This window comes from Halalkalibacter oceani (assembly GCF_023715705.1).
Classification (GTDB): Bacteria; Bacillota; Bacilli; order Bacillales; family Bacillaceae_D; genus Halalkalibacter; species Halalkalibacter oceani_A.
Window position 1 is genome coordinate 56,901 of the sequence record NZ_JAMBOS010000010.1, and the last position, 57,671, is coordinate 114,571.

The 57,671-nt window shown below is 45.1% G+C and carries 51 protein-coding genes, 1 tRNA gene, 1 pseudogene and 2 riboswitches (2 of these 55 cut by a window edge); of the genes and pseudogenes, 45 read left to right on the forward strand and 8 right to left on the reverse strand.

The genetic code is table 11. From position 1 onward, the window contains the following. On the reverse strand, nucleotides 1-679 hold the 5' portion of the coding sequence (locus M3212_RS11465) for a 2,3-diketo-5-methylthiopentyl-1-phosphate enolase (RefSeq protein WP_251194115.1). It extends 554 nt beyond the left edge of the window; 679 of the gene's 1,233 nt are visible here — the first part of the coding sequence; its start codon is at nucleotides 677-679; its stop codon lies beyond the left edge, outside the window. Nucleotides 680-764: 85 nt separating this feature from the next. After that, a riboswitch (SAM riboswitch) is annotated at nucleotides 765-877 on the reverse strand. Between the two features lie 168 nt (nucleotides 878-1,045). Next, nucleotides 1,046-1,196: riboswitch (SAM riboswitch) on the forward strand. An 88-nt stretch (nucleotides 1,197-1,284) separates the two neighbouring features. Here M3212_RS11465 and M3212_RS11470 point away from each other — a divergent pair. The 8 genes and pseudogenes from M3212_RS11470 to M3212_RS11505 all read left to right on the forward strand — a co-directional run. After that, the gene (locus M3212_RS11470; RefSeq protein ID WP_251194116.1) at nucleotides 1,285-2,403 is read left to right on the forward strand and encodes a sugar ABC transporter substrate-binding protein; all 1,119 of its coding nucleotides are present in this window, start codon (nucleotides 1,285-1,287) and stop codon (nucleotides 2,401-2,403) included. Between the two features lie 8 nt (nucleotides 2,404-2,411). Continuing rightward, entirely contained in the window at nucleotides 2,412-3,908 is a 1,497-nt protein-coding gene (locus M3212_RS11475; protein WP_251194117.1) for a sugar ABC transporter ATP-binding protein, read from the forward strand. A 1-nt stretch (nucleotide 3,909) separates the two neighbouring features. After that, nucleotides 3,910-4,905: an ABC transporter permease gene (locus tag M3212_RS11480; protein WP_251194118.1), complete on the forward strand. Its 996-nt coding sequence runs from the start codon at nucleotides 3,910-3,912 to the stop codon at nucleotides 4,903-4,905. 25 nt (nucleotides 4,906-4,930) lie between these two features. Then, nucleotides 4,931-6,142: an S-methyl-5-thioribose kinase gene (mtnK, locus tag M3212_RS11485; RefSeq protein ID WP_251194119.1), complete on the forward strand. Its 1,212-nt coding sequence runs from the start codon at nucleotides 4,931-4,933 to the stop codon at nucleotides 6,140-6,142. Between the two features lie 17 nt (nucleotides 6,143-6,159). Then, nucleotides 6,160-7,245, forward strand: a complete 1,086-nt coding sequence (gene mtnA / locus M3212_RS11490; RefSeq protein ID WP_251194120.1) for an S-methyl-5-thioribose-1-phosphate isomerase — start codon at nucleotides 6,160-6,162, stop codon at nucleotides 7,243-7,245. Between the two features lie 455 nt (nucleotides 7,246-7,700). After that, entirely contained in the window at nucleotides 7,701-8,498 is a 798-nt protein-coding gene (locus M3212_RS11495; RefSeq protein ID WP_251194174.1) for a DUF368 domain-containing protein, read from the forward strand. A 51-nt stretch (nucleotides 8,499-8,549) separates the two neighbouring features. Next, nucleotides 8,550-9,668 (forward strand): sporulation integral membrane protein YtvI, encoded by a 1,119-nt coding sequence (ytvI, locus tag M3212_RS11500; RefSeq protein WP_251194121.1) that lies wholly within the window; start codon nucleotides 8,550-8,552, stop codon nucleotides 9,666-9,668. A 222-nt stretch (nucleotides 9,669-9,890) separates the two neighbouring features. Continuing rightward, nucleotides 9,891-10,040, forward strand: a pseudogene (locus tag M3212_RS11505) (IS5/IS1182 family transposase); the annotation flags it as partial. Nucleotides 10,041-10,050: 10 nt separating this feature from the next. Here M3212_RS11505 and M3212_RS11510 read toward each other — a convergent pair. Continuing rightward, complete coding sequence (locus tag M3212_RS11510) at nucleotides 10,051-11,232, reverse strand: GTP-binding protein (protein WP_251194122.1); 1,182 nt, start codon at nucleotides 11,230-11,232, stop codon at nucleotides 10,051-10,053. Between the two features lie 336 nt (nucleotides 11,233-11,568). After that, on the reverse strand, nucleotides 11,569-11,838 hold the full coding sequence (rpsN, locus tag M3212_RS11515) for a 30S ribosomal protein S14 (protein ID WP_251194123.1): 270 nt from the start codon (nucleotides 11,836-11,838) through the stop codon (nucleotides 11,569-11,571). 174 nt (nucleotides 11,839-12,012) lie between these two features. On the opposite strand from rpsN, the gene M3212_RS11520 reads away from it, so the two are divergent. Then, nucleotides 12,013-12,453 (forward strand): Rrf2 family transcriptional regulator, encoded by a 441-nt coding sequence (locus M3212_RS11520; RefSeq protein ID WP_251194124.1) that lies wholly within the window; start codon nucleotides 12,013-12,015, stop codon nucleotides 12,451-12,453. Between the two features lie 65 nt (nucleotides 12,454-12,518). Beyond that, complete coding sequence (locus tag M3212_RS11525) at nucleotides 12,519-13,430, forward strand: NAD(P)/FAD-dependent oxidoreductase (RefSeq protein WP_251194125.1); 912 nt, start codon at nucleotides 12,519-12,521, stop codon at nucleotides 13,428-13,430. Between the two features lie 20 nt (nucleotides 13,431-13,450). On the opposite strand, the gene M3212_RS11530 is transcribed toward M3212_RS11525, so the two are convergent. Continuing rightward, complete coding sequence (locus M3212_RS11530; protein WP_434084046.1) at nucleotides 13,451-14,023, reverse strand: LysE family translocator; 573 nt, start codon at nucleotides 14,021-14,023, stop codon at nucleotides 13,451-13,453. Between the two features lie 307 nt (nucleotides 14,024-14,330). Here M3212_RS11530 and M3212_RS11535 point away from each other — a divergent pair, with 307 nt between their 5' ends. Both M3212_RS11535 and M3212_RS11540 read left to right on the forward strand, forming a co-directional pair. Further along, nucleotides 14,331-15,086 (forward strand): class I SAM-dependent methyltransferase, encoded by a 756-nt coding sequence (locus M3212_RS11535; RefSeq protein WP_251194127.1) that lies wholly within the window; start codon nucleotides 14,331-14,333, stop codon nucleotides 15,084-15,086. Between the two features lie 29 nt (nucleotides 15,087-15,115). Further along, nucleotides 15,116-15,670 carry a cysteine hydrolase family protein gene (locus tag M3212_RS11540; protein WP_251194128.1) on the forward strand — a complete coding sequence of 185 codons (555 nt, stop codon included), beginning with the start codon at nucleotides 15,116-15,118 and terminating at the stop codon, nucleotides 15,668-15,670. Between the two features lie 52 nt (nucleotides 15,671-15,722). On the opposite strand, the gene M3212_RS11545 is transcribed toward M3212_RS11540, so the two are convergent. Next, nucleotides 15,723-16,538: an ion transporter gene (locus tag M3212_RS11545; protein ID WP_251194129.1), complete on the reverse strand. Its 816-nt coding sequence runs from the start codon at nucleotides 16,536-16,538 to the stop codon at nucleotides 15,723-15,725. 209 nt (nucleotides 16,539-16,747) lie between these two features. On the opposite strand from M3212_RS11545, the gene M3212_RS11550 reads away from it, so the two are divergent. The 6 genes from M3212_RS11550 to M3212_RS11575 all read left to right on the forward strand — a co-directional run bounded on the left by M3212_RS11550 (nucleotide 16,748) and on the right by M3212_RS11575 (nucleotide 22,715). Next, complete coding sequence (locus tag M3212_RS11550; protein WP_251194130.1) at nucleotides 16,748-17,476, forward strand: ABC transporter ATP-binding protein; 729 nt, start codon at nucleotides 16,748-16,750, stop codon at nucleotides 17,474-17,476. After that, on the forward strand, nucleotides 17,473-18,300 hold the full coding sequence (locus M3212_RS11555) for an ABC transporter permease (protein WP_251194131.1): 828 nt from the start codon (nucleotides 17,473-17,475) through the stop codon (nucleotides 18,298-18,300). Before M3212_RS11550 ends, M3212_RS11555 begins: the two co-directional genes overlap by 4 nt. 12 nt (nucleotides 18,301-18,312) lie before the next feature. After that, on the forward strand, nucleotides 18,313-19,083 hold the full coding sequence (locus tag M3212_RS11560; RefSeq protein WP_251194132.1) for an ABC transporter permease subunit: 771 nt from the start codon (nucleotides 18,313-18,315) through the stop codon (nucleotides 19,081-19,083). 5 nt (nucleotides 19,084-19,088) lie between these two features. After that, on the forward strand, nucleotides 19,089-19,769 hold the full coding sequence (locus M3212_RS11565) for a response regulator transcription factor (RefSeq protein ID WP_251194133.1): 681 nt from the start codon (nucleotides 19,089-19,091) through the stop codon (nucleotides 19,767-19,769). After that, complete coding sequence (locus M3212_RS11570; RefSeq protein WP_251194134.1) at nucleotides 19,757-21,223, forward strand: sensor histidine kinase; 1,467 nt, start codon at nucleotides 19,757-19,759, stop codon at nucleotides 21,221-21,223. Before M3212_RS11565 ends, M3212_RS11570 begins: the two co-directional genes overlap by 13 nt. Nucleotides 21,224-21,422: 199 nt before the next feature. Continuing rightward, nucleotides 21,423-22,715 (forward strand): aminotransferase class I/II-fold pyridoxal phosphate-dependent enzyme, encoded by a 1,293-nt coding sequence (locus tag M3212_RS11575; RefSeq protein ID WP_251194135.1) that lies wholly within the window; start codon nucleotides 21,423-21,425, stop codon nucleotides 22,713-22,715. Nucleotides 22,716-22,898: 183 nt separating this feature from the next. Here the strand turns inward: M3212_RS11575 and M3212_RS11580 are convergent, their stop codons facing one another. Both M3212_RS11580 and M3212_RS11585 read right to left on the reverse strand, forming a co-directional pair. Further along, nucleotides 22,899-23,654, reverse strand: coding sequence for an AAA family ATPase (locus M3212_RS11580; protein ID WP_251194136.1), 756 nt, complete (start codon nucleotides 23,652-23,654; stop codon nucleotides 22,899-22,901). Nucleotides 23,655-23,809: 155 nt separating this feature from the next. Next, nucleotides 23,810-26,671: a BTAD domain-containing putative transcriptional regulator gene (locus M3212_RS11585; protein ID WP_251194137.1), complete on the reverse strand. Its 2,862-nt coding sequence runs from the start codon at nucleotides 26,669-26,671 to the stop codon at nucleotides 23,810-23,812. Nucleotides 26,672-27,054: 383 nt separating this feature from the next. Here M3212_RS11585 and M3212_RS11590 point away from each other — a divergent pair, with 383 nt between their 5' ends. From M3212_RS11590 to M3212_RS11720, 27 genes are all read left to right on the forward strand, one after another. Further along, nucleotides 27,055-28,293: an LLM class flavin-dependent oxidoreductase gene (locus tag M3212_RS11590; RefSeq protein WP_251194138.1), complete on the forward strand. Its 1,239-nt coding sequence runs from the start codon at nucleotides 27,055-27,057 to the stop codon at nucleotides 28,291-28,293. Between the two features lie 15 nt (nucleotides 28,294-28,308). After that, nucleotides 28,309-29,121, forward strand: a complete 813-nt coding sequence (locus M3212_RS11595; protein WP_251194139.1) for an alpha/beta fold hydrolase — start codon at nucleotides 28,309-28,311, stop codon at nucleotides 29,119-29,121. A 187-nt stretch (nucleotides 29,122-29,308) separates the two neighbouring features. Next, on the forward strand, nucleotides 29,309-30,406 hold the full coding sequence (locus M3212_RS11600; RefSeq protein ID WP_251194140.1) for a TRAP transporter substrate-binding protein: 1,098 nt from the start codon (nucleotides 29,309-29,311) through the stop codon (nucleotides 30,404-30,406). Nucleotides 30,407-30,429: 23 nt separating this feature from the next. Further along, complete coding sequence (locus M3212_RS11605; RefSeq protein ID WP_251194141.1) at nucleotides 30,430-30,933, forward strand: TRAP transporter small permease subunit; 504 nt, start codon at nucleotides 30,430-30,432, stop codon at nucleotides 30,931-30,933. Continuing rightward, on the forward strand, nucleotides 30,923-32,230 hold the full coding sequence (locus M3212_RS11610; protein WP_251194142.1) for a TRAP transporter large permease: 1,308 nt from the start codon (nucleotides 30,923-30,925) through the stop codon (nucleotides 32,228-32,230). The genes M3212_RS11605 and M3212_RS11610 overlap by 11 nt, the downstream gene beginning before the upstream one ends. 31 nt (nucleotides 32,231-32,261) lie before the next feature. After that, nucleotides 32,262-32,798 carry an NADPH-dependent FMN reductase gene (locus M3212_RS11615; protein WP_251194143.1) on the forward strand — a complete coding sequence of 179 codons (537 nt, stop codon included), beginning with the start codon at nucleotides 32,262-32,264 and terminating at the stop codon, nucleotides 32,796-32,798. Nucleotides 32,799-32,898: 100 nt separating this feature from the next. Next, the gene (locus M3212_RS11620; protein WP_251194144.1) at nucleotides 32,899-33,093 is read left to right on the forward strand and encodes a hypothetical protein; all 195 of its coding nucleotides are present in this window, start codon (nucleotides 32,899-32,901) and stop codon (nucleotides 33,091-33,093) included. Nucleotides 33,094-33,406: 313 nt separating this feature from the next. Continuing rightward, nucleotides 33,407-34,177: a citryl-CoA lyase gene (locus tag M3212_RS11625; RefSeq protein ID WP_251194145.1), complete on the forward strand. Its 771-nt coding sequence runs from the start codon at nucleotides 33,407-33,409 to the stop codon at nucleotides 34,175-34,177. Nucleotides 34,178-34,214: 37 nt separating this feature from the next. Continuing rightward, nucleotides 34,215-34,877, forward strand: a complete 663-nt coding sequence (locus M3212_RS11630; protein WP_251194146.1) for a 3-oxoacid CoA-transferase subunit A — start codon at nucleotides 34,215-34,217, stop codon at nucleotides 34,875-34,877. Between the two features lie 6 nt (nucleotides 34,878-34,883). Then, nucleotides 34,884-35,549 (forward strand): 3-oxoacid CoA-transferase subunit B, encoded by a 666-nt coding sequence (locus tag M3212_RS11635; RefSeq protein ID WP_251194147.1) that lies wholly within the window; start codon nucleotides 34,884-34,886, stop codon nucleotides 35,547-35,549. 380 nt (nucleotides 35,550-35,929) lie between these two features. Then, on the forward strand, nucleotides 35,930-36,904 hold the full coding sequence (locus tag M3212_RS11640) for a ring-cleaving dioxygenase (protein WP_251194148.1): 975 nt from the start codon (nucleotides 35,930-35,932) through the stop codon (nucleotides 36,902-36,904). Nucleotides 36,905-36,913: 9 nt separating this feature from the next. Continuing rightward, on the forward strand, nucleotides 36,914-37,549 hold the full coding sequence (locus tag M3212_RS11645; protein ID WP_251194149.1) for an alpha/beta hydrolase: 636 nt from the start codon (nucleotides 36,914-36,916) through the stop codon (nucleotides 37,547-37,549). Between the two features lie 153 nt (nucleotides 37,550-37,702). Continuing rightward, entirely contained in the window at nucleotides 37,703-38,902 is a 1,200-nt protein-coding gene (locus tag M3212_RS11650) for a thiolase family protein (protein WP_251194150.1), read from the forward strand. Nucleotides 38,903-38,934: 32 nt separating this feature from the next. Next, the gene (locus M3212_RS11655; protein WP_251194151.1) at nucleotides 38,935-40,014 is read left to right on the forward strand and encodes a maleylacetate reductase; all 1,080 of its coding nucleotides are present in this window, start codon (nucleotides 38,935-38,937) and stop codon (nucleotides 40,012-40,014) included. Between the two features lie 27 nt (nucleotides 40,015-40,041). Then, entirely contained in the window at nucleotides 40,042-41,013 is a 972-nt protein-coding gene (locus M3212_RS11660) for a 3,4-dihydroxy-2-butanone-4-phosphate synthase (protein ID WP_251194152.1), read from the forward strand. Between the two features lie 34 nt (nucleotides 41,014-41,047). Next, the gene (locus M3212_RS11665; RefSeq protein WP_251194153.1) at nucleotides 41,048-41,323 is read left to right on the forward strand and encodes a hypothetical protein; all 276 of its coding nucleotides are present in this window, start codon (nucleotides 41,048-41,050) and stop codon (nucleotides 41,321-41,323) included. Between the two features lie 253 nt (nucleotides 41,324-41,576). Continuing rightward, nucleotides 41,577-43,757: a sensor histidine kinase gene (locus M3212_RS11670; RefSeq protein ID WP_251194154.1), complete on the forward strand. Its 2,181-nt coding sequence runs from the start codon at nucleotides 41,577-41,579 to the stop codon at nucleotides 43,755-43,757. Further along, a complete protein-coding gene (locus tag M3212_RS11675) occupies nucleotides 43,754-45,100 on the forward strand; it encodes a sigma-54-dependent transcriptional regulator (protein ID WP_251194155.1) in 1,347 nt (448 codons plus the stop codon). The genes M3212_RS11670 and M3212_RS11675 overlap by 4 nt, the downstream gene beginning before the upstream one ends. A 23-nt stretch (nucleotides 45,101-45,123) precedes the next feature. After that, nucleotides 45,124-46,053 (forward strand): glycine betaine ABC transporter substrate-binding protein, encoded by a 930-nt coding sequence (locus M3212_RS11680; protein ID WP_251194156.1) that lies wholly within the window; start codon nucleotides 45,124-45,126, stop codon nucleotides 46,051-46,053. Nucleotides 46,054-46,443: 390 nt separating this feature from the next. Continuing rightward, nucleotides 46,444-47,793, forward strand: a complete 1,350-nt coding sequence (locus M3212_RS11685) for a lyase family protein (protein ID WP_251194157.1) — start codon at nucleotides 46,444-46,446, stop codon at nucleotides 47,791-47,793. Beyond that, nucleotides 47,777-49,300 carry an aldehyde dehydrogenase family protein gene (locus M3212_RS11690; RefSeq protein WP_251194158.1) on the forward strand — a complete coding sequence of 508 codons (1,524 nt, stop codon included), beginning with the start codon at nucleotides 47,777-47,779 and terminating at the stop codon, nucleotides 49,298-49,300. The genes M3212_RS11685 and M3212_RS11690 overlap by 17 nt, the downstream gene beginning before the upstream one ends. A gap of 29 nt (nucleotides 49,301-49,329) precedes the next feature. Further along, nucleotides 49,330-50,496 carry a Zn-dependent alcohol dehydrogenase gene (locus M3212_RS11695; protein WP_251194159.1) on the forward strand — a complete coding sequence of 389 codons (1,167 nt, stop codon included), beginning with the start codon at nucleotides 49,330-49,332 and terminating at the stop codon, nucleotides 50,494-50,496. A gap of 111 nt (nucleotides 50,497-50,607) precedes the next feature. Continuing rightward, the gene (locus M3212_RS11700; protein ID WP_251194160.1) at nucleotides 50,608-52,155 is read left to right on the forward strand and encodes a BCCT family transporter; all 1,548 of its coding nucleotides are present in this window, start codon (nucleotides 50,608-50,610) and stop codon (nucleotides 52,153-52,155) included. A gap of 45 nt (nucleotides 52,156-52,200) precedes the next feature. After that, the gene (locus M3212_RS11705) at nucleotides 52,201-52,977 is read left to right on the forward strand and encodes an SDR family oxidoreductase (protein ID WP_251194161.1); all 777 of its coding nucleotides are present in this window, start codon (nucleotides 52,201-52,203) and stop codon (nucleotides 52,975-52,977) included. Between the two features lie 61 nt (nucleotides 52,978-53,038). Beyond that, entirely contained in the window at nucleotides 53,039-54,472 is a 1,434-nt protein-coding gene (locus tag M3212_RS11710; protein WP_251194175.1) for an FGGY-family carbohydrate kinase, read from the forward strand. A 40-nt stretch (nucleotides 54,473-54,512) separates the two neighbouring features. Continuing rightward, nucleotides 54,513-55,955, forward strand: coding sequence for an FAD-binding oxidoreductase (locus M3212_RS11715; RefSeq protein ID WP_251194162.1), 1,443 nt, complete (start codon nucleotides 54,513-54,515; stop codon nucleotides 55,953-55,955). A 392-nt stretch (nucleotides 55,956-56,347) separates the two neighbouring features. Continuing rightward, on the forward strand, nucleotides 56,348-57,244 hold the full coding sequence (locus tag M3212_RS11720) for a macrolide 2'-phosphotransferase (RefSeq protein ID WP_251194163.1): 897 nt from the start codon (nucleotides 56,348-56,350) through the stop codon (nucleotides 57,242-57,244). 382 nt (nucleotides 57,245-57,626) lie between these two features. Here the strand turns inward: M3212_RS11720 and M3212_RS11725 are convergent. Continuing rightward, nucleotides 57,627-57,671, reverse strand: a tRNA-Sec gene (locus tag M3212_RS11725) (it continues 52 nt past the right edge of the window).

A 57,671-nucleotide genomic window follows, 5' to 3' on the forward strand; every position in this document is an offset into this window, starting at 1 on the left:
TCGCCTTTTCCTTTAAGTCGAACGTGCGTCCAGTCAAGTTTACAGCGTACAGCGTTCTTTTTCCGGTTTCTTCATAGGCCTCAGCCAGCGTCTGGACGCCGGTCGTAATCCGCTGTTCAAAAGGTGTCAGTTCATTGTCAAAGAGAATCTCATCATCCTTGACCAGGTCAACACCGCCTATTGCCTGATGCTTAAGCTGGTGCTGAAATTCAGCAAGGTCCTTGCCGATCATCCCTTTAAAAATACTCATTAACAATGGACGGTCAAACACGTCGAGCCGTTCGCGGACGCCGCTGATGCCGAATTGCGGACCAGGGAATCGGGCTTCAAGCTGAGGTGCCAGTTCAATGTCGACCAGCTTAATTTCTCCATCAAGGGACAGCTTGCCAAAAATCGTCGTCAAGATTGCTGCCAGATCCGGACTGAAGTTGGCGGCAGGGTAGGCGACTTTGATCAAGCCGACCGTGCGTTTGTCAGAAAAATATCGATTGTCGTCCGCCGTTGGTGCAAGCTCTTCGATAGATACGACTTCCCCTTTATGTTTTTCAAGCTGCTTTTTTTCAAGGGCGGGCAGGTTTGTCCAGGAGCCGATCGTCAAGCCAAGCGCGATGCCCTGCGCTTTTTTATGAAGATCGCCTTTTTGATCAAACACCCGGTAGGTTGCGGTAATATGACTCATCGTAGCGGAGTCCTCCTTTCATGATCAGCATAAAAAAATCCTCGTTCTTTGAAAAAGAAGAGGACTCATTCTATGATTCTATGTCCTCTTATCTGTCAGCTTTTACGCTTGAGAGAATTAGCACCTTGAATCAGCCGCTGGCTGAAACAGGTTGCCGGGCTTCATCGGGCTCGTCCCTCCACCTGCTCTTAATAAGAGTATTCGTATTGGTATTCCTATTTAGAAAACGATGTAATGAATTATGCCAGAGGAAGAGTCGTCTGTCAATTATGAATTATTTTTGCAGAAACTATTGACAAAACGAATGTCTGACTCGTATGATTACTCTCAGAATTCAAAAAGTAAAACATAAAATTACATGATTCACTCTTATCGAGAGCTGGCAGAGGGAATTGGCCCAATGAAGCCCGGCAACCGGTCTATTCATCAAGATGATTGATGGAAGCCTAAAAGGTGTAAAGACACGGTGCTACATCCAACAGCCGTTTTGATTGTAAAACGGGCTGAAAGATAAGAGGACGGAGCCCATCCATTCCGCCTCTTTCCCGATAGTGAGTGAAAGAGGCTTTTTTATGTTTTGCCGACAAAAAAGGGGAGAGAACCAGATGAAGAAAAATAAGTGGTGGAAATCAGTAGTGGCGGCGGCGCTTGCTGTAACGCTTGCCGGCTGCGGAGCCGGAGAAGAGTCAACAGGAGAGCAGGGCGGAGGAACAGAAAGCTCAGCGATTGAAGGTGTTCCGGAACGGTTCGCCGGCGGTGAAGAAACGAAAATCAGAGTGATCCGTAAAATCGGCGGTGATGATCATACAGCGCAATATCTTGCCGGAGTTAAGGAAGAAGGAGAGTCACTAGGCTTTGATGTCGATGTATTCACAGCAAACGGGGACACGGCCCGATATCATGACGCGATCTCGCAGGCGATTGATGCTGGAGTCGATGGGTTGATTTTATCGCATGGCGATGATGCGGCGACATACGATGCGGTCGAGCGCGCCCGTGAGGCGGGCATCGAAGTGGTGGCCTTTGATTCGATCGCTGAACTGGAAGAGATTGAGGGCGTGACACTTACTTCTCAGGATGACGAAGCGTTGGCGACGCTGGCGCTTGACCAGCTCGTTGAGGATTTCAACGGAGAAGCGAACATTATTTACCTTTGGGTTGACGGCTTCCCGCCAATGGTGCGCCGCAACAACGTCTATCAGGAAGTGCTTGCGGCAAATCCGGGGCTGAACGAGCTTGAACGGTTTGGTGTCGCTTCTGAGGATACGTCGACACAGACACAAAATGCGGTCGCGGCGATGCTGAACAAGTACCCTGAAGGTGAGATTGACGCGATTTTCGCGACATGGGACGCCTTTGCAATCGGCGCTGCACGTGCGCTGGAGGAAGCGGGTCGTGATGAAATTACAATTTACGGAATTGACGTATCAAATGCCGATCTTCAAGTGATGCAACAGGAAAACAGCACGTGGAGTTACACGGCTGCTGTCGATCCGAAGCTGATCGGAGCGATTAACCTGCGGATTTTGGCGAAGAAGCTTGCCGGAGAAGAAACACCGCCAACCTATGATTTGGAAGCCTCTTTGATTTCAAGAGAGAGTCTAGTCGGAGGGTCAGAACCTGTCAATATGGTCAACCTTGCTGATGTGATCGAAGGCTGGGGCACATCTGATGCGTTTGAAGAAGAGTGGATGACGATACTGAAAGAACATCATAACCAATAGGTGATGGTATGAACTTGAAAATGAGCAATATTTCAATCGAGTTCCCCGGTGTGCGGGCATTGGATCACGCTTCATTCGAAATGGAGACGGGACAGGCCCACGCGCTGATCGGTGCCAATGGCGCCGGGAAATCAACGTTAATGAAAGTGCTGTCCGGCGTGTACAACCACTATAGCGGGGAGATTTACCTTGATGGGGAGCTTATTGACATTCGCTCCCCGAAGGATGCCCGGCAGCACGGCATTCAAATCGTTTACCAGGAAGTTGATACAGCGCTTGTGTCGAGCTTAACCGTCGCGGAGAACATTATGCTCAACGCTCTTGTGGCCAATAAAGAGAAGAAATTGGTCATTGACTGGAAAAGACTGCACCAGCAGGCAGCGGCGATCCTTGAGACGCTTCAAGTCAAGCTGCCGACGCGAAAGCTGGTCAGCGAGCTTTCGCTTGCTGAAAAGCAGATGGTGCTGATCGCCCGTGCCGTGTCGACGGAGTGCAAATTTCTCATTTTAGATGAGCCGACGGCACCGCTCAGCCTGACGGAAACGAAGCAGCTGTTTCGCGTCGTGAATGAGCTGAAACAAAAAGATGTTGGAATTATTTTCATTTCTCATCGTCTGCCGGAGCTGTTTGAGATTTGCGAGGAAATCACGGTGATGAGAAACGGCTGCTACATTTCCCGCGAGCGCACTAGTGACACGAGCGCGACCACGGTGATTGAGCATATGCTTGGCAAGTCGCTTGAGGCCCAGTTTCCGGAGCGCCGGCAATCGGCGGGGGAAGTCGTGCTTGAAGCTGCCCATATTTCCGACGGCGATAAGGTAGATGATGTCAGTCTGACAGTCAGAGCCGGGGAAATTATCGGCGTAGCGGGCCTTGTCGGCGCGGGGAAAACCGAGCTGTGCAAGCTACTTTTTGGAGCAGAAAAGCTGAAGGCCGGCACGATTTCGCTTAGAGGGAAGAACGTCACAATCGGAAGTCCGACCGAGGCGGTACGCCAGCGGATCGCGCTTGTGCCGGAGGAGCGCCGTAAGGAAGGGGTGCTCGTCGAAGAGTCGGTCGTTACGAACCTGACCGCATCAAGCCTTGGAAACTTTCTCAAGCGATTCAGTTTCGTTGATGTCAAGAAGGAACGAAGGAAGGCTGAGGAAATCATAGAAGCACTTGCGATCAAAACGCCCGGGACGGCGGCAACCGTCAAGCATCTGTCAGGCGGGAACCAGCAAAAAGTGGCGATCGGTAAATGGCTGATCGCCGACAGCGATCTGTATATTTTTGATGAGCCGACGAAAGGTGTTGATGTCGGCGCGAAAAAGGATATTTTTGAATTGATCGCCGGTCTTGCCGAACGCGGGAAAGCGGTTATTTACGCATCATGCGAGCTCTCGGAAGTACTCGGGATTACCGACCGGGTGTATGTGCTGTACGATGGACGAATGACAAAGGAACTCGTCACATCCACTACGAACGAAGAGGAATTGTTATACCTCTCAACTGGAGGAAAGTAATATGGCGGAACAAAAAAGGGGCGACCATAAAGCGTCCTTTGACTTGTTTAATTTTTTATATAAATACGGGACGATGATTTTGATAGTCGTGCTGATTATTGTCTTTGCCAGCGTGAACCCGTCCTTTATTAAAGCGGATAATATCATTACGATTTTGCGCTCGATCTCGATCGTGACGATTATCGCGATCGGCATCACGATTTCCCTGGCGGTCGACGGCTTTGATTTGTCAGTCGGTTCAGTTGCCTCGCTCGCCAGTGCTGTCGTGATTTCGATGTTTGTCTGGTATTCCCAGCCGACAGCGGTGGCGATCGTGACGGCGATTGCCGTTGCCTTGCTTGTCGGCGCCTTTAACGCTTTTATGATCGTCAAAGTCCGGATACCGGATTTACTGTTGACGTTGGCGACGATGTTTATTATTCAGGGTGTGGCCCTGACTTACACAAAAGGGGCGACCGTCTCTGAAAATATGATTATGCCGGATGGCAGCTATGCGGAGGGAACGATCAGCAGCGGCTTCGCCAAGCTCGGCCAGGTGCCCTATATTATTATCATCATGCTTGTCGTTGTTTTCATTGTTCATATATTTCTTACACATACCAAGCATGGCCGTTATATGTATGTCATCGGTGGAAACGAGGAAGCGGCAAGGCTCTCCGGTATTCCCGTCAACAAATACAAGGTGGTTGCCTACCTGCTTTCGGCTTTATTCGCCTCATTGGGAGGGATCGTCCTTGCCTCGCGGGTGATGACAGCGGAAATTAATGCCGGCGGCCCTTATTTAATGGATGCGGTCGCCGCGGCCTTTATCGGCTTTGCCGTCCTCGGAGCTGGAAAGCCGAATGCGCTCGGTACGTTTGTCGGGGCGGTTTTAATCGGAATATTGGCCAATGGTCTTGTGATGATGAGTGTACCTTATTACGCGATGGATATTGTAAAAGGAACGGTGCTCGCTTTGGCACTGGCCCTGACATATTATAAAACGAGACAGAAGTAAACCGATGAACGGGGAGGGGAAGATGATGACGACATTTACAGAGAAGTATTTTACGATGACGGAAGCCGAAGCGGTCGACTATGCGAAGACAAGACTGTCGATTTTTCCGGCGGACGCTGAATTGACATGTGAGGAAATTGGCGATGGAAACTTGAACTATGTGTTTCGGATTCGCGATCAGAAAGGCGGCCAATCGATTATTATTAAGCAGGCCGGACCGGTGGCGCGCATTTCGGATGAGTTCAAAGTCTCTCCGGATCGCAACCGGATTGAAAGTGATATTTTACGGCTGCAAGGGAAGCTGGCAGAAGGCTTCGTGCCAAAAGTATATCATTATGATCCGATCATGAACTGCTGTGTGATGGAGGATCTGTCTGACTATGAAATTTTAAGAACAGCATTCTTAAAAAAGAGAACCTTTCCGAAATTCGCTGATCATATTTCCACGTTTTTAGTCAATACTCTCCTGGCGACATCGGATCTTGTGCTCAATCATAAAGAGAAAAAGGAACTTGTTAAATCGTTTATTAATCCTGAGCTGTGTGAAATCACAGAGGACCTTGTTTATACGGAGCCTTTCTACCCATGCCCGCGCAATGAAGTGTTTGACGGCACACGGGCATTTGTCGAAGAGGAAATTTGGAATGACAAGGCGCTGGCGCTGGAAACGGCGAAGCTTAAGTTCGACTTTATGACAAATGCCCAGTCGCTTTTACATGGTGATCTGCATACCGGCTCAATCTTCGTCACAGAAACGGAAACGAAGGTGATTGATCCGGAATTCGCCTTTTATGGCCCGGCCGGATATGATATCGGCAATGTGATCGCCAATTTGCTGTTTGCCTATGTCAATGGCCATCATACGCTGATAGATAAAGCGGAGCGTGAGCAGTTTTGCGCTTATATTCTCGAGACGATTGAGCAGACGATAGACTTGTTTAAAGAAAAATTTATCGTCGCCTATAAGCGCGAAGTAACAGAACAGGTCGCGTCCTACGAAGGGTTTCTTGACTACTATCTTCAAAGAATTATCGAGGACACGGCGGCGGTCTGCGGACTTGAGCTTTGCCGGCGCGTTATCGGACTGGCTAAAGTCAAGGATTTAACGGAAATCAAAGACCGGGAGAGCCGGGCGGAAGCAGAAATCTTCTGTTTAAAAGTTGGAAAGACGCTGATTCTCAACCGGCAACAGTACGGCAACGGCCAGGATTTCATCAAAACGATTCTTGAGAGCTGAAGAAAAGAGGGAAGGACATGGAGAACATTATCGATATTGTCCAATCCGTCATCTTAAATGAGACGGGGGAGGCTGTCGTCATTTTAGATCAGACACTGCTGCCGGCACAGAAGGTCTATCAAACATTGAAAACGCCTGAGGATGTGTGGGAGGCTATCTACCATTTGAAGGTGAGAGGAGCGCCGGCTATCGGAATTGCGGCGGCGTACGGTGCTTATTTAGGTGCTAAGCAAAGTGGCGCGTCGACATCCGATGAGCTTTTTGCCGCTTTTGGTAGAGTAAAGGATTACCTCGGCTCCTCACGTCCGACGGCGGTTAATTTGTTTTGGGCGCTTGAACGGCTTGAGAAGCGGCTGGTGACCGAGATGAAAGCAACAGCGGACGTCGGGCAGCTTGTCGCCGCGCTGAAAGAAGAGGCGGAAACGATTCGCCTGGAAGATGAGCAGGTCTGTGAGGCGATTGGGACATATGCTTTATCGTTGCTGAAGCCGGGAGACGGCATTTTGACGCATTGTAACGCCGGCACGATTGCGACGGCGAAATACGGAACGGCGCTTGCGCCAATTTATTTGGGACAACAGCAGGGGTATCAATTTAAGGTGTACGCCGATGAAACGCGGCCCTTGCTTCAAGGAGCGCGCCTGACGGCCTGGGAACTGTCAGAAGCCGGGATTGATGTCACCTTAATCTGTGACAATATGGCGTCAATTGTGATGAGTGAAGGCAAGGTTCAGGCGGTGCTAGTCGGTTGTGACCGTGTTGCGGCTAACGGCGATACGGCTAACAAAATCGGAACCTCGGGTGTGGCGATTCTCGCCCGGCATTACGGCATTCCTTTTTATGTTTGTGCGCCGACTTCAACGATTGATCTCTCGTGCCAAACAGGAAAGGACATAGTCATTGAAGAACGTGATGCAGCGGAGATTACGACAAAGTGGTACGAAGAGCCGATGGCGCCGGCCAATGTTAAAACATACAACCCTGCTTTTGATGTCACCGATCACCGTTTAATTACGGCGATTATTACGGAAAAAGGGATTTTACGACCGGACTTTGCCGAAGGATTAAAGATAGTCATGGCCCAGCCTGAAGCAAAATTGTGAAAAAAATAGGAAAAGCAGTGAACAAGTTGTATCAAATGACCAATTCGGGTATGATTATGGCTATAATCGAATACTACCTTATTAAAGGGGAGTAGCTGTACAATAAAGTCGTCATTACGGGATCAGATCCTCGGCTTTATTGGCAACCGGATCAAGTTGTTAGCCAGACCTTTACCAGTAGCCCCGTCTTTCATTCAATGAAAAGGCGTTTGCTTCGATGGTAAGGGTCTTTTTTAAAAGGAGGATGATTCGAGAAGAGATGCTGATCATGGCGCGAAATGGTAGAATGATGATGGAAATCAATAACCTTCGTCGATAAAAAACAGTTTCATTTGATTACAACAGTTTGCTTCCCGGTCAATTTTACATATGAGATAGTGGACAAAAAGACGGAACCGACCTGTTTAGAAAAGGAGAAATATGTGTTGTTTGAATGGCGTAACATTTTTAAAGGTATGACAATGGGGATCTCCGACCTTATTCCCGGAGTAAGTGGCGGAACGATTGCGTTAGTGTTAGGTATTTATCAAAATCTTTTAGCGGCGATTAACGGCCTTTTCACGAGACAGTGGAAAAAGCATCTCTTGTTTTTACTTCCGCTCGGAATCGGCATTGGCGCAGCGCTCCTCGCTGTCAGCCATCTCGTAGAGTGGCTGCTGGCCGAATACCCGCAGCCGACCTTTTTCTTTTTTCTTGGTCTTATTATCGGCATCATTCCTAAGCTGTTGCACGATATTGAGTTTAGACGCAGCTTTACGCCGGTTCATTATGGCCTGCTGCTGATCGGAGCGTTGATCGTCGGCTTGACGGTTTTTATTAAAGAAGACGAGCTTGCTCCGGTGATGACAGCGTTAACGACAGGTGACTATGCGCTTTTATTTTTCGCCGGCTGGCTGGCAAGCTCGGCGATGATTTTACCGGGAATTAGCGGCTCGTTTATTTTTCTACTTTTCGGCGTTTACCCGACGGTCGTCAATGCGTTATCGACGATCAATTTTCCTGTGATTATTACAGTCGGGGCCGGTATCGCAATCGGCTTAATTGTCACGAGCCGGTTTATCGCCTGGCTTTTGCGGCAATTCAGGGTAGGGACATATGCGGTTATTATCGGCTTTATCATCGGGTCAATTATCGTGATTTACCCGGGCATCGGCACGGATCGCTTTTTGCTGCTGGTCAGTGTGCTGACCTTCCTGATTGGGGCGGGATGCGCTTTCCTTTTGAGCCGGTTTGAACAGAAAAAGCAGTTGTGAATCGAAACGGTCAGCTGATGGTGACTGACTGATCTTAGCTGGAGGTGTCAAGTGGGGAACAATAAGGTGCTTCAGGTCATTGCACGAATGCTCGTTGTTGCTTTGCTGGTCGTTCTTGGCTGGTTCATCCTGTACTATTTTGTCAAGCTGACCTTTCCGTTTCTCATCGCTGCCGTCTTCGCTTTTTTCATGAATCCGCTCGTCAATATTCTTGAGAAAAAAACAAGGTTTCCGCGGCCACTTGCTGTTCTGACCGGGATTCTTGTCCTGTTCGGACTGGTTGGCGGCTTGCTGACTTTGATCATTATCAAGCTGATTGATGGCTTTCATTATCTATCCCAATTTGTCCCGCAGCAAATCGAAATGATTTCTCGTAATTTGCAAACATATTTTAACGAGCATGTCGTTCCTTTGTGGATGAAAGGACTCGGGATCATTGATGAGCTCGATCCGGCTCAGCAGAACGCGATTGAGACGAGCATTCAGCAGCTCGGCGGTCAATTTGCCTCGATTCTCGGAAATGCCGGACAGGCGATAGCTAATAGTCTTTCTCATTTAGTCGGCGCGCTGCCACTGACATTGACAGTGTTTTTATTCGTCCTGCTCGGTTTATATTTTATCAGTAAGGATTGGAACCGGTTGAAGATGTGGCTCAAAGAAAAGCTGCCGATCAGAGCTTCCGGACAGGTTGCCAGCGTCTACCGTGATTTAAAAACGAAGCTTGTCGGTTTTTTGACAGCGCAGTTTATTTTAATTAGCATGACTGCTGTCGTCAACTTCATTGGTCTGCTTATTTTAAATATTGAACAGGCTTTGACGATCGCTCTCATTCTCGGCCTCGTCGATTTGCTGCCATATTTGGGTACAGGGCTTATTTTAATTCCGTGGGGGATTTACTGTTTGGTAACGGGGGATTTGTTCCTTGGATTTGGCCTGCTTATTCTGTATACGATTACGATTGTGCTGCGCCAGCTGGCTGAGCCGAAAGTACTTTCCTCAAGCCTTGGTCTGAATCCGCTGGCGACGCTCGTTTCCCTGTTTGCCGGCTTGCAGCTCTTTGGCTTTATCGGCTTATTTATCGGACCTGTCTTGCTCGTTCTGCTCGTTTCTTTATACGAGGCCAAGGTTTTTAGCGGCTTATGGCGCTTTATTAGCGGAAATCAGAGTTGAAAACAAAGGAAAGCAGCCTGTCGACAAAGTCTCGCAAAAGTGAGACGGTCGACAGGCTTTTTTGGTATGATATTTGTCACGAACCAGAGCTTCGAACCCACTCCCCGGATCGGGGCACGCTTTCCGCAGGAGGGCGTTGAACGAACCGGCACGCCGGTGGATGTCAGCCTGCCCTCTCATCCTGCAGAGTCGGCCTTTCATCCCGTCCGCTTTGTGTAGTAGATATGTCCGGAAGATCAGCTTCTTTCCTATCGGACAACAAATCGAGAAATGTATCGAGAATACATAGCTGCTTCGTCTATTTACCATGCATACCCTGTCTTACCCCAATGCACCAAGAGTAACCATCATCAAAAGCTGGTTCTACGTCACTCAGAGCCTCTTATGCTTCGACAAAAGCCGGGAGCGGATCGGCAAAGCCCGACCAGTCTACGGTCATCTCCTCATCGCGCAAGAGGCATTGGTCAAGAGAATGGCTGACGGCTTCCTCGTCCATGTCAATACCAATGAAAACAAGCTCGGTCATCCGGTCGCCGTAATCTGAATCCCACTTTTGTAAAAGTTCAGGTTCCTCGCGCAAAACCTCGTTCTGCTCGTCCTCGTCATAAGCGGCAACCCACTTCCCGGCTCCCTGGATCGTAATTGTCGTGCCTGCTTGTGACAGCAGACCGGCAGTTTCATTTCGGCTGGCGAGCCAAAAAAAGCCCTTTGCTCGTACCACTGCGTCAGGCCAGTGCTCGAGCCAGTCCATCAGCCGCTCAGGGTGAAAAGGTCGGCGCCTGCGATATACAAAAGAAGAAACGCCGTATTCCTCTGTTTCCGGCGTGTGCTCCTCGTTTAATTCCTTGATCCAGCCCGCTGACTGACTCGCTTTTTCAAAATCAAATTTCCGGGTATGGAGGATCGAGGACAGCTCGACTTTTCCGTAAGCGGTCGGGATAATGACGGCCGCGCTATTGCTTTTGCGGATAAAGCCGCTTAGTTCACGCAAATTAGACTCTTCGATGAGATCGGTTTTATTAAGGAGGATCACGTCGGCGAATTCGATTTGATCGATAAGCAGGTCGGAAATTTCACGCGTGTCGGTTTCATCTACTCCCTGCCGGCGCTCTTCCAGCGTTTCTCCTGAAAGATAATCCTCCCAGAAATGGTGCGCGTCCACGACGGTCACCATCGCATCGAGCGTGCAGCACTTCGTTAAGTCAATTCCCAATTCTTCATCAATATAGGTAAAGGTTTGTGCAACAGGAATCGGCTCACTTATGCCTGATGACTCAATCACAATATAATCAATCCCGCCCGCCTGGACGAGCCGTTCGACTTCCTGCATCAGGTCTTCCCGCAAAGTACAGCAAATACAGCCGTTTTGCAATTCAACGAGCTTTTCCTCTGTCCTGGAAAAGTGACTCTTTTTGACCTGCATCGCGTCAATATTGATCTCGCTCATGTCGTTGACAATCACGGCGACCTTCAACCCTTCACAATTGGTTAAAATATGTTGCAAAAGTGTTGTTTTTCCGGCACCTAAATAACCGCTTAATACGGTGACAGGAACTTTGTTCATCTTGTATATTCCTCCTTTAAGGGAAGAGGTCGGGAAAAAAGTATCTAAACTACTTGGATATCCGAACAAAGGACAGCAAGACTCAGTTGCACTGCTTCTGAAATAGACTTCGCTTTCCACGGGAAGCTGGTGAGGCCTTCTCGGGCTACTGAAAAAACATGAGCTCCTTTTTTAGAAGCCATTCTTTCTTCTTCGAGTACCTTTCTTAGGAGGCAACGTCTATTTCATCCGCTACGTTGGTGCTTTGTTCGGTATTGCAGTTGGATACTTTCGTTATCTTCCTCCTCTAGGCCATTTCTCTTTTGGCGATCCATGGCTTTGTCCGACTCAAACTTTTTACCAGCTCGATTTCTTCACACCCGGAACCTGCCCTTTATGTGCCAGCTCGCGAAAGGCAATCCGTGACAGTTTAAATTTACGAAGTACGCCACGCGGTCTGCCGGTTAACTCGCATCTCCGCGTTAAACGGCTTGGGGCAGAATCGCGTGGTAGCTTGCTGAGTGCCACGTAATCTCCTTTTTCTTTTAATTCTCTGCGCTTTTCGGCATAACGGGCCACGAGTTCCTGACGTTTCTTTTCTTTTGCAATCTTTGATTTCTTTGCCATAAGTACCACCTTCCTGTTTGTAAAACGAAATGATTACGATTTATATCATAGTCGATTCGCGCGGGAAAGTAAAGGATGGTGTTTGCATCAAGGAGGAGAATCATTGACAGCATCGTTAGATTAAGGATATTATAGACTTGTTGAATCTGTAATGTGAAATCAGGTGGTGAGAAGGTGAAATATTCAAAGGCAACAAATTACGCGCTCCATACAATTGTTTATTTGGCACTATTGCCTTCCGGAAAAACGATCGGTGTCAAGCCATTGGCCGAGGTGCAGCGCGTGTCACCGAGCTATTTGTCAAAAGTGTTGACGACATTGGTGAAGGGTGGATTCATTGAATCGGTGACTGGAGTGAACGGCGGCTATCGCTTAATTAAGGATAGTAAGCAGGTCGCGTTTTTAGACATCATTCAGGCCATTGAGGGAAGTAATTCGATGTTCAATTGCCATGTTGAGCATCGGCCGGGGGAGCGCGAAGGCTGTTTGATCGAGGCAGTTATGAATGAAGCCGAACAGAAAATGGAAGAACATTTACGCAGCCGGACGATTGAAGATATTGTGAAGAAGGTTGATCAAAGTATGGTCGACTCGCTGCATGCAGTTGTTCAGTAATTTTTTTAAATTAATTATAGATTTAAGAAGTCTTTAATATCTATAAAGGGAATGGAGTGGATGATATGTTTGATTGTGCTATTATCGGCGGTGGTCCTGCCGGATTAAATGCGGCGCTCGTATTGGGGAGGGCAAAACGAAATGTCCTGCTTTTTGATCATGGTCAGCCGCGAAACAGGGTAACCCGGCATTCGCATGGATTTATTACGAGGGATGGAGTGTCACCAGATGAATTCCGTGAGCTGGGACACCGGGATATCCGGCAATATCCATCGGTCCGTTTTGAACAAGTCAAGGTAGTTGAGGTGAAAAAAGAAGCGGAGGGGCACTTCTCGCTGATGACAGAGCACGGTGAGCATCATCGAAGCCGTACGGTCATCATTGCCACTGGTCTCAAAGAAAGCCTGCCAAAGATAGAGGGGATCGAGTCCTATTATGGAAGAAGCCTCTTCAGCTGTCCGTATTGCGATGGCTGGGAATTACGGGATCAGCCCCTGATCCTGATTGCTGAAACAGAGCATGTCGTTCACGGAGCAAAGCTAATCTACCAGTGGAGCAATGATCTCGTCGTTTGCACGAATGGGCAGACGGTACTGTCAGCGGAAGAGAAGCAGTTGTTCGAAAGGAAAGGAATCAGGGTGAAGGAGGAGCAAATTACCGGTCTGGAGGGAGAGGAAGGGAAGCTGGAAAACGTGCTGTTTCGCGATGGTACAGCAATAAAGCGAACTGGCGGCTTCGTGCAAACCAAGCTCAAACAGCCGACTGATTTTGCTGAAGCACTCGGATGTAAGCTGAATGAAGCCGGCGGGATTGTTGTTGACGGGTTAGGAAGAACAAATGTGGCCGGAGTCTATGCCGCGGGAGATACTTCGCAATCCGGGCCTTCACAATTGATTATCGCTGCCGGTCAAGGGGTAGGTGCCGCCGCCGGAGTGAATTATGATTTGGCTATGGAGGTGTTTGAGGAAGGGGAGTGAGCCACACTTCCTCATATCCTTCATTTATGATCGCTAAAGGCGATTCTCAAGCCGATGAAAGCAAAAAGACTTCCTTCGATCAAGTGGATCTTCCTGGCGAGCCCCGGACTTTTCCGCAAAAAAGTACCAATCTTTCCGGCGAACACACTTATGAGTGAGAAAAGAACGAGCGCCTGGAGCAGAAAGATGACTCCGTAGACAAGCATTTGTCCGGCAACGGCTCCCGCTTCATATTGAATAAACTGCGGCAGGAATGCTAAGAAAAATAACGAAACCTTCGGGTTGAGTAAATTCATGATCACACCTTTTTGGTAAAGCGCACGATAATCCAGAGAATCGGCCTTTAATGGCCCAAAGCCCGATTCCTTGGCCCGAAACGCTTTATAAGCTAAAAACAGCAAATAGGCGACACCGGCGTATTTGACGATCGTAAAGGCCAGGGCCGATTGATAAATGAGCGCCGAAAGCCCGATCACCGCCGCAGCGATATGGCCGAGCAGGCCGGTGCAAAGTCCGAGCGCTGTGGCGATTCCCGCTTGTTTTCCTTTCGCGATGCTTTGGGCCAAAACAAACAGATTATCCGGCCCCGGCATTAATGTTAAAAGAATGGCGGCGCCTAAAAATGAAAGAACTGCAAAGATATCCAAATACGTTCACCCCACAGCCATGTACATTCAGTACGTGGTTTTTTTAAAGGATAAAAATTTATAAAATTCCAGCCACCCATGTAGCCACTTCAAGGGAGGTTGTAAGCCTACTCAACGGGGGCAAGCCGCTTTTCTTATAGTAGCATTATAGTCTCCGGCATCCAACGAAGCAAATAAAGATTTCATCTGTCAGGGCAGGATTCTGCGAGATGCCGCTAGAATGATAGGAGGACTGGAAGGGAGGCATGGAGATATGCAACGACAATTTGGTACGGAGGAAGCGATCCGGAGATGGAATGGTTTTGCTAAAGCATATGCAACGCGCCAGACGGAATGGGGAGATCTCTATCGGGAAGTGTTGCTAAATCCTGTTTTATTTTCTCTGCTCGGAAATGTAGAACATAAAAACGTACTCGATGCCGGCTGTGGCGAAGGGTACTTAAGCCGGCTGCTGGCGCGATCCGGCGCAAATGTAACAGCGGTTGATTACGCTGGGCGAATGATCGAAATTGCCGGAGAAAGAACACCACAAAATTTAGGCATTAATTATCATCGCGCTAACTGCGAGGATTTATCTCTTTTTGAGGACAATTGCTTTGATGTCATCGTTTCCAACATGGTAATCCAGGACTTGGCTGATTATGAACGCGCATTTCATGAAATGTACCGTTTATTGACGGTGGGAGGACTTTTTATTTTCTCGATTCTTCACCCTTGTTTTGTTACTCCGGACTCAGGCTGGGAAAAAACGGACAGTGGTGAAAAGCTTCACTGGAACACCGATAACTATTTTTATGAAGGGGTGTATGAACAGCCGTTTGGCGAAGAGGAAAATATGCTTTTGTTCCATCGCACATTGACAAGTTACATCAATGCCCTGCTTAAAACCGGGTTTCAGCTGGAAGCGATTGAAGAACCAAAGCCGTCAGCTGACATGTTGCAAAAGCATCGAGCCTTTTCCGATAACTTTCGCTACTCCAATTTCATCGTGTTTAAACTGAAAAAATAACAGCGCTTCGGCTTGCTGATCAGGAAAGGATGAAATCGATGAAAGCGTTGATTAATATTGATTACACGAATGATTTTGTCGCGCCGGACGGAGCATTGACATGCGGGAAGCCCGGTCAGACGATCGAAGAGGAGATCGTCAGACTGACACGCCAATTTGTGGAGGCGGGTGAGCTTGTCGTATTTGCCGTTGACGTGCATGAACGGGAAGATGAGGACCATCCCGAGACGAGACTGTATCCGCCTCATAATATACGCGGAACTGCGGGTCGGCAGCTTTACGGAAAGCTGGGTGAGCTGTATGAAGAAATCCGCGACCGGCCAAATGTCTATTTCCTCGACAAAACGAGGTATTCAGCATTTAGCGGAACGGACCTTGATCTGAAACTGCGCGCAAAAGGGATCACGGAGCTCCATTTCGTCGGAGTAGCGACTGATATTTGCGTCCTTCACAGTCTTTATGGCGCCTACGAGCGTGGCTATGATCTCGTCGTACACGAAAATGGGGTCGCCAGCTTTAATCCGGCCGGGCATGATTTCGCTTTGCAGCATTTCAAAAGCAGTCTCGGCGCAGAGGTACGCTAAAAAAGAAAAGGCTGACTACCGGATGGTTAGTCAGCCTTTCTGCGCGGTTTTCCTATGAGCGTTTCTGAAGCAGCGCCTTAATTTCCGCGAGCTCTTTCTTAACCTCTCTGTTTTCCTCAAGCACCTGCTCCAGCTTTTCGTCGCGGTGCGCATCCTCATCGGCGTTCAAATAGCTTAAAATGACAGCAACGACAAGATTCAAGATTACCAGGGCGCCAATGATGATGAACGACACGAAAAAGATCCACGCCGCAGGAATTTCCTGTATCACCGGTCTGGCCACCTGGCTGGCCCACGATTCAAACGTTACAACCTGCAATAGCGTAAACAAGGATGAGTGAAAGCTGCCAAAAAACTCAGCCGGCAGAACGTCATGATAGAATGTCGTGCCGATAATCGCATAAATCGAAAAGATGAGAAAGGTCAGGCCTAAGATTCCCGTCAGGGCCGGCACAGCCTTTAATAGCGAGTCAATAATTTTCCGGAGCGCCGGAATCGCCGGGATCATCCGGATCAGTCTCATCACCCGTACCAATCTGAGAATACTGACAAAAGGGGTAGAGTAGAACAGGATACTTGCAGCGACAATGGAAAAGTCAAATAGATTCCAGCCACTTGAAAAATATCTTTTCGGGCCGAGTCCGATCAATTTTAAAATAAGCTCCACGATAAAAATCCAGACAATGATTTTATCCAGGGTCAGCAAGATGGCATTGCCCTTTAAATAGGTCTCCGCTACAATAACGAGGCCATTAAGAAAAATAATCGCGATAATGGCAATTTGAAAATGCTGATGTGTCACCAGCGCGGCCAATTGCGATCTAAATGTGTTGTTTCGATGATGCGTGTCTTCCTCATATTTGTTCATGTTCCGTCTCCTACTTTGTTATGTCTCTGTTTTCAAGTTCCTTTAAAATTATACCAAATTACTATGTTTTTCTGAAAGTAATATCTTTAAACAATAATCTTCCATAACGCCATTCTTGGCGACTCCGTTTTTTAGTAGAACTTCTTCCTCCAACTTTATAAAAAGTTTATTTTTACTCTTTATTCTTTTCCATAGGGAGGGAATAAATAATGAACGATGCATGTATCTCAATTAAAAACCTGACAAAGAGAGTCAGAGGGCGTCAGCTACTGGACGATATTAGCTTTAATGTAAAGAAAGGGACAATTTGCGGACTGCTTGGCCCAAATGGGGCTGGGAAAACGACGCTGATTCGCTTACTAACAGGACTTGTGATGCCTTCAAAGGGAGAGATTGTAGTTAATGGAAGGGATATTGTTATTCAGCGAAAACAAGCAGTGCAGCACATTGGTGCCATTGTGGAGGCTCCAATTTTCTTTTCGTTTATGACGGGTCGGGAGAATTTGCGCAATTTGGCACGTCTTCATCCCCAGCTATCTAAACAGGAACAAAAGAAACGAGTGGAAGAGGTGCTAGCGATTGTCAGTTTGCAAGAGCGGGGAGATGACAAAGTGAAGACCTATTCGCTGGGAATGAAGCAGCGTTTAGGGATTGCTCAGGCCTTGCTTGGAAAACCATCCGTTCTGATCCTCGATGAACCGGTTAATGGACTCGACCCAATGGGGATTAGAGATATCCGCGAACTGCTACTGGAGTTAAATCATGTTTACGGATTAACGATATTGATTTCGAGCCATTTACTTGATGAGTTGCAGAAGATCTGTCAGCAACTTGTTGTACTTCGACATGGAGAACTGATTTGGAGTGGAGAAAAAGAAGAACTGGCCCTAAATCATGAGAGTTTGGAAGATGCTTTTATTAAGTTGGTGTCACAATGAAGGCATTAGTCCGAAGCGAGTGGGAGCGGTTATGGCGACGTAAGTCAGTGTGGCTATTATTCGGGTTGATACCTGTTATGTTAATCGGGGCAGCCAGCTTCCTGACCAGAGAAAATGAAAAGTTGTCGTCTATCAGTCCCCAGTACACAGTATTGTGGAATTTTCCGGTTATGGCCCTTTCGGAAATGTTATTTACAGCGTTTCAAGGTGTAATTCTTGTCGTCGTGACCTTGTTGGTGACCCAAGAATATCAAGAACGCTCCATCCGCCTGATCTTAATGCGTTCGTTTTCAAATCTTGAGATTATTCTTGCTAAATATTTCACTGCCTTTGCTGTGATTACGCTTTTTTTTGCTGCTTACTTTGTTGGAAGCTATGGGGTTGGGACCTTCTTTTTTTCCTCTCCAAAAGAGCTGGCGTTGTTTTATCACGATGGAATGGCGAGTCCTTACGCTGGGTTTTTGTACAGTTTGAAATTTTACACCCTTGCATGGCTGACTTCTATTGCGGTGCTGTCGACGCTGTTTAGTTTTGCTTGTCTTTCCAGAACGACGACAGGAGCCATGGGGACGGGAATCAGTTTTCTGTTTCTCTCTTTTGCATACCCTTATCTCTTATCATTCTTTGATAAGGTGATAGGAAATGAATTATTTCTTAAGCTGTTTTTTACGTCTATTCCGATGATCCAATGGCAGGGAATAACATATATGTTAGCTGAAAACTCGTCGATGGTCATGTGGAATATGGGCGTTCTTGCCAGTTATATTGTCTTTTTTTCATGTGCAACGCTGCTTGTGATGAAAAAGAATGATTTTTTTTACTAAGGTGGTGACAGAATGATACATCGAGTATGGATCAGTGAATGTGAACGGATGTTTAAACGAAAAAAGACAAAGGTCGTAATTATGATTTATCTGCTGCTTGTCGGACTTCAGGCATTATTCCTGTACATCGTGGGCGGGATCAGTTTCTATAATGCTGAGGAGGCTGTATCGTTAAATAGCTTGAATACGGCTCCTTTTTTTCTACGGGAGCTAGCGTTTTTCCTTACTTTTGTAATAATACCAATGTTTGTTGTTGATAGTTTTAACGGAGAGCATACTTCGGGAGCGTACCGGCTCGTGCTCCTGCGTCCGCATGAACGTGTGATGCTGCTCGCTGTTAAGTTAAGCGTCCAGGGAGCAGTAATATTTTCTTTGTTGCTGATCACATGGCTATTGGCAACATTCTATGGTCAACTCGTCTTTCCGCAAGTGGAAGAGGTGGCTTTTTTTCAGACTGGAAGTTTACGGCCATTTCAAGCAGTGGTGTATGGAATCGTGTTCTATTTAATCGCATTTTTGATCTTGTTTGCAGTGATCTCGATAGGCAGTGTAATTAGTTCACTGATGCCAAATTCAATTCTGGCCTATGGTGGTATTGTCGGTTTTATTATTGCGCTGTTGTATGTATCCGAGCAATTTTATTTTTTCGTGACGATGTCTGATTCGATTTTTCTCATCATGGCTGAGTTGCAAGTCAGCACGTTAATGGTCATTCTGTCACTTATTCTTGGAAGCGGTATAATAAATATAGTGCTTTGGAAAAAACGTGACTGGGTAGGGTGAAGGGAATGAATCAGACTATTTTGATCGTCGATGATGAAAAAGATATTGTGTCATTTATGAAGGATTCTTTGGAGGATGAAGGCTACACGGTCTTGACTGCATTAAATAGCGACGAGGCGGAGCTTGCTTTGCAGCGCAATCCAGACCTTATTATTCTTGATGTGATGATGCCAAGAACAGATGGCTTTGAGCTTTGCGAAAAAATTCGCCACTATCTTTCCTGCCCAATCCTGTTTGTCAGTGCGAGAAAAAGTGAACAGGATCGCATCAAAGGTTTGATGGCAGGCGGTGATGATTATATTGAGAAGCCGTTTAGCATGAAGGAGCTAAAAACGAGAATTTATGTTCATCTTCGTCGCGAGCATCGCTTGCAACGGACAACATATCAAGTGCTGCAACAGAAGAATTTACGGATTAATTTCCAAGCCTATGAAATTTACTGTTTTGATAAACAAATCTTGTTTACCAATCGTGAATTCAAGATAATTCAATTTTTTGCTATGCACCCGAAACAAGTATTAGCAAGGGAGCAAATCTATGAACATATCTGGGGCCTAGAAGCAACCGGAGATTCATCAACCGTGACGGAGCATATCAAGAAAATTCGTTCAAAGCTGCAACAGCATGATCCGGATACCACTTACATTACGACCATGTGGGGAGTCGGCTACAAATGGGAATGTTAAAAAGGAAGCATACAAAAACGCTGCGGCGGCGAATAACATCTTCCTTTTATCTTATACTGGCTTCCAGTATTGTCGCGACATTATGTGCGTGGGGTATTTTGTTTGCGGTATTTTGGCAGCTCATTCAAAACGAGAGATTACATCCAGCAAATTATTATGAAAATCAGCTACCGGAAATTGTGAAGGTGATTGATCATCAGGGGGATGTTTTACAGGAGAGCATGCAAGAGGTGATCGAGCGTGAAATTCCCCTTGAAGGGATTGATTATCAAGTTGTGAATCTTGATGGAGAAATAGTGTATGGCACGATGCAGGAACAGTATCTTTCTTCTGCAAAAGACTTGGTAAATCATTTACATCAGAATCTTTATGATCAAAATAAAATTGTGAGGTTCTATCCGCTGTTTCAGGATGGAACCCTAAACGGAGCGATTGGTTTTCGCTATCAACTTTCTGTCATGGCAGCGAATCAGGAAAGTACGATGGTACTCTACAGTTTAGCGGTTTTAGCATTTATCTTTCCATTTTTATTCTTCTATCTGTTTGCATATTTATTTGGAAAACGGATCAGTTTTCAGATCGAAAAGCCATTTAATGAGATTATCGCCAGTGCCAATAAGATTAGAAATCATGATCTCGATTTTTCGCTATTGCATATAGATAGTATTGAAGAATTGAATCAACTCGTTCTGGCTTTTGAGGAAATGAAGGAAGCGTTAAAGGATTCTTTAGAGCGTCAGTGGGGAATGGAGCGCGAGCGAAGAGAAATGGTAACGGCAATCGCCCATGACTTGAAGACCCCCCTTACCATTATTAAAGGTCATGTTGATGTACTACTTGAAAGCAAAAACCCTAATCCTGAACGGGTGAATCATTACTTACATACGATTCAAAAAGGCTGCGTTCGTTCAATTCAATTACTTCAAGAATTAAACGAAGTCTCACAAGTCGCTCAGGCTGATTATCGGCTTCATTTTTCTAAAACCGACCTAACCAACTGGGTTGAGGAAAAGGCCTCACAGTTTCAGCTTTTGGCAGAAGGGAAGCAGATTGTTTTTAAATGGGAAATCCGTCCTAGCAAAGAAGATGAACATAAGCCGGTGTTCATCGATCCCGGTCGTCTCGATCAATTGCTGAATAATGTGTTTACCAACAGTTTACGTTATACTCAGCCTGGAGGCGAAATTGTATGGATATCCACGAGGAAGGACCCGTATATTGAGTTTGAGATTTTTGATAATGGTCCAGGTTTTTCTTCAAGTAATATATCGAACGTATTTAAAAAGTTTTACCGAGAAGATCCAGCCAGAGCTGGTGAATCAGGGCATGCAGGACTAGGATTATTCATAGCGCAAACAATTGCTCAAAAACATGGGGGGAATATTGTTGCCTCAAATCGTGAAGAGGGTGGAGCATACGTGAAAGTAGTAATCAAAAATATGATTTCCGGATAAGTCCAGCACCCCGCATGGAGACAGGGCTTTTTATCAAAACTAATAAGCAGGTACAATTATTATGAAAGGTGAAGAAGGAATATTTACAGGACAAGTTTTAACACTAATTTGTTTTTTCTAAAAAACGAGACTAACATCTTGGCGAAAGTTGTTTTACAATGGTAGGAGTAAAGAAAATTATTGAAACAAAGGAGCTCGAATGACGTTGACTCAGTTACATGATCAATCAGAAGAAGCGTTGAAAGACCGCTTGGCTGAATTAAAGGCCGACTATGAGCAGTATCGCACGAAAAATTTGAAATTGGATATGTCCCGCGGCAAACCGAGTCCGGAACAATTGGAGCTATCGATGCCAATGTTGGATGTCCTCTCCTCAAAATCAGCGATGAACGCAGAAAATGGCGTTGATACGCGCAATTACGGACAGCTTGATGGCATTCCGGAAGCGAAACGTTTCTTTGCTGATTTACTTGGGGTAGAGACAGAAGAAGTGATTGTCGGTGGGAATTCCAGTCTTAATTTAATGCATGATACGATTATGCGTGGAATGGTATTTGGTTTCCCAGAAAGCAGCGCCCCGTGGTCGAAGCAGGGGAAGATCAAGTTTATTTGTCCGGTGCCGGGCTACGACCGCCACTTTGCGATATGTGAATTGTTTGGCATTGAAATGATTCAGGTAGCGATTAACGAAGAAGGTCCGGATATGGATGAAGTCGAGCGTCTCGTCCGTGACGATGATTCGATTAAAGGAATGTGGTGCGTGCCGAAATACAGCAATCCGTCCGGCTCGACATACAGTGATGAAACGGTCGAGCGTCTCGTTTCGATGGAAGCGAAAGCGAATGATTTTCGTCTGTTTTGGGACGACGCCTATACGGTTCATCATTTGACGGATGAGCACGATTCATTGAAAAATGTTCTCGCTGCGGCTAAAGAAGCCGGTCAGCCGAATCGGCCGATCATCTTCGCTTCAACGTCGAAGGTGACATTTCCAGGTTCGGGTGTCTCTGTCATAGCGGCAGCCCGCGACAATATCGCTCATTTTCTCAAGCTGATGTCCTCCCAGACGATCGGATTCGATAAAATCAACCAGCTCCAGCATGTCCGCTTCTTCACCGAAGTGGAACCGTTGGAGGCGCATATGAAAAAGCATGCGGAACTGATTAAGCCAAAATTCGAGCTTGTCCTGTCAACGCTTGAAGAGAAGCTTGGCGGCAAAGGAATCGCATCGTGGTCAAAGCCAAACGGCGGCTATTTCATCAGCCTCGATGTTGTTGATGGCGCCGCCCGTAAAACGGTAGCCCTCGCAAAGGAAGTTGGCGTGACATTGACAGGAGCCGGTGCGGCTTTCCCGTATGGCATTGATCCGCGCGACCGGAATATTCGGATTGCGCCGACGTTCCCAGCAATAGACGAATTGAGAGAGGCGTTGAACGTTCTCTGCACATGCGTCGAAATCGCCAGCATTGAACAACTTCTGGCAAATAAATAAAAAGCGAAGAGGCTGGACAAAAGGTAGTTTTTTACCTTTTGACCAGCCTCTAAGCAATGAGCGGAACCGCCACAAGCCCGTTGTGAGTGGGTTTCACAACGGGCTTGTGGCGTGTGAAGCCATTGCCAGTAGGTCCAAAGCTAGTTTTGTCTCAAGCTCTTTCTTTTTTTGCCAGAGGCGTCCTCAAGCAAAAAGATGATGAAACAGGCGATCCCTGTCTTCAAAAAATTGCTTCATGATCGAATAATGCTGGGTCTGCTCTAAGCTGATTTCCTCCATCCCTTCCTCGGTAAGCTGGATGATTTTCGCACCCGGATAAGCCATTAAAATCGGGGAATGGGTTGAAATAATAAACTGTGAGTCCTGCTCAATCAGCTCATGCATTCTCGCTAACATCGACAGCTGCCGCAGGGGAGAAAGCGCTGCCTCTGGCTCATCTAATATGTACAGCCCGTTTCCCCGAAACCGTTCGGTAAAGGCGGCAAAGAAAGATTCACCATGTGATTGTTCGTGCAACGACTTTCCTCCAAAGGAATCTATCACTTTACGTCCGGCAGCCGGTTCTTTATCTAATTCTTCGATATTCGTGGCGACATTGTAAAACGTTTCCGCCCGGAAGAAAAAGCTATCTTTCGCCCGATTGGTTCCTTTCACAACACGCAAAAAGCTGTCCAAATTTGAATGAGAATCATAGCTGGAAAAAGAAAAATTCAATGAGCCGCCTTCCGGGTTGAATCCCAGGGCGATTGCAATTCCTTCAAGCAGCGTTGATTTTCCGATCCCATTTTCGCCAATCAGACACGTCAAGTTAGGATGAAAGGACACCGTCCCGAAGTTTTGCATAAACGGGAGCGTAAGCGGAAAAGTGTCGTAAGACGAAATCAGTTCCTCCTTCAAACGGACCTCGCGAATAAATTGTGAATCCCGGTTTAACTTCATCTCGATCCTTCCTTTTATTGAATGTAGCTCGTCCGACTATATTCTGTCGTTTCTAACACAATAGCATGAAAGCAAGGCTATCCTCTACCCGTTAAGGGAGGCAATGAGAAAATGCTGAAAAAAAACAGGCGGTTTCTCTTAAAACCGATCCTGTTTCACATCGATTTTGAATAGTTGGTGAACATCGCTTCAATTTTGGCTACGACCGGGATTCCGAGTTCTTTTTCGATCATTTGCTGATAAAGCTTTGACACTCTGTTGGCGTGAAGAAGCATCTTCGCTGTCAGCAGCTTCTCGATATAATCGAGGTAAATACTCTCTTGATAAGGTTCTTTGTTCAATAATTTGTCATAATAATGTTGTCCGGTTGAAAAGTCCCCGGTATTCCAATAATATTCGGCCAGTTCCTGCAGAAGATTCACATAGAGGACGCGATACCTTTCCCGGTCAAGCTCTAAAAAGATATTGTAAGGATAGCCCTCGAAGTAGTCTCCTTTGTATAAAGCTTCAGCTTGTTTCAAATCTTGAATTCTTTCTAACGGACTAAGGGAGTTTTTTTGCTCTGCTAATCGGGTGAATTCATTAATGTCGAGGTGAATGTACTCTGTATCTAAATAATAATGTTCACCATCGCGCTTAATGAAAGAGGATGAGGGTCCTTTTTTTAAATCGGGCTCCAACGATTTACGCAAGTTGGATAAGGCGACGTAGAACTGGTTGTTCGCCGATTCCATCAGCCCGCCAGGAAAAAGTTCTTCAAGGATGCTGTCTTTGTTTATTTTACTCCCTTGATGCGTAATCAAATATTGCAGCAAGTGCAAGCTGGCCTTTCGTTTAATAGGTACGAGCTTATGATTGGCACGGATTTCAAAGTTTCCCAACGTTGTGATGGAAAGAGCGGTGCGGTCAGCATGCTGTTTCTCCTTGATAAGAACCGGCTTCCTCTCCGGTTCGGGGTGGAGCGCTACTTCAGTCGAAGCTGAGGAGAGTAACCAGTGATAGTTTTTGCCGGTGCAAATATCCTGAAACTCTTTTAATGTAGCGGCCGCAGCTTCATTTTTTCCCTGCTTTGTGTAAAGGCTCGTTTGTAACTGCAGAATGTTGCATTTTAAATAGGCGGAGTCCGTGACATAAGTGTACGCTTTAGATAAGTAAAGCTCTGCCAAATCCCAATTTTCGAGCTCAATGTAAGTCGTGGAAAGTTCCTTATACACCCAGGCCATCGCATATTCGATTTGAAACTCCTCGGCCGTAGCTTTCGCTTTATTAATCCATTCGAGCGCGTGGTGATGATCGCCAATTAAGCGAAAGTATTTCCCCATTGAACAGTAAGGATAAATGATAGAAGCGTTATGGCGTTGCTTTGATATTTTCAATGTTTCTTCTAACAGAAGTTTCGCCTTATCTAATTTCTTGTTCATGAGATGGACTTCCGCTAATATCCACGATGAAATATGAGTAGGGTGAAAAAAATTGTTCAGATTTGGATATGACAACGATTCCTGAGCAGCTTCAAGCGCTTTATCAGCGTTGCCCTTATAGAAATAAATGACAGATTGGAGTGAAAGGTTAATCGCGATCATCTGATTATCTTTGTTTTGATGGGACTCTTGCAAGGATTCGGCGCAAAGCTGTTCAGCTTTCCCGATTTCCCCGCTGTAAAAATAAGCGGCGGCCAGTTGATGCTTGTAATGAGAAACCGATAATGGATTCAGTTGGTTACCATATTGTTTTAAATTGTTTTCCATCGCCGGTATCACTTTTTGCAAAGCGCTTAACGGCAGGCATTTTACAAGGAATAATCCAATACTGGCTGTATGTAACCGGGGAGAAACTTCCTGGAAAAACCAATCAACAAATTCGACAAACCTGGAGGGCGGATAAAATTCTTTCATCTTTGCCATGATTTGTGTCGCTACAAAAAAATTGTTACTGGAGATAGCATGGGCAAATGCATGAAAGAAATCTTTCTTTTCTTCATAGATTGTCGAAAGTTGACTATGCAGCTTTTGAATCGTGTCGGTTTCGGATTGTTTTGTCAGTTGTTTCGTCAGAAAGGCTTGAAATAAAGGGTGGTAGCGCACTTCGCCATAATCATTTTGATAAATAAAGAGATGATTTGTCAGCAGGTGGTCAATAATTTGCTCTGAGTGATGAATGTTTAAATATTTGTCAATGACTTCCGGGTTAAGCTCGTAAAGGATCGATGTCCGCCGAAGAAAATAATTAATTTCATCACTTTGTTTGGCAAGAATTTCTTCACCTAAATAATTGTAAATATCTTCGGTTCCTTTGAAGTTTATCCAAAACGGCAATCGCTCTGTTACATTAATATCTTTGATCAAGTCCTGCAATAATTGCAGGCAGGCAGGCCAGCCTTCTGTTTTTGAATAAATGAGATGAACTTCCTGGTTCCGTAAGTCGATTTTGTGTAAACGGGAAAAGTATTGCTTGATTTCATCTGGAGTAAATCTCAGCTCTTTTGTACTCAAGTGGGCCAGTTTATTTTTCAATTTTAAATTTACGAGATTTAAATTAGGGCGTATGCGACTCGTAATGATAAAGGTAACGTGAGGGGAGACATGAGATAGAATATTGATTAACATCCGTTCGATCTCCCGGCTTTGGTCAATCGTCTGATAATCATCCAAAACGATTATGAGCTGTTCCGGCCAGGTTGATAAAATGCTCATAATTTTATCCAGCTCACGGGAAAGGTCAGCGTCCGACACATCATAGATCACATTTTCGCCGGATATTTTTCTCATAATCGCGGTTTTTAAATAGGAGAGAAAAACAGCCGGATTACTGTCGATTTGTGAGAGCTTATACCAGACTGCGGGTATATTCCTTTCCTTGGTGAAGCTCGAAACGAGTGTGGTTTTTCCGTAGCCGCCGTCACTTATCAGACAGATGAGGGAACAGTCTAAATGTTTTTCCAGGTAAGTAAATAAACGCTTTCTAACCAAATAAGGAGTATAATGCGGCACACTTAACTTTGATTCAAAAAATAGCATGTAGACCCTTCAAAATGTAAGCGCATTCACTAAAGTGCCCAACATACCCAGGACATCCCCAACTTCTACATATTTTTGCTATTAATACTATTTATAAGTTACTTAATTGTCAAGCGTATGTAAGTCAATCGTAAGAAAAATATTTATCAGCTGTTAGTATTTATTTATCTTACAGTAAGAAGGACTGTAGTGGCATACAGTCTTTTTCTATTTTACTGGGGTTAAAATTGTAAGAAAATTCAGAACTGCATGTAAGGGTGTGGTTAGGTAGCTTTTATATAGTGCGATTAGATCGACTGGAACAGAAAGGAGGCAGCAAGGGCAAGGCAAGTGTGTTGGTCCGCACACATCAATTCAGATCTGAAGATAACGGAGGGGAAAGTATGAAATTTGTATTCATGAACTTAATGTCATATCGTGATTTACCTGAAGATTTCACGGAAAAGTATAAAAGCGTCTATATTTCACTGCCGAACAAAGTGTATGATCCCGAAAAAGGGCATCAAATGTACAACGACTTTATCGATCAATACGAGCTGGCGATTGATTTAGGCTTTGATGGTGTAGGGGTAAACGAGCACCATGCGAATGCGTACGGAATGATGCCTTCACCGAACTTGATCGCCGCCACACTGGCGCGAAAAGTGAAGGATTCGGAGCGAACGGTTCTAATCGTCTTGGGCAACAGTCTGGCCCTTTATAATCCGCCGATTCGGGTCGCCGAGGAATTGGCGATGCTGGATAATATTTCAGGCGGGCGCCTGATTGCCGGTTTTCCGGTTGGTACCTCGATGGATACAAACTATGCGTACGGCATTAATCCGGCTGAGCTAAGGCCCCGTTATTATGAGGCCCATGATTTAATTATGAAGGCGTGGAAGGAGCGAGAAGTCTTCCATTTTAATGGGGAATTTAACCAATTAAGATATGTCAATGTCTGGACCCGGCCTTATCAGGAGCCTCATCCGCCCGTTTGGATTCCGGGCGGCGCAGCTAGCCAGGAGACGTTTGACTGGGTAGCAGAAAACGACTATCAATATAGCTATCTCAGCTTTTACGGGCATGAATTTGCGAAAGATAAGTTTGATAAGTTCTGGGAGCGCCGGAAGCAATTAGGACTCGATATGAACCCGTATAAAGTCGGTTTTGTTCAAATGATCTGTATTTCAGAAACCGATGAAAAAGCGAAGGAAGAATATGAAGAGCATATTAACTATTTCTTTGAAAAAAGCTTTCATGTATCACCGGAATTCCTCGAGGCTCCGGGCTACCGAACAGAAAAAAGTGTCAGGGCGGGGATGCAAAGCCAGTATGGAACCGAAAGCGCCGGAGCGAAGCTGAGAGCAGGCTTGAACTGGGAACAGATGGTGGAAGGAGGCTATATTATTGCGGGTTCTCCTGAAAGCGTTATCAAGCAAATAAGAAAGGCGATTAAGAAGCTGCATGTCGGTCATTTTATCGCGCTCTTAAATCATGGATCGATGCCGCATGAGCTGGCACTGAAAAACATCCGTCTAATGGGAGAAGAAGTGATTCCCCATGTGCGCGACATTTGGGGCGATCAATATGAGGTACAGAACTGGCCGGAAGTCACAGAAAAAGCAGCGGTAAAAAAAGGGTAGAGGGAGGAATCAATCATGGCTGTACCAGCAGTAGAAACGGTGAACGTAAGAGATAACATCAGAGCGAAGGTTTTGGTTGCCGGCGAAGGGAAGCCTTTAGTTTATCTTCACGGCGCGGGCGGGCTACAATGGGATGGTTATTTGGATCGTCTTGCTGAGCATTACAAAGTGTACGCACCTTACCATATTGGAACAGGCGGCTCACTCGGCAAAGATGAAATACACGACTGGTGGGATTTAGTTCTTTATTATTATGAACTGTTTGATGCGCTCGGATTGGAAAAAGTCGATATCATCGGTCATTCGTTCGGGGGGATGGTTGCAGCAGAGCTGGCCTCGACCAATCCGGAGCGCGTGACGAACCTGGTATTAGTGTGCGCAACGGGATTATGGCTTGATGAAGCGCCGGTCAAGGATGTTTTTACGATGCTTAACACGCCGGATGTCTTGTTCCAGCATCTGTTTGCCGATCTCCATTCACCGGCAGCCCAGGCATTTGCCAATGCGGCGCCGGAGGATGAGGAAGAGCGGATTGACTTTATGGTCGCGCAAAATACAGCCGCCGCAGAAGCCGCAAAATTTATGTGGGGCATCCCGGATAAGGGGTTAAGCCGGCGGATTCACCGGGTGAAAGCGAACAGCTGCATCATTTGGGGCGCAAAGGATGCACTCGTCCCGGTTGATTATGCTTATGAATACCACAAAAAATTGCCGGGCTCACAAGTCGTGATTATGGAAAATTCCGGCCACTATCCTCAGGCTGAGGAGCTTGAAGCAGTTGTTACCGCGACACTTCAATTTTTACAGGCGGCTCATGTGGCAAAGTAGACGGCTGACTTGAGACCGGGACATTAGACAAAGTGAGCAGGAAATCCGTTTTCTGCTCACTTTTATCAGGACTGGCTGCTGTCTGATCGTTCGATAAAACCGAAAACAGCAGCCGTCTTTCCAGGCAGACAGAAGCGTGGAAATGCAATGACATACGTTCGTAATCATGAATGAAGGGAAGAGTGAAATGAAAAAAATCGTAGCCGGCATGCTTTTATTGATGCTTTCACTACTGATGGCGTGCAGCGGACAGTCTTCTGAATCGGTCTCAACGGAGGATAATGGGAATAGCCATGCAAGCGATTCCTCCTCGCAGGAGGGGCAGCAGGCAGCGGAGGCAATCGAATTGACGATTGCCAGTGTTTGGCCGGGCCCGCACGGTCAGCATGTTCAGGTCGTTGAACCATTAATGGAGGAAATTGAAAACGTGACAGAAGGACGGATTACAGCAACGCTCTATCCGGCAGGGGGACTGGGTGCACCAAGTGAAACATATGACATGACCGTTACCGGGATTGCGGATATCGGATATGGACTGCACAATACGACGCCGGGGGTTTTTCACTTAGTCTCGGTTAACAGCCTTCCGTTCATTGGGGATAGCGCAATCAATGGAACCGAGATATCGAATGCCCTGCTGGAAACATTCTCAGAAGAATTTGAAGCAGAGCACGACGGAACGAAGATTGCTTATTTATGGATTGGCGATGGGGAGAACGTATTTACGGTTGATAAACCGATTCATAAGCCAGAGGATTTGCAAGGGCTGCGCATCAGTTTAACACCATCGCCGACTGGAAATGCATTTTTGGAAGCATTCGGAGCGATTCCGGTCACGCTGCCGATGGGCGAGGTATATGAAGCGATGCAGCGTGGAATTGTCGACGGGGCACTTGCTAATGGATCGACGATTCCAAATTTTCAATTGGGTGACGTCGCCGGTCATATCACGAGGTTAAATCTCGTATTGCCGACCTTCTTCTGCGTCATCAATGAGGATACGTGGAGTCAGATTTCCCCGGAGGATCAGGCGGCTCTTGAAGAATTATTTGCGGTGTATGGCCTGAAGCATGCCGAAGCGTATGACTCGCTTGCTGAAGAAGGCTGGAGGATGGCAGAAGAAAAAGGCGTCGAAATTTTTGATATTCCAGAAGAAGAAAAGCATTTATGGGAAGATCCGCTTCAGCCTGTCGCAGATGAGTGGATTGAAAGCATTGAAGCAATGGGCCTGCCCGGGCGTGACGTATATGAAGAAGTGCTCAGACTGAAGGAAACGCTTGATTAATCTGGAAAGCCGGGGTGAACGGAATGAGGAAATTTGTTACTTCTTTAGAAAAAGGAATGAGCAAAATCAATGAAATCGCCGGATTCATAGCGGCAACTCTAATTGTTCTGCTGATGGTCCTGACATTCGCCAATGTCACAGGCCGGTATTTTATCTGGCCGATCGTAGGAACACACGAGTTAACCTATTTGTCGCTGGCGCTAATCGTCTTTCTGAGCCTCGGCTACGTTCAAAGCAAGAAGGAGCATATTGCGATTGGAATATTCGTTGATAAATGTTCGAAGCGGACTCAGGCGGTCCTCGATGCGATCAGCTATTTCGTCACCTTCTCATTACTTTTTTTAATGGGCTGGCAAATGGTTGTCTTCGCCGGCCGGACGAGTACGACGTTAACGGGGGATTTGCATCTGCCGGTTTCCGCCTTCGTTTATCTGTGCGCGCTTGGCGCTTTCCTGTATGCGATGACCGCCATCGTTGATTTTCTGAAGTCATTGCTGAAGGTGGTGAATCCGGAACATGAGTCCTGAAATGCTGGGCGGGTTGAGTATCCTGTTGTTAATCGCACTAATTCTGCTTCGCGTTCAAGTCGCTGTAGCTTTATTATTAATCGGCTTTGTCGGCTACTCGTTACTCGTGAATGTCGACGCCGCTTTGGTTCAGCTTGGCAGTACCGCTTTTCAAACGGCGAGTAATTATAGTTTAAGTGTCATGCCTTTGTTTATTTTAATGGGGATGTTTTTATCCTACAGTGGTTTGGCGCGAGACCTCTTCCATTCAGTTGACCGCTGGATCGGCCATCTTCGCGGAGGAATGGGGATGGCGACGATTGGTGCCTGTGCGCTTTTTTCTTCGATTTCGGGCTCTGTCTCGGCGACTACAGCAACCATTGGCAAAGTCGCCTTACCAGAGATGGAACGCTATCATTATGATCAAAAAGTATCGACGGCCTGTGTCGCCGCCGGTGGGACGTTGGGGATTCTCATTCCACCAAGTGTGACGTTAATTTTATACGGTGTTTTGACGATGGAGCCGATTGGGCAATTGCTGATTGCCGGTATTGTCCCCGGCATCGCCATGGCGCTTTTATTTATGGTCACCGTCTATGTGCAGATTCGCAGAAATCCTGCCTTGGCTCCATTAAAAGCAGAGTCGGCCCCTTTCCGTGAGAAAATGGTCTCTTTAAAAAAGGTCTGGCCGTTTTTACTCGTCTTTCTCGTCAGCATCGGTGGAATCTATTTTGGCTTTTTTACCCCATCGGAGGCTGGTGGTGTCGGGGCAATTGGGGCGCTTCTGATCGCTCTTGCGACGAAATCGTTGAACTGGACGAATTTTTTACAGTCAATCATGGATACGGTACGGATTACGGGGATGCTGTTTATGATTTTAATTGGCGCGGGTGTGTTCGGGAAATTTTTGGCGATTTCAAAGCTGCCGATGCAATTATCAGCGTCAGTTGCCAACACGACCATTTCACCTTATTTAATTTTACTAATTATCCTGCTCGTTTATCTCATTCTTGGACTGTTTATGGAAGGCTTCGCGATCCTCGTCCTGACATTGCCAATTGTCTATCCGCTGATCATTGATTTAGGGTTTAATGGCGTCTGGTTTGGGATCATTATGATTTTGGTGCTGAATATGGGGCTTTTGACACCTCCTTTAGGGTTAAGTGTGTATGTCATCAGCGGGGTGGCGAAGAATATCCCGATTCAAACGATCTTTCGCGGCGTCGTTCCTATGCTTGTCACGATTATTATTTTCACGGCGATTTTGGTTGTTTTCCCGAGTATCGTTACATTTCTTCCCGACATGATGTACGAGTAACAAGCCTGAAAAGGGCGGAAGGAGGATTTACATGAAGGTCGTTGGCATCTCCGGCACGATCATTGGAACGAAAACGAGTGCCGTCGTCAGCCTCGTCTTGGACGAAATCCAAAAAGTCGACTCCACTGTCGAGACAGAACTGCTTGATTTGAAAAACTATCAGCTCCAATTTTGTGATGGGCGGGATCCGGCTGCCTATGAGGGGGATACGAAAAAAGTAATCGACATTATGAATGCTGCTGATGTCTTTTTATTCGGCACGCCGATTTTTAACGGATCCTTGTCCGGTCCGTTAAAAAATCTAATTGATTTAACGCCGGTAGCCGCGTTAAGGAACAAAGTGATCGGATTTATCGCAACAGGAGCAATTCCCCAGCATTATCTCGTTATCGAAAATCAACTGAAACCGATAGCCGGCTATTTCCGCGCCTTTGTAGCGCCAAGCTCTGTCTATGTGACACGCGACCATTTCAATGAACGGCAAGAACTGATCGATGAGGAAGTCCTCAGGCGAATAGAGCATTTGGCAAAAGAGCTGGTTCATATGGGAAAGACGTTGAAGTTTTAAAGAAAGAGAGGCTGCAAGATAAAGCCTCTTTTTTTTATGATATCTCCAAGTTCCACAAAAGATATGGTAAACTGGCTATAGAGCTGGGAGGTAGAGACGTGTGAAGGTGAACAGAAAAATAGGGGTGGCGCTATGTGCGCTGGCTTTGCTGATGGCCGTATTTTTAGTCGGCACTCAATCATATTTCAACAATAAGGAAATCAGTTTGGCAAGTGACCGCTGCTCTGAAACAGGAGGAGCTCCGAAGGTAGAAAGAAATCTTCTCTCCTTAAGCTATACTTTTTCGTGCGAGTAAACGAAAGGATGGCTTGTGGCGTGTGAAGCCATTGCCAGTAGGCCCAAAGATAGTTTTGTCTCAAGCTCAAATCGAGGGCTGGGCTAAAAGAAAAACTTTTGGCCCAGCCCTTTTCTGCATTCTGCAAGAGTGATCCCGCTCCATGCAACGTCTGGGAAAAGGGAAAAGACGCCCTTTTTCCAGGCTCTTTTTTTTCTTGCCGGTTCTTTCTCCGTCCGTTTGTAAGATTAATACGCTTTCCAGTAAGGAGTCAGTTAGAAATATATTTTATAGTTTTTCTATTCTACATGAATTGAATGGGGAGGCTGTCGCGATGGAATTTGAAACGAGAATTGGTAAGTCAACGAAAGAATCGATCGAAGTACATGGTTACGACCTGGCCGAGCAGTTAATCGGAAACATTACCCTTGCTGATATGGCGTTTTTAGGGGCGAAGCATCGAAAGCCGTCGGAGGAGGAATCACAAATGCTCAACGCCTTGCTGATCGCAATTTGTGAGCACGGCTTTACCCCGAGTTCCATTTCGGCCCGACTTACGTATCTCGGCGCGCCCGAGGCTGTTCAGGCGGCCGTGGCGGCCGGCTTGCTTGGAGCTGGCACCGTTTATTTTGGGGCGATGGAATATGTCTCTGAAATGCTGCAAAACGCTTTCCGACAGCATGGAGAGGAGAAGAGCATTGGAGAGCTTGCGGCGACGATCATTAAGGAACGAAAGGAGCAGGGTTTGCAGCTGCCGGGGTTTGGTCACCATATCCATAAACCGGTCGATCCGCGTACACCGAAGCTGTTTGCGTTAGCGGAAGAGCTCGGCTTCCTCCGTAAGCATTCAAAGCTTTTGCTGGAGATGCACAAGCAGTTTTGTGAGGAGAAAGGGAAGCAAATTACGTTAAATGTCACCGGAGCGATCGGGGCGATCATGTCCGATATGGAGATTGATTACAGACTTGTGAAGTCATTTGCTGTCGCGGCGAGGGCTGTCGGGCTTGTCGGTCATATTGCCGAGGAGATTGAAAAAGGAAGGCAGGAATCCGTCGCTCAGCAGCTGTTCGAATATGTGGAAAACCATACCGATTACAGAAGTTGATAAGCCGGTTATTTTTGATGAACGGAGGGTGTGACAGATGATTAACAAAGTAATCGCTTCTGCCTCTGAGGCAGTTGCTGACGTAGATAACGGGAGCACGGTCTTGTTCGGCGGCTTCGGCGGCGCGGGGGTGCCGTATGAATTAATTTATGCGTTATACGACCAGGAGGCGAAAAACCTGACAGCCGTCAGCAACAATCCAGGCTATCACGAGGAAGGAATTGCGAAATTAATCGCTCATGACCGGATTGCGAAATTGCTCTGCTCTTTTCCGGTGCAAAAAGACAGCTATGTGTTTAAGGAAAAATATAAGCAGGGAAAAATTGATTTGGAGCTGATTCCCCAAGGGACGATGGCCGAACGGATCCGGGCCGGGGGAGCGGGCATTGAAGCATTTTATACGCCCACAGGTGTCGGGACGGAAGTGGCAAAAGGCAAGGACGAGAAGGAATTCAACGGGATCACTTGTATTCTAGAAAAAGCAATCAAAGGGGATTTTGCTTTTATTCGCGCGAAAAAGGCGGATCGCTGGGGCAATCTCGTTTACAACAAATCAGGGCGTAACTTTAATCCGGTGATGGCGATGGCTGCCAAGGTCACGATTGCTGAAGTTGATGAAATAGTCGAGGTCGGTGAATTGGACCCGGAGGCAATCGTCACACCGGGGATTTTCGTCCAACGTGTCGTAAAAAGGAGCTGATAAAAAATGGATCAACGACTGCTATCGAGAGAGCAAATTGCCAAACGGATCGCCCAAGAGCTGCGCAATGGCGATGTGATTAATTTAGGGATCGGCATTCCTGTCCTGGTCAGCAATTTCGTTTCCCCGGAAGCGGAATTTATCTATCACAGCGAACAAGGTGTACTGGGGATGGGATCGCTTGCTGAACCGGATGAAGCTGATCCCGATCTCGTTAACGCCGCCAAGGAGCCTGTCACCCTTGTTCCAGGAGGGAGCTTCTCTCATTCGGCCGACTCTTTCGCGATGGTCAGAGGTCAGCACATTGATGTGGCGGTGCTCGGCGCGATGCAAGTGTCAGAACGAGGCGATCTTGCCAATTGGAAAGTAAAAGGCGTGCAATTAGGCGGGATAGGCGGAGCGATGGATATCGCGATCGGGGCGAAGGCACTTTATATCGCGATGACGCATACGAGCAAGGATGGTCAGGCGAAAATCGTCAAGCAACTTGATTATCCGGTGACCGCTTTACAATGTGTAAACTGTATTTTTACAGATATGGCTGTGATTGAAGTGACGAAGGAAGGGCTGCTTTTAAAAGAAATCGCCCCGGGACTGACGGTCGAGGAAGTCCAGCAGGCCACCGAGCCGGCATTAATCCTCTCGAATGATCTAAAAGAGATTCACGTGTGAGAAAGGCCGGGTTAACGAAGCTGCTGAAAAAGTACGATTTTCACTTTTTCAACAGCTTTTTCGTGATGAGCGTAGCCGTTGCCTGATTTTGAAAGCCTTGCTACGAGTGGGTTCCTCGAAGCAAGGCGCGCAGCGCGCGGAGCCATTACTCTTCTTCGAGTTACGAAAAAGGAAGTTTTTCAGTGGCCTCGGGTTAAAGGGTTTTTTACCTTTTTCCCGGCCTTTTTGCTAATTTTTCTCCGTTCCTCTTTTTGTCAGAAAAAAAACGCTGTGAGTAAGAAAAAGAGCCTGCCTGTGTAAGTAACTGGTTAGAGCAGCGTTTTAAAGTGAAGACAGTGGTTCACCACATCAAATTATCAATGAACAAGGAGGAGAATTCTATGCTGCAAAATCTTATTAACGGGATTCACCATGTAACGGCCGGGGTGGCAGGCGCCCAGGAAGATGTTGATTTCTTTACGACGATTGTCGGGCAACGTTTGGCTAAGCAGACGGTCTTAATGGACGGTCCATTGCCTATTTATCATCTTTATTATACAAATGCTGATGCTGATATCGGATCGGCCATGACGACTTTTCCGTATGGAAAGGCTGGAATTAAAGCAAGAAGAGGCTCAGGGCAGGTTAAGATCACCTCATATACCGTGCCTTCCAATTCACTCGAATTTTGGGTGGAGCATTTTCAAAAGCATCATGTCCGTCACGGTACCATTGAAGAACGTTTTGGACAAAGGCGCCTAACTTTTATGCATCCATGCGGGCTTGAGTTTGAATTTGTCGAGGATAATGCGGATACACGGAGAGGATATGTCACCGATGACGTATCGATTAATGAAGCGGTCAAAGGGTTCCATAGTGTGACGATGTCGGTGCGGGAAGTAGAAGAACAGAACCGTTTCATTACTGAAGTGCTCGGCTTTCAATTTATCGGCCAGGAAAGGAATTATTATCAGTATGAATTAAAGGAGGGGGGAGCGAATAAAACGATTTATGTTGTGCACGAGCCAGACCTTCCTCAAGGAAGCTGGGGCCTCGGTGCCGGTACGATTCATCATGTTGCCTTTGCCGTTGATACGGACGATGAGCTAAATCAGGTGCGGGAAATTGTGACGGGCTTGGGTTTTACCGACATGTCCGAAATTAAAGACCGTTATTACTTCCATTCCGCATATGTCAGATCGCCTGGTGGTATTCTTTGTGAGTTCACGACAAGTGATATCGGTTTTACGATCGATGAACCATTCGAAGAGCTTGGACAAAAGCTTCATCTTCCGCCGTGGAAGCTTAAGGACAGTGAAGAAATTATGAGCCAGCTTGAACCGATCACCAACCCGCAAAAGCCACTGGTGAAATAAGGCGCGTTAATGAATATTCATTTACAGCAGCCGGTCGTCAGGCGGGGGCCGGCGGTTTCTGAAGCACAAGCCGTTGTCTTCATGGTGCACGGGCGTGACCAAACGACTGAGTACGTCTTGAATCTAGTGGATCGCATCCAGCTTCCTGACGTTCATTACGTCGCCCCGCAAGCGGCTCAGAACAGTTGGTACCCGGTCGGCTTCATGAACGAGATCGCTGAAAATGAGCCTTATTTAAGCTATGCTCTCGATTGCTATGAGCAGCGGATTTCAGAGCTGGTCGCCGAAGGCATACCGAAATCGAGGATCGTCCTGCTCGGGTTTTCGCAGGGAGCTTGTTTAACAGCTGAATTTGCGGTACGCCATCCTGAACGGTATGGCGGGATTATCGTCTATACGGGTGGGGTGATCGGGCCTGATGGCACGGAATGGAATAGCCAAGGCTCCTTTCAGAATACTCCGGTTTTTCTGGGGTCAAGCGATGTCGATGAATGGGTGCCGGAACAACGAATTCATGATACCGCGGCGATTTTTAACAAGCTCGGCGCTCAAACGAAAACGGTTATATATAAAGGGATGGGGCATGAGATCAATGACGACGAAATCGATTTTGCAAGAGAGCTGATTCGTAATGTGAAAGGATGAAGTGCGGGAGGTTCTGCCGAAAATCGTAATCAAAAAATAGAAAGCGCTTTCGGTTTTGCCGGAACTTCTCATTGCCCTTCCAGAAGAAACGCACATTGTGCCCATGCTTATTTTGGAAGGGTCTTTTGCATTCAATAGAAGGGGGGAAGTCGGATGGCAGCTCGTGCGTATATTGTACGTGCACAGCGCACTGCGGTCGGCAAGCTAGGGGGCACTCTGAAAAGGATCGAACCCGATGACTTGCTTTTGCCTTTACTTCAGGATATCAAAAAGCAGAAATCGCTACCCGAGAGCCTGATCGATGAGGTCATTGTCGGTCAGGCCAAACAAAGTCAGGATCAGGCAAACATAGCGAGAAAAGCGCTGTTAAAAGCCGATTTTCCAGAGTCGCTGCCGGGCTATACGGTTCATCGCCAATGTGGAAGCGGGATGCAGGCGATTCATAACGCCTTCTTTCAAATGAAAGCCGGCCTGGGGGAGGCCTTTATTGTGGCAGGGGTCGAAAGCATGAGTACAGCGCCTTATTATTTGCGCAATGCCCGGTTCGGGTTTTTCTCCGGAAATGCCGAGATTCTCGATCCGAATAAAGAGAGTCAGCCGGGGTCACAGCCGGAAGAAACCTATGGACGATTGACGATGGGGATGACCGCTGAGAATCTCGCGGAAGAATACTCGATCTCGCGAGCAGAGCAGGATGCCTTTGCCCATGCCAGTCAAACGAAAGCAAATGCGGCAATCATAAGCGGAAGGTTCAAAGACGAAATCATCCCGATTTCGGTCCCGCAACGAAAAGGGGAGCCACTGCTTTTCACCACGGATGAGCACCCTAGAAAAACCACGCTTGAAAAACTGGCTGCTCTGAAACCGGTGTTTAAACAAAATGGAACGGTGACAGCTGGAAATTCGTCAGGATTAAACGACGGTGCCTCGCTGCTGCTCGTCGTCTCTGAAAACATCATCAAGCACTATCAGCTGAAGCCGCTCGTTGAGATCGTCGGTGTCGGGGTAGCGGGAGTGCAGCCTGAGCGGATGGGAATCGGTCCGGTACAGGCAACGGAAAAAGCATTACAAATGGCGAAGCTGAGACGTGAGGATCTTGGTTTAGTAGAGGTGAATGAAGCCTTTGCCGCACAAGCGCTTGCCGTCATGAAAGAACTTGATCTTCCTGAGGAAATTGTCAATGTCAATGGCGGGGCAATTGCGCTCGGACATCCGATTGGGAACAGCGGGGCGAGAATTTGTGTGACGCTGATTCATGAAATGATGAGGCGAGGGGTTGAATGGGGGCTAGCGACTTTATGTATTGCCGGTGGTCAGGGAATTGCCACGATTTTCAGACATGCTGCTCGATGAGTTCGCGTTGACCTTGATAAAGGAGAATTGAAATGGAAGCATTTTTATATGAAAGTCATGAAGCCCGTTTCAAATTCGGTAGAGGGCTGATAAGAGAAGCTGGATTTGAGCTGGAGAAACTAGGCGGCAAAAGAGCACTGGTGATCACGACAGCGGGGCGCCGGGTACTCGCCAATAACATGGCCGCATTACTTGGAGAACGGTGCGCCGCTATGTTTACGGAAGCGGCCCAGCATGTACCCGTAAAAACGGTCGATAATGCGATGAAAGTTGTGCGTCAATTTGATGTTGATAGCTTTGTGCCTGTTGGCGGAGGTTCCTCAATTGGCCTGGCGAAAGCGCTCGCTTTGAAAACTGCCTACCCGATCTTGGCGATCCCGACAACCTATGCCGGTTCAGAGATGACACCGATTTGGGGAATCACGGAAAAGGGGCAGAAAGAAACGGGGAAAAGTTTGCTTGTCCGGCCGAAAACAGTCATTTATGACCCCGAAGTAACAGTGACCCTGCCGTCACGCCTGACAGCGACAAGTGGCATAAATGCTGTAGCCCATTGTGTAGAAGGACTATATGCGGAAAATGCCAATCCGGTCATTTCCCTGTTGGCGGAGGAAGGAATTCGCGTCCTCTGTTCAACGTTGCCGGCGCTTAGCGAGAGCCCGAAAGATGTCAGCCTGCGTACGGAAGCTCTGTACGGGACATGGCTCGGCAGCTTCGTGCTAGGTTCGGTAGGGATGGCGCTCCATCATAAGCTGTGCCATGTCCTCGGCGGGACCTATAATCTTCAGCACGCGGAGACGCATGCTGTCATCCTGCCCTATGCGCTCTGGTACAATTCAGCTGCTATCCGGCCGGCGCTGGAAGCGATCGCCCGGGCGCTCAACTGCGAGCCTGATGATGTCGCCGGCTCTTTATACGATTTGACAAATGCCTTGGGTGTTCCTGTTTCATTGCAGGAAATCGGGGTGAAGAAGGAGCAGCTTGATGAAGCTGCGGACATTGCTGTGAAACATCCATACTACAACCCCCGGCCTCTTGAGACAAACTCAATTCGTCATTTATTAGAGTACGCCTTTTATGGAGAAAGGCCAAAACGGGGAAAGCTGCTTTAACAAGCAATTTGGAAGGAGGGAAAGCGGGTGAGTGGACCTTTGAACGATCCATCTGGGCTTGTCCTTTTATATGATGATCTTACCAGTCAGCTTGGCTATTTGATGGGCGCGGCGACGGAAGTAAGGAAGGAAAAGGTGAATTTTATGGCTCACCATGGAAAAGGGCTTATCTATGTCTGCATTACAGAAAGTCATGCAAAGCGACTCAACTTGCCCCTGATCGGCGGCGCGGATTCGTTACGGTCCGATAAAGCCTTTGCTGTTTCTGTAGACTATACCACATCAACGACAGGGATTTCCGCGTTTGAACGAGCGGAGACGATTCGCGCATTTGCCCGGGCAGGGACGAAAGCAGAAGACTTCAAAAGACCGGGTCACATTTTTCCCTTAATCAGCAGCGATAAAGGCATCGTAACAGAGCGCAACATTTGCGAAGCGGCAGTCTCACTGGCGGATATGCTCACAAAGGAACCTGTTGCTTATCTTTGCGAAATTCTTGATGAAAAAGGAAAGATAGCCTCATTAGACCGGTTACGTGAAATGGCTGAACTCCATCACCTTCCTTTCGTCACGCTCAGTGATGTGATTACATGGCAGCTTGAAAAAACAAATTGGCTCGATAGTGGGGAAAGAAAAGTGATGAAAGCGGCCAATCAGGAGATCGACGTTTATCAAATGACAAACCGGCTGAATGGAAGCAGCTTCACGGTCTATTTGCGGAAAACACGAGACAAACTGTTGCGGATTCAAGTGTACGAACAATGCATATGGGGTGACTTGTTGAACGAAAACCAAAATTGCTCGTGTAAAAAACACTTTCCGTACTATTTTGATGAATTATTATACGGTACCTACAGCTGTCTCATTTATCAACGGACAGATGAACGTCAGCAGCTTAGTGCCGAAGAAAAGAGAGTGGTCATTAAGCAGCTGCGTGAATGGGTACAGCAAGCAGACATGACGCAAAAGGCCGACCAGAAAATAAAGGAATTGACGTGACTGCACACGGACAAACAAACAGGGGGAACGGGTAATGAAAGAAAACGACGATCTCATCATCCATTTACCTGATTTGTCCTTCGTACAGTGGTGTGAAGAAAGATATGGCCTAAACCGAGGCGTTTACAATACGATCGACGAATGGTTTTTTCTGAACGGCACAAAGGACATCCTGAAGCGAAGGAAAAAGATTTTGCACTTTTTAGCCAATCACTCCAAAGAATGCCGGAATGGCAGGCGGATGAAGTTTGGTCATGGCCGTTTAACAACATTATTAACAGAATACTTGGAGGTGGGTGGAAGAGGATAACATAGCATAGCTCTCTAAAACAACTCGATGAATCCAGTTGCAACTATAATTTATTCCTGTGATATTCATAAGTGGTGGAACGGCGTTTCTCTTATCAAAAAGAGGAGCGCTCTTATTTTATTTATGCTGATATACTGTGACGGAAGCTCACCTTACAGTACTCATTTAAATCTTTTTCTCAATCTTGGGCGATTTTAGTTATAATATGTTTATTCTATTATATTAATTTCATTTCAAAGAGCGGAGTCAAACAATGAGAAAAATGAAAGCGTTTTATTTGCGGGTTACGGACTCGATTCGTAGCAGTATTATAAAGAAATATGTCATTGTATTCGCTGTCACGTTTATTTTGCCAAGTCTGTTAATCTATCAGCTTATTGTGAGCCATACGGAGCAAATGGTTGAAAATGACATTATAGAAACAAACATTTCTAATACAGATAGCATTGTAAAGAGAGTGAACAAGGAAATCAGTGATATTGTCCTTCAATTACAGTTGATTACAGGGAATTTAATAGACGAGGAATTGAAGATTGATCTGATGTTTCAGCGATCGAAATTAGCTATTTCCCAAAGTCCAATGATTCATTCCATCTACCTTTTGGATCACTCTAAAAAAATTGTATTTAGGGCGCCGTTTGAACGAGAGTTAGGCGAAGAGATTTTCTATGATTACCAGAAATTCGACGAAGTTCAAATAAGCCGTAACTATGCTGTATCTGATTCGATACAAAATATCTACGGGGATCAGGTCGTTTCTGTTGCCATTCCTGTATTAACTAGACAGCAGGAGTTTAAAGGGGTGCTAGTAGCGGAACTTAGTAAAGATTACCTCTCTTCGGTTTTAAATAGCTTTATCGTAACGAATGATTATTTTAGCTTTATTGTCGATACCCGAGGACAAGTGATTTCTTCAACGAAAGCAAATGAAACTAACGAAGACTATTCCGCAGAGTATATTTTTAATCGGATATTTAAGGATTCATATGGGGTCATCAGGGACACATACCTAGGAGAAGATAGCGTCATTGCCTTTCAAACGATGAGAGACGGTTGGGGACTCGCCTATGGCGTTCCGGAAAAAGTCGCATTTGAACCGGTGCGGGAGCTGAGCCATCTGATTACGATCAGTTTTATCGGGATATTCGTTCTATCTCTGCTATTTATTTGGCTGGGCTTAAAAAGCATCGTCTATCCGATTCTGCGCCTAACAAATTATGCGAAACAGTACCGTAAGAGAATTTTCTATACATCGGAGGAAGAGTTCGCTGGCTCTGAAAGAGATGAAATAGGTGAGCTGAAAAAAACAATCATTTCCGTTGGGAACAGCAACTATGAGAAACAAAAGATGCTTGAGGAAAAAGAAAAATATCTTAATGATTTAATTGAAGGAATTCCCTATGGGATCATTACGGTCAATAAGGATGCCATTATTACCCATGTGAATCAGCAATTCGAAAAAATGATCGGGTTTTCTCGTCAGCATTTGATCAATACCCCTTTACTAAATACAGGAATAAAAAATGATAAAAAGGATTTTATGCTTGTGCAGTCACTCTTCTCGGAACATGCTTCAAGTGAAAGTGAGAGCTATATCATTGATGCGAATGGACAAAAGCATATTGTAAAAATTGCGACTGCTAAATTATATAACGAGGATAAAGAAACGATAGGAAGCATTGCTGTGTTACAAGATATTTCAAAGCTGAAATTATTAGAATCAAGACTAAAACAAAATGACAAGCTTGCCATTATCGGTCAGATTACAACTGGAATCGCACATGAAATAAAAAACCCTCTAGCAGTTTTATCAGGCTGTTCTGAGCTTTTAGTCGAGGAAGTGAAGGAAGCAAATGGCTCTAAGGAAATGATGGAGCTATCAAAGGACATTTATCAGGTTGTACGTAGAATGAATGGGATTGTCAGTAACTTTTTGAATTTCGCAAAAATGAATAAAGACGAGGCAAAGCCTGTACGCGTCGAAAAGGTGATGGAGGAGGTTTTGCACCTTGTCCGGCTAAAGATCAATGAAGCTAATATCGAAGTTGACCGTTCCTATGAGGACACTCCAGATGTTGTCGGCATACATGACCATCTACTGCAAGCTTTTCTAAACCTTGTCCTAAATGCGGTAGAAGCCATGCCAACAGGGGGAAAGCTCTTCATTTCCATTTATGAGGAAATCACGAATCAGAAAAAAAGATATGTCGTCGCTCAAATTGATGATACAGGATCAGGTATTCCTGAAAAGAATATGAAATGGTTGTTTGATCCGTTTTTTTCGACAAAGGATACGGGTAACGGTCTCGGCCTAACGATTGCAAGAGATATTGTTAAGGAACACAATGGAGAGTTGAAAATTGAGAGCTCAAACGAAGGGACATCGATACAATGTTGTTTTTTCGTTTCGACTGGGGAGGTTAGTGTAGAATGAACAAATCATTATCCGTTTTAATTGTGGATGACGAAGAACAACTCTGTAAATTAATTGCTCAAAAGCTGAAGAAATCAGATATGATAACGAATCTTGCTCATGACGGAGAGACAGCTTTATTGTTTTTGAAAAATCATTCGGTTGACATTGTCATTTTAGATTATATGTTACCGGATATGACAGGGACTGATGTACTAAAAGAGATCAAGCACTTATCGATTGATGTCCCTGTTATTATGTTAACGGCATATGGAAATGTTGAAAGTGCGGTGGCTGCGATGAAATTAGGAGCAGTAGATTACCTTGTAAAACCAATGGAGTTAAACGAGTTGAAAAAAATCATTGAGAAAGTCTGCATTGATAAGCAAAACAAAACGATAAAGCTGCAGGAACCATTTGTTTATCATAGTAAAAAAATGAAACAAGTCATTGAACTTTTAACGTACGTGAAGGAAACGAATGCGAGCATTTTAATTCAAGGAGAAAGTGGTGTGGGAAAAACAACGCTGGCTAAATGGATTCATGAGCAAAGCAAAAGAAAGAATAAACCATTTTTATCAATTAGCTGTGCTGCTATTCCAGAAGAACTGTTGGAAAGTGAGTTATTTGGCTACCAAAAGGAAGCGTTTAATGGTAGTCATTCTTCAAAGGTTGGGAAATTTGTTGCTTCTAATGGGGGCACGATTTTACTTGATGAAATTAGTGAGATCAGTCCAAATATGCAGGCAAAGCTCTTACATGTGATCGAAGATAAGCTTGTTATGCAGCTGGGCAGTAAGGAATTCCAACAGATCGATGTTAGAATTATTACCACTACGAACAAAGATATTAAAGAATTTGTACGGGCTGGACGCTTTCGTGAAGACCTGTATTACCGTTTAAATGTCATTGAAGTTGAGGTGCCGCCTTTACGGGAGCGGAGAGAGGAAATACCGCTCCTTATAAAAAAACAACTATCGAAGCTGAATGAAAAATACAGCAAGAATATTAAAATGGATCAACGTTGTATCAACATCCTAACGAATTATCATTGGCCTGGTAATATCCGCGAATTAATGAATACACTTGAGCGGATTCATATTTTAAAACGCTTTGGACTTGTTGTTCCCGAGGATCTTGTAAAAGCATCCTTTCATGTTATCAATCAACAACCATTTGATAAAACGACTCCTGAACATATGTTTTCAGGGAAGCTTCCTGAAGTACTGGAGGAGGTAGAAGAGCAAATGATTAAAAAGGCGCTGCAGGAGACAAATGGAAATCAAACGAGGGCAGCTGAAAAACTGGGGATTGCCAGACATACTCTTATTTATAAAGTGAAAAAATTCGGCTTGAAATCTTAGTCGGGATGATGAGGAATCAAGTGATGAAAAAAGAAACAGTCGTAACTTTTTGTCTCTGCATGGTTATGCTTGGAGCTTGCAGCTTCCATCAAGAAAGCTTAAAAGAAGAAATCGTCTATTCGCATGACTTGCCTACGATTACAGTTGGTTCGAAGTCGTTGACTGAGCAGTATTTGCTTATGAAGATGTCGGCAATGCTGCTACGGGATATGGGATACAATGTTAAAGAGATTCAGTTTTTGGACAGCCCTTCTATTCGCCAAGCCATCGAGGAGAATAAAATTGATTTATATTGGGAGTATACGAATACGGCAAGAATGTATTATCACAAGCTTCCACCAATCTATGATGCAGATGAAATCTTTCAGGCAGTGAAAGTCGCAGATGAAAAAGAAAACATCCTCTGGCTAAATCGCAGTGATTTTAATAGCAGTTGGGGAATCATTGTAAAAAAATCATTTGCTGAACAACATCAATTAACATCGATTAGTGATTTGATTGAATATATGAACAAATATGACCCGAAGCTGACGTTTGCTTCAAACGAGGAGTTTTTGTTTCGTGAGGACGGTCTAGATTATTTACAAAAGGTGTATCAATTGAATCTAACTGAAAATCAGCTGCTTCCAGTCGATTCTTCATTATTGACACTTGCAGTACAGGAAGGAAGAGTGGGAGTAACGATTGGAATGGTATCGGACAGCCGTATTAGTGAATATGAGTTAACGGTCTTAAATGATGATAAAAGGGCTTTTCCTCCTTATCATGCTGCACCGGTTGTTTGGAAGAAACGAATCGAAGCTGACCCAAAGATTGAAAAAGTATTAAATCGACTTGCTGAAACTATTTCGCATGAAGAGATGATCAATTTAAATTATCAGGTGGAAGTGCTCCATCAAGAAGTTCCAATTGTGGCCAAAACCTTTCTAATGGAGAAAGGATTATTGAAATAAGCTAGATACAAAGTAAATGAAGTCTTGAAAAAAAGATCGTTGCCAAACGGTCTTTTTTACTGTTTGCCGTAAAATAGCCTCCAAATCTTCTTTCCCCAGAATTATGAAGTAACGATTTCCAAAGGTTGGGCCCAAAATTAATCTGGAACGATGTAGTTATTTTATACATCTTTTTCAAGAAAGGTGAATCTATGACCTGCGTTTGTACTTAAAAAAGCGTCAATTGTAGAATTTTTCTACATTTGATGCAGAAAAGTTCTACAGTTTCGTTTGAAAAAAGGATGTTATGATACTAGCGATCAATCGTAAAGAGCAGATTGAACTATGAGATGTAAGCGTTAACTAGAAAATGAGGGAGAAGTTTGAAGTAGATTTATAAGGGGAAGGATCATGGCCAATCACACAAGAATGGAAGTAGATTCATTTGGATCAATTACGCTACCTGCTACGACGCTATACGGCATTCATACGTATCGAGCGATTAACAATTTGTCATTTTCACAAAAACTTTTACGTTTTTATCCAGCGTATATTTCAGCCCTTGTAGAGGTTAAGAAGACAGCAGCGCTAACGAATAGGGACGCCCAAATTATTCCTAAGGAGTTTGTTGAACCTATTCTCAGTGCTTGTAATGACATTCTAAAAGGCACTCACCATGAGTATTTCCAAATCGATCTCTTACACGGTGGTGGCGGTTTTGCGACGAACATGAACATCAATGAGGTGATTTCAAATCTGGCTAATCTCAAGCTGGGAGGAGAAATCGGGCGATATTCCCCGATACATCCGATTGATCATGTTAATGCGTCACAGTCAACTTCAGATGTCTGCCATACCGCAAGTAGAATTGCTCTTATTCGAATGTTTCACCCACTGCAACGTGATATTGAGAAAACCATTCACACTTTACATGCAAAAGCAGTTGAGTTTGCCGAAGTTACAACGGTGGCACGAACTTGTCTCCAGGATGCGATGCAGGTGAAGCTAGGTGAAACGTTTAGCGGCTATGAAGCAATGCTTACTAGACGACTTTGTTCTTTAATTGAAGCGGTAAACAAGCTTTATGACATTAACCTTGGAGGGACAGTGATAGGTTCCGGTGTCGGTGCTCCAAAGCGCTATCGAGAGTTAGTCGTTGCCAACCTTCGCGAGGTAACACAAATGCCTCTTCAGCATCGTCAAAATTTATTTGATGCCGCTCAAAATATTGATGATATTGCCGAAGTTTCTTCACAGCTCCGTTTAATGGCTGCATGCTTAATGAAACTCGCAAAGGATTTACGTCTTCTTTCCTCAGGACCGGAGGCCGGTTTAGGAGAAATCCTGCTTCCTGCTGTTCAAGCTGGATCATCCTTTTTTCCGGGAAAGGTAAATCCAGTCATTCCAGAAACGTTGATTCAATGTTGTTTTCAAATTATTGGCATTGATGAAATCGTCCAAGAGACGCTAAAACATGGGGAACTCAATTTAAATGTATTTGAAGGAGCAGCGATAACGAATCTTTTTGATGGATTAAACATGCTTCAGAGGGCACTTTGCACCTTTCGAGAAAATGGATTAAAAGAGTTACGTGCCAATCATCAGCGATGCGAGGAATTTGCGAATAGCTTTGTTCCCAAATTGGTCAGTCTTAAAGAAAAGTATGGCTACTCTGCCGTCGCGACACTTATGAAAGAAAAGGGAAGAGAAGAAATTAGACGATGTTTTCAAGGAGGCGATTATATTGACAAAATTGACTGAAGAGTCTGTTTTTAAAGGGATAGAGCAACCAAGACTTGATTGGGCGAAAAAATGGTTGCAAGAACCAAAAAAACTATATATCGATGGGAAATGGATAAGTAGTGAAGAGAATGAACTGATTGACTCAATTAATCCGGCAAATGGTCAAGTAACAGGTTCGATCCATTGTGCAACAGAAGAAGATGTCAATCGAGCAGTTCGCGCAGCGAGATACGCTTTTGATGAAGGGCCATGGCGTGACGTTTCCAGAAAAGATCTTGCCAAAAAACTGCGTCAAATTAGTGCACTCATTAAAAAACACCAGGCGGAGCTTGCAACACTTGAATCATTGGATAACGGAAAACTTTATACCGAATCCTATGAGGATGTACAGGAAGCTTCCGATCTCTTTGAATACTATGCGGGCTGGACAGATAAATACTATGGTGAAAACAACCCCGTTGAAGGGAACTTCTTGAGCTATACAACACGTGATCCAATCGGTGTCTGCGGACAGATCGTTCCATTTAACTTTCCAATCGGAATGGCGGTTTGGAAGCTTTCGCCGGCTTTGGCAATGGGGAATACGGTTGTTTTGAAGCCTTCTAGCTCTACTTCTTACACAGCGATTCGTTTAGTCGAGATCATTGATGAGGCAGAGCTCCTCCCTCCAGGCGTATTGAATTTAATTTTAGGAAGAGGATCAGTTGGCACGTTCATAAGCCGGCATTTGGATGTAGATAAAGTTTCTTTTACAGGGAGTACAGGCGTCGGGAAAAAGCTGGTTCATGACTCGGCAGATTCAAATTTAAAGCCTGTTACATTAGAGCTAGGCGGAAAATCCCCGAACATTATTTTTAGTGATGCGCCTGATTTAGATGCAGCAATTGAACGTTCTTACTATGGATTGTTTACTCATAAAGGGGAAAAATGCTCCGCACCGACTAGACTTTTCGCACAGCGTGATATTTATGACCAGGTGGTTGAAAAGCTCGCCGATTATGCGAATGACTATAAATTAGGTGATCCATTTGATCCTTCCAGTGATCAAGGGCCACAAATATCAAAAGCACATATGGAATCAATTCTAGCTTATATCGAAAGTGGAAAACAGCAGGGAGCCAGAATCGTAGCTGGAGGGGAACGAGATCTAACTGGAGAAAATGCGCACGGCTATTTCATACGCCCGACAATTTTTGCAGATGTTGACAACAAGATGAAAATTGCTCAAGAAGAAATATTCGGACCAGTCCTTTGTGTGATTCCGTTCGAGACCGAGGAAGAAGTTGTAAAAATGGCCAATGATACCATTTACGGATTAGCCGCTGGACTATGGACCAACGACGTTTCCCGTGCTAACCGTGTTGCTCGTAAGCTTGAAGCAGGAATGGTCTTTGTGAATAAGTATGGATGCTATGATTTTGCAAGTCCGTTTGGCGGATGGAAACAAAGTGGGTGGGGGAAAGAGTATGCGATTCATTCTCTTCAATCTTATACGAAAACAAAAGCCGTTTGGTTTGCCTTTTAACAACAGAGGAGAGTCGAGGGGAAATAACAATGAAAATGAAGGCAGCGGTCATGACAGGTGTTGGAAAGCCTCTAGAAATTTTATCAGTAAATGTTGCTGAACCAAAAGTAAATGAAGTGCTTGTAAAAATCGGGGCGACAGGTGTTTGTCATAGCGATTTAAACGCGTTGCATGATGAAACGACTCCGATTCCGACTATATTAGGTCATGAAGGTGCAGGGGTTGTTGCCTCAGTTGGGCCGAATGTAACAAAGGTGAAAGTTGGTGATAAGGTTGCTTTAAACTGGGTGCCGTATTGTGGGACATGTGAATTTTGTGTAACTGGTGCCGTTCATCTATGCGAATCGGCTTTTGAACCGATGTTTTCCGGAACATTGTTGGATGGTACTACCCGGTTAAGCAAAGACGGCAAACCGATTTTTCACAACTCGTTATTATCGACTTTTGCAGAATTTGCTGTCGTGCCAGAACTATCATGTGTAAAGCTTCCTGATGAAATGCCTTTGGCGCAGGCTGCTTTAATTGGCTGTGGCGTCGCAACAGGCTACGGGGCTGCTGTTCATGCAGCAAAAGTCACTCCCGGATCGACGGTAGCGGTATTTGGTATTGGCGGTGTTGGGGTCAATGCGATTCAAGGAGCACGAATTGCTGGTGCCGCGAAGATTATTGCTTGTGATGTGAAATCTGCTAATTTGGAAATCGCAAGAAATTTTGGGGCAACTCACACGATCAATGCGGCTGAAGAGAAGGCGGATGAGGTTTTAAAAGAGCTGACGGGAGGTTTCGGAGTCCATGCCGCGATAGATTGTACTGGTCATGTTGTTGCTACGGAATCAGCATGGAAAGGGGTTAGAAAGGGTGGAACGGTTGTCGTAGTCGGAGCCTTTGATCCAACGATGTCACTCACCATTCCAGCAGAAGGTTTTCATCGTGTTGGGAAAGTACTCAAAGGGAGCTTTTACGGTGATACCCAGCCATTTCGTGATTTTCCTGCCCTTGCCAAGCTCTATTTGGATGGTAAATTCATGCTTGACGAACTTATTTTGGACCGAATTCAGCTTGATGATATTAATAAAGCATTTCATTCTTTTCAAGACTGCAGTTGTGTCAATGTTGGTCGTTCTATTATTGAGTTTCCAGCAGTTTCTATGAACAGCGAGGATCGGTTACAGGATGACTTTGAAACGGTTTCTTAATGTACGGAAAAAGGATTCGGGTGGTTCTCTCCATTTTTGTAACACGGGGAGACTTTCCCTTCCTTATTCATAGCTGAGAGAGAAAATCATTCTTTAAGGGGGAAGGGGATTATGAAGAAGCTTAAACATGGGGTGTTTTGGCCACCGTTCTTACTCGTGTTGGCAGCTGCGATCGTAAGTTTTACGAACAAGGATATTTTTATTGCCGTTACCACTGGCGCAAATGATTGGTTGATTGCCAACTTTGGTTGGGTATTCAGTATTGCCGGATTAATCATGGTTTTTGTCTGTGTGGCTGTCTATTTTTCTAAATTAGGAAAGGTCAGAATTGGAGGTGAAAAAGCGAAGCCATTCCTGTCCTATCGTAATTGGTTGGCGATTACGATTACGACAACGATCGCAGCCGGACTAACGTTTTGGGGGATTACAGAACCGATTTATCATTTAATTTGGCCGCCGGAATCATTAGGGATAGAGCCGAATAGCACAGAAGCAGCCATTTTCTCGATGTCGACGATGTATCTTCATTGGACGATCACGCCATATGCCATTTACTGTGTCCCGGCACTTATGTTTGCCTTTGCTTATTATAATATGAAGCGCCCATTTAGCTTAGGGTCAACCTTGGCTCCATTATTAGGGAAGCGAATTGATGGAAAATGGGGACAAGCGATTGATGCCGTTTGTTTATACACGCTTGCATTAGGGATGGCTTCGACCATGGGGACGGGGATTTTAAACTTAGCCGGCGGTGTGAATTATGTATCTGGGGCCGAGAGTGGTCCGACGGTATGGGCGATAATTGCGATTGTCGTCATGGTTACCTTTGTCATTTCGGCAGCCTCTGGATTAATGAAAGGTATTCGAATCCTTTCTGATATTAATATTAAGCTGTTTGTCTTTATCATCGTTTATCTTTTCATCATTGGACCAACTTCTTATTTGTTGAACCTAGGTACAGAATCATTCGGAAATTATTTGACTAACTTCTTTGATAAAAGCTTGTTCACTGGAGCAGCAGGAGAAGATCAGTGGCCGCAGGCATGGACTACATTTTATTGGGCTAACTGGTTCTCCTGGGCGGCGATAACGGCATTATTTTTAGGGAGAATTGCGTATGGTCAAACGGTAAGATCTTTTATTCTAGTCAATTTTGCAATCCCTGCACTATTCGGTGGAATTTGGATGACGATTTTTGGAGGCTCTGCGATTTATAAACAAATGAGTGAGGGAGCAATTGGCGACATCCTCGTAAACTCCGGACCTGAAGCACTCCTGTATGCAGTGTTGGGAGCGATTCCATTTGCACAAATTATTATTCCGATTTACATCTTTATTGTTTTCATTACGTTCGTAACAGCGGCAGACTCGACGCTTGCGGCTATGGGTGGAATTAGTTCTACAGGCATTACACCATCAAGTCCTGAGCCGGGAACGTTAATAAAAGTGATATGGGGTGTGACAATAAGCGTTGTCGCATGGATGATGATTAGCTTCGCACAGATTGACGGGATTAAGATGTTATCAAATCTCGGAGGTGTTCCGGCAGTGCTATTAGGTCTAGGGGTTGTGTTAGCACTTATTAAAGTAGCAAAATCCCCTGAAAAATATGACGCAACACTAGAAGATGATGAAGAAATAAGTGAAAAAGTGAGTTAAATCTCTCAGTCTATCAAGTTAGGATTTGCATCAAGGAGGAAGAAGATGACAATAAGCGATTTTACAATGGATTTCTTTTCATTAAAGGGGAAAACCGCGATTGTGACGGGGGGGAATACGGGACTAGGGCAAGCATTTGCCCTAGCCTTGGCAAAAGCAGGTGCAAACCTTTTTATTCCAAGTATTATGGAAGATAGTGGTGAAACAAAAGCCTTGATTGAAAAAGAAGGCGTTCAAATGGCATTTATGAAAGTTGATATCACAGAGCGGGAAGCGCCGAAAAACATTATCGACCAATGTGTGGAAACCTTTGGAGCTGTAGATATTCTCGTCAACAGTGCTGGAATTTGCAAGCTAGCCGAGGTTGAGAAATTTTGCAGGGATCATTGGGATCCGATGATCAATATTAATTTAACGGCTGCTTTTGAGATCAGTTATGAAGCAGCCAAAAGAATGATTTCGCAAAAAAGTGGCAAGATTATTAACATTTGTTCCTTGTTTTCCTTCTTAGGCGGTCAATGGTCACCAGCGTATGCAGCGACAAAACATGGCTTAGCTGGTTTTACAAAGGCCTATTGTGATGAACTGGCACAGCACAATATACAGGTGAATGGAATTGCTCCGGGGTACTATGCAACAGATCTTACTTTACAAACGAGAAACAATCCTGAAATGAATAAAAAGATTTTGGATCATATCCCAGCTAAACGTTGGGGAGAAACGCTAGATTTAATGGGAGCAACGGTTTTCTTGGCGAGCCGGGCATCAGACTATGTAAATGGTCATATTTTAACGGTTGACGGAGGCTATCTCGTTCGTTGATGAAACCGTCTCGCCGCTTTTAGCAAAGGTCAATGAAGAGAGAAGAAGGAAAGTGGTGGAAATGAAAACGAAATATATTATTGGTGTCGATGGTGGATCTCAGAGCTCCAAAGTTGTCATCTTTGATCTTCAAGGAACGATTGTTTCTGAAGGGAGAGAGCTGTTGAAACCAATGATGTTGTCTGAACGGGGAAAAGTTGAGCACCCTGATGATGATTTGTGGGATTCGATTATCCTGGCTAGTCGAAAAGCGATGAAGCATTTTAAAGGTAATAAGGAAGATATTATTGGTTTAGGCTTGTGTACGATTCGATTTTGTCGTTGCTTATTAAAAGCAGATGGTACTTTGGCTTCTCCAGTTATGAGCTGGATGGATACTCGTGTATCAAAACCTTATGAACATCGAAACAGGGACGTCAACTATGTGACAACTTCAACTGGATATATTACTCATCGTTTTACGGGGAATTTTAACGATACGGCAGGAAACTACCAAGGGATGTGGCCGATCGATACCGATACTTGGCAGTGGAGTGAGGATAAGAGCATTTTTCAAGAGTACAACATACCGAAAGAAATGCTATTTAACTTGCAAATGCCGGGGACGATCCTTGGACATGTGACAGAGACCGCAGCTGAGTTAACAGGATTCCCAGCCGGGATTCCCGTTATCGCAACAGCCAATGATAAAGCAGTTGAAGCACTGGGAGCAGGACTGTTATCAAATAAAACGGGATTGATTTCCCTTGGAACATATATTGCCGGAATGGTGCATGGGCAGAAGAATCCTAAAAATACGACTCATTTTTGGACTAATTTCTCGGCAATTGCTAATCAATATTTATATGAAAGTCATGGAATCCGCCGCGGGATGTGGACGATCAGCTGGTTTAAGGAGCTGTTTGGAGCTGATCTTTTGAAAAAAGGCGAAGCTCTTGGGGTATCAGCTGAAGAATATTTAAATCTTGAAGCACAAAAGGTGAAACCTGGCAGCGACGGATTAATGACAATCCTGGACTGGCTCGCTCCAACAGGACAGCCTTATAAGAAAGGACTCATGATGGGATTTGATGGACGCCATACACGTGCGCATATGTATCGATCACTTTTAGAAGCGATAGCGCTACAAATGAAACTATGCATGGATAACATGTGTGAAGAATTAGAAATTGAATTAACGAGCCTGATTATCTCCGGCGGCGGGTCGAATAGTGAATTAATGATGCAAATTTTTGCCGATGTTTTTGGCATCCCTGCTTCAAGGACAGTCGTAAACGGTTCTGCAAGTCTAGGTTCGGCTATTTGTGTGGCGGTTGCTTTAGGGGAATACCCAGATTATGAAACAGCAGTTGAAAAAATGGTGAAAAAGAGGGATTGTTTTCAGCCAAACTTGGACCATTTTAAACTTTACACAAGAATGAATAAAGAAGTCTATCAATATATTCCCCAATATACTGACGAAATTTTTAAAAAATCTTATTCGATTTTTAGCTAATTGAGGTTACTAAAATTAACATAGGTTAGGAGTTTTGAAGATGACCGTAAGTAGAGAGCAGATTGTTCAAGATTTGAAGGCAATGTTGCCGCATGAACAGATTATTACAGATGAAGATGTTTTGAAAAAGAATAGTATCGACCGCTTTAGAAAATATGAGGATATTCACGGAGTCTATACACAACCGATTCCGGCTGCTGTTGTGAAAGTAAAAAGTGCGTTGGAAGTTTCTCGGATTTTAACCTATATGAATAAAAACAAAATAAATGGTGTTCCTAAAACAGGAGGTTCGGCAACAGAGGGCGGTTTGGAAACCGCTGTGGAAAACTCATTAGTGCTTGATGGATCTGAAATGAACAAAATTATTAATATTGACACGTACAACATGATGGCAACTGTTCAATGTGGAGTATCATTAGAACATCTTGAAAACATTTTGCGTGAGCAGGGGTACACAACTGGTCATTCTCCGCAGTCAAAGCCATTAGCGCAAATGGGTGGGCTTGTAGCGACGAGAAGCATCGGTCAGCTTTCGACTTTATATGGCGGAATTGAAGACATGGTGGTCGGGCTTGAAGCCGTGTTCCCAAATGGACAAATAACAAAAATTAAAAACTACCCGAGAAGAGCGGCAGGACCGGACATTCGTCACGTTATTATTGGAAACGAAGGAGCCCTTTGTTATATTACAGAAGTAACGGTCAAAATCTTCAAATACATGCCGGAAAACAACTTATTTTACGGATACTTACTCGATGATATGAAGACAGGGTTTGAAATACTTCGTCAGGTTATGGTTGAAGGCTACAAACCATCCGTTGCCCGTCTATACGATCCTGAAGATGGACAATATCATTTTTCTCATTTTTCAAATGGCCGCTGTGTTTTAATCTTTATGGCTGAAGGACCGAAAGACATTGCCGATGTAACTGGTAAGGCTATCGAAAGAATTGTATCAAAGTACGAGGAATGCGATCCTGTCGATGCACAGCTGATTAAGGACTGGTTTGATAACTTAAATTGGGACCCTTCAAAAGTGGCTGAAGAAAGAATTGAAATTATGGAAACACGGAATTTAGGGTTTACAACTGAAGTATCTGGAACTTGGGACATTATTCATGATATTTATGAAAAATGCCTGGCACGCATTCGAAATGAAATCCCTGATATTACGTTGTTAGGCGGCCATTCATCACATAGTTATTTAAACGGAACGAACATGTATTTTGTGTACTACTATAACCTTGTTGATATTAAGCCTGAAGAGGAAATCACGAAATACCATTATCCGATTAATAAAATCATTGTGGAAGAGACAATTAAGGCTGGAGGGTCAATGGTTCATCATCACGGGATTGGCAAACATAGAACAGCATGGGTGAAAGATGAATATGGTTCCTCTTACTACATTTTAGAAACGTTAAAGAAGGCTTTTGATCCAAACGGGATCATGAATAAAGGGACAATTTTCCCCATTGAATAAAATGGTTAGAATAAGGATCAGGCCTATGAAAATAGTAGCTTGATCCTTGTTTTAGATTCGCATATTTAGGGAAATTTTGTTTCCTTGTTGATATTTTCGAATAAGTAGCGTAAAGTATTGGTACCTTATTTGAGGGAGGATTATGAAATGATGCATGCAGGGAGATTGCGCCGGAAAGCGTAAACTGAATATGTTCAAATCAACAGAGTAAACGGGAATAGCCGGCCTATTTTATTACGAATCTCAGTGGGGAAATAACACTTATTTCATAGATGTTTTGCTTGTTGACCACAGACGGAGGCTTGTCTGTGGTTTTTTGAAGCAAGAAAATCGGGTCGATGTGCCGACGCCTTTGCGCGGCAAGAAGAGTACGGATAGTTGGAGGAGACAAAATGAACAGACGAAACATTAAGCAGGCAGCAAATACGAAAGGGCTCGATCTTGTTGAGGACTCAATCACGATCAATGAGTCGGGCGTTGACTTTCAGGTCGCTCAGGCCAAAGATCATAATAATCATCAATGGATTGTGAGAATCCCAAGAAGACCGCAATCGATGAGGCATGCCCGACAGGAGAAAGAAGCATTGGCTATTCTTAACAACGCCGTAAGCTTCGAGGTTCCCGACTGGTCAATTTTTTCGGAAGACTTCATTGCTTATAAGCAGCTAAGCGGAGTGCCTGCCGCGACGATTGATATTGAACAGCAAGGCTATGTATGGAGCTTTGACGAAACGAATGTGCCATCCGAATATTATCACTCGTTAGGAAAAGCGCTGGCCGAGCTACACTCGATGCCGCAGGAGCAGTTTAAAAGGGTCGGTATCGATTTTCTTGAGGCCGATCAGCTAAGAACTTCGATGAAACGACGGATGGAGCGAGTAAAAGAACACTATACAATTAATCAAAATTTGTGGGAGCGCTGGCAGGCCTGGCTTGCTGAGGACTCGCTTTGGCCTTCTCATGTCGGAGTCAAACACGGCGATCTTCATCCAGGTCATATCCTGATAGACAGCAAGGATTGTGTAACTGGATTCATCGATTGGACAGAAGTCGGGATTGCCGATGTATCTGCAGATTTCTTAGCCCATCGGCTGCTTTTCGGAAAGGACGGTGTAACGAAGTTAATTGACGCCTATGACAATGCCGGTGGAAAGACATGGACCAGAATGGAAGACCATATTGCCGAGCTGTTATCGACAAGTGGTCTTACCGTAGCGGAATATGCACAAAGCTCGGGATTGAATGAAATGCATGAAGCGGCCGTACAGATGCTTGCAAACGAGAGTTAAGGAAAGAAATGGCGTGATTGTATTGTGAGCAGGATTGTGTTTCCTGCTCATTTTTTGTCCTGGCGGAATCGTCTGAAATTGAACCCGGTCCATGACGCCTGGATTTTAAAATGTTTTGGCATGTGCAGGTTTTTAATGTAAAGATGGTCTGCTGGTAATGAGACTATATTACTGGTAATGAGACTATATTAATAAAAGGTTTACTTTACATAAGGTGATTAAGGAACTTACCAAATCGCGAGGGTACAAAAAAAATTGGCTTCGGCTCGAACAGGGGAAGTGGTGGTTGATAACTATATCAAAAAGATCGGGGAACCCAGTAGTTAACGTTCGTGGACGTCCATTAATGGACCGTTTCAACGAAGCGCAAGCAAAATCGTATTGGCGGGACTGTCTAGGAATCGAACCTAGCGGAGACGGCACGCGC

Bases quoted from the DNA above. Each gene is read 5' to 3' on its own strand.
- M3212_RS11470 (WP_251194116.1), top strand. From the start codon at position 1,285: ATGAAGAAAAATAAGTGGTGGAAATCAGTAGTGGCGGCGGCGCTTGCT.
- M3212_RS11475 (WP_251194117.1), top strand. From the start codon at position 2,412: ATGAACTTGAAAATGAGCAATATTTCAATCGAGTTCCCCGGTGTGCGG.
- M3212_RS11480 (WP_251194118.1), top strand. From the start codon at position 3,910: ATGGCGGAACAAAAAAGGGGCGACCATAAAGCGTCCTTTGACTTGTTT.
- mtnK (WP_251194119.1), top strand. From the start codon at position 4,931: ATGACGACATTTACAGAGAAGTATTTTACGATGACGGAAGCCGAAGCG.
- mtnA (WP_251194120.1), top strand. From the start codon at position 6,160: ATGGAGAACATTATCGATATTGTCCAATCCGTCATCTTAAATGAGACG.
- M3212_RS11495 (WP_251194174.1), top strand. From the start codon at position 7,701: ATGACAATGGGGATCTCCGACCTTATTCCCGGAGTAAGTGGCGGAACG.
- M3212_RS11510 (WP_251194122.1), bottom strand. From the start codon at position 11,232: ATGAACAAAGTTCCTGTCACCGTATTAAGCGGTTATTTAGGTGCCGGA.
- rpsN (WP_251194123.1), bottom strand. From the start codon at position 11,838: ATGGCAAAGAAATCAAAGATTGCAAAAGAAAAGAAACGTCAGGAACTC.
- M3212_RS11525 (WP_251194125.1), top strand. From the start codon at position 12,519: ATGTTTGATTGTGCTATTATCGGCGGTGGTCCTGCCGGATTAAATGCG.
- M3212_RS11530 (WP_434084046.1), bottom strand. From the start codon at position 14,023: ATGCCGGGGCCGGATAATCTGTTTGTTTTGGCCCAAAGCATCGCGAAA.
- M3212_RS11535 (WP_251194127.1), top strand. From the start codon at position 14,331: ATGCAACGACAATTTGGTACGGAGGAAGCGATCCGGAGATGGAATGGT.
- M3212_RS11540 (WP_251194128.1), top strand. From the start codon at position 15,116: ATGAAATCGATGAAAGCGTTGATTAATATTGATTACACGAATGATTTT.
- M3212_RS11545 (WP_251194129.1), bottom strand. From the start codon at position 16,538: ATGAACAAATATGAGGAAGACACGCATCATCGAAACAACACATTTAGA.
- M3212_RS11550 (WP_251194130.1), top strand. From the start codon at position 16,748: ATGAACGATGCATGTATCTCAATTAAAAACCTGACAAAGAGAGTCAGA.
- M3212_RS11555 (WP_251194131.1), top strand. From the start codon at position 17,473: ATGAAGGCATTAGTCCGAAGCGAGTGGGAGCGGTTATGGCGACGTAAG.
- M3212_RS11560 (WP_251194132.1), top strand. From the start codon at position 18,313: ATGATACATCGAGTATGGATCAGTGAATGTGAACGGATGTTTAAACGA.
- M3212_RS11565 (WP_251194133.1), top strand. From the start codon at position 19,089: ATGAATCAGACTATTTTGATCGTCGATGATGAAAAAGATATTGTGTCA.
- M3212_RS11570 (WP_251194134.1), top strand. From the start codon at position 19,757: ATGGGAATGTTAAAAAGGAAGCATACAAAAACGCTGCGGCGGCGAATA.
- M3212_RS11575 (WP_251194135.1), top strand. From the start codon at position 21,423: ATGACGTTGACTCAGTTACATGATCAATCAGAAGAAGCGTTGAAAGAC.
- M3212_RS11580 (WP_251194136.1), bottom strand. From the start codon at position 23,654: ATGAAGTTAAACCGGGATTCACAATTTATTCGCGAGGTCCGTTTGAAG.
- M3212_RS11585 (WP_251194137.1), bottom strand. From the start codon at position 26,671: ATGCTATTTTTTGAATCAAAGTTAAGTGTGCCGCATTATACTCCTTAT.
- M3212_RS11590 (WP_251194138.1), top strand. From the start codon at position 27,055: ATGAAATTTGTATTCATGAACTTAATGTCATATCGTGATTTACCTGAA.
- M3212_RS11595 (WP_251194139.1), top strand. From the start codon at position 28,309: ATGGCTGTACCAGCAGTAGAAACGGTGAACGTAAGAGATAACATCAGA.
- M3212_RS11600 (WP_251194140.1), top strand. From the start codon at position 29,309: ATGAAAAAAATCGTAGCCGGCATGCTTTTATTGATGCTTTCACTACTG.
- M3212_RS11605 (WP_251194141.1), top strand. From the start codon at position 30,430: ATGAGGAAATTTGTTACTTCTTTAGAAAAAGGAATGAGCAAAATCAAT.
- M3212_RS11610 (WP_251194142.1), top strand. From the start codon at position 30,923: ATGAGTCCTGAAATGCTGGGCGGGTTGAGTATCCTGTTGTTAATCGCA.
- M3212_RS11615 (WP_251194143.1), top strand. From the start codon at position 32,262: ATGAAGGTCGTTGGCATCTCCGGCACGATCATTGGAACGAAAACGAGT.
- M3212_RS11625 (WP_251194145.1), top strand. From the start codon at position 33,407: ATGGAATTTGAAACGAGAATTGGTAAGTCAACGAAAGAATCGATCGAA.
- M3212_RS11630 (WP_251194146.1), top strand. From the start codon at position 34,215: ATGATTAACAAAGTAATCGCTTCTGCCTCTGAGGCAGTTGCTGACGTA.
- M3212_RS11635 (WP_251194147.1), top strand. From the start codon at position 34,884: ATGGATCAACGACTGCTATCGAGAGAGCAAATTGCCAAACGGATCGCC.
- M3212_RS11640 (WP_251194148.1), top strand. From the start codon at position 35,930: ATGCTGCAAAATCTTATTAACGGGATTCACCATGTAACGGCCGGGGTG.
- M3212_RS11645 (WP_251194149.1), top strand. From the start codon at position 36,914: ATGAATATTCATTTACAGCAGCCGGTCGTCAGGCGGGGGCCGGCGGTT.
- M3212_RS11650 (WP_251194150.1), top strand. From the start codon at position 37,703: ATGGCAGCTCGTGCGTATATTGTACGTGCACAGCGCACTGCGGTCGGC.
- M3212_RS11655 (WP_251194151.1), top strand. From the start codon at position 38,935: ATGGAAGCATTTTTATATGAAAGTCATGAAGCCCGTTTCAAATTCGGT.
- M3212_RS11665 (WP_251194153.1), top strand. From the start codon at position 41,048: ATGAAAGAAAACGACGATCTCATCATCCATTTACCTGATTTGTCCTTC.
- M3212_RS11670 (WP_251194154.1), top strand. From the start codon at position 41,577: ATGAGAAAAATGAAAGCGTTTTATTTGCGGGTTACGGACTCGATTCGT.
- M3212_RS11675 (WP_251194155.1), top strand. From the start codon at position 43,754: ATGAACAAATCATTATCCGTTTTAATTGTGGATGACGAAGAACAACTC.
- M3212_RS11680 (WP_251194156.1), top strand. From the start codon at position 45,124: ATGAAAAAAGAAACAGTCGTAACTTTTTGTCTCTGCATGGTTATGCTT.
- M3212_RS11685 (WP_251194157.1), top strand. From the start codon at position 46,444: ATGGCCAATCACACAAGAATGGAAGTAGATTCATTTGGATCAATTACG.
- M3212_RS11695 (WP_251194159.1), top strand. From the start codon at position 49,330: ATGAAAATGAAGGCAGCGGTCATGACAGGTGTTGGAAAGCCTCTAGAA.
- M3212_RS11700 (WP_251194160.1), top strand. From the start codon at position 50,608: ATGAAGAAGCTTAAACATGGGGTGTTTTGGCCACCGTTCTTACTCGTG.
- M3212_RS11705 (WP_251194161.1), top strand. From the start codon at position 52,201: ATGACAATAAGCGATTTTACAATGGATTTCTTTTCATTAAAGGGGAAA.
- M3212_RS11710 (WP_251194175.1), top strand. From the start codon at position 53,039: ATGAAAACGAAATATATTATTGGTGTCGATGGTGGATCTCAGAGCTCC.
- M3212_RS11715 (WP_251194162.1), top strand. From the start codon at position 54,513: ATGACCGTAAGTAGAGAGCAGATTGTTCAAGATTTGAAGGCAATGTTG.
- M3212_RS11720 (WP_251194163.1), top strand. From the start codon at position 56,348: ATGAACAGACGAAACATTAAGCAGGCAGCAAATACGAAAGGGCTCGAT.